The following is a 55248-nucleotide window of genomic DNA, read 5'->3' as shown; positions in this document are numbered from 1 at the left end:
GAAGTTCGCGACCTTACTCACCACGAGCGTCGAGATCTCGCCCGATCGGAACCTGTCGAACAGGGCCTCGCGTTCCTTGTTCTTGACCGCCCCGGTGATCACGGGCGCATCGAGCTCGCGCCCCAATTCCTCGAGCTGATCGAGGTAGGCGCCGATCACGAGCGTCGGAGCGCCCTTGTGCCGCTCCAGGATCGACTTCACCACGGCGATCTTCGTGTGCGCGGTGGAGCACAGCTGGTACCGCTCGTCGGCCTCCGCGGTCGCGTACTGCATCCGCTGGTTCTCGGTGAGCGTCACCCGCACCTCGACGCAGTCGGCGGGAGCGATCCAACCCTGCGCCTCGATGTCCTTCCACGGGGCGTCGTACCGCTTCGGGCCGATCAACGAGAACACGTCGCCCTCGCGGCCGTCCTCGCGGACCAGCGTGGCGGTGAGCCCGAGTCGCCTGCGGGACTGCAGGTCCGCCGTCATCCGGAACACGGGCGCGGGGAGCAGGTGCACCTCGTCGTAGATCATGAGGCCCCAGTCGCGGGAGTCGAACAGGTCGAGGTTCTTGTACTCGCCCTTCGACTTCCGCGTGAGTACCTGGTACGTCGCGATGGTGACCGGGCGGATCTCCTTCTTCTCGCCCGAGTACTCGCCGATCTCCTCCTCTGTGAGCGAGGTTCGGGCCAGGAGCTCGCGCTTCCACTGCCGCCCCGCGACGGTGTTCGTCACCAGGATGAGCGTCGTCGCCTGTGCCCGGGCCATCGCCGCCGCGCCGACCATCGTCTTGCCCGCGCCGCAGGGGAGCACCACGACGCCGGAACCGCCCAGCCAGAACGAATCGGCCGCGGTCTTCTGGTAGTCCCGCAGCTCCCAGGGGTTCGAGTCCGTGTCGAGCGTGATCGGATGCGATTCGCCGTCGACGTAGCCGGCGAGGTCCTCCGCGGGCCACCCGACCTTGAGCAGTAGCTGCTTGAGGTGACCGCGCTCCGACGGGTGCACCACCACGGTGTCGTCGTCGATGCGGGCACCGACCATCGGCGCGATCTTCTTGTGCCGGAGGATCTCCTCGAGGACCGCCCGGTCCAGCGAGACCAGCGTGAGCCCGTGCGCCGGATGCTTGACCAACTGGAGCCGGCCGTACCGGCTCATCGTGTCGACCACGTCCACCAGCAACGGTTGCGGCACCGGGTAGCGAGAAAAGCTGACGAGGGCGTCGACGACCTGCTCCGCGTCGTGGCCCGCGGCGCGCGCATTCCACAGCGCCAGCGGCGTCACCCGGTAGGTGTGCACGTGCTCGGGCGCGCGCTCCAACTCGGCGAAGGGCGCGATCGCGGCGCGCGCGGCGTTCGCCTGCTCGTGGTCGACCTCCAGCAGGAGGGTCTTGTCGGACTGGACGATGAGGGGTCCGTCGGTCATCTATCCATTGTGCCGCGTTTGGATGCCATCGCCAGCCAGCGGGCCAGTACGCCGCCGCGGGGTCGGCCCGAAGTCATCCTCTGTGTCGAGCCAGTCACCAGAGATGTGGGTCTTGGTTGGTAAGTGAATGAGGCATTAGAATTCCATTATTCTGGAACGCGTACGAAATAGCGACAGTTGATTTGTCGTCGAATCCTTCGTTGACGGGCTGTGGCGCCGCGTGTAATTTCTCGTATTACTTTCGTTTCTATCAAACAAGAGGGTGGGTAATGATTCTTTCTCACAATCGTCGCGCGGCAGTTCTGGGAGCGGTCGCGGCGGCGGGTATCGCTCTCGTTCCGACTGCTGCTGCGCAGGCTGATTCCTACGAGTTCATTGAGCAGGACACCTTCAATTTCGTCAGCGCGAACAGTGCGGCACAAGCCTACGGGCACGTCAATTGGTATCGCGGCGCGCGCTCTTGGAGGCCTGACGTGGTTCGGGGACAGATGCCGAACGGGTCGGTGGTTCGGCTCAACAAGAATGGCTGTGCATTCGTTCGAATTACGTGGACCACGGTTACCGGTTCGGTGAGTTGGCCTCCAGCGGGTGGTGCCGGCTCGACAAGTGACGGTTGGTACCGGCAATGCGGATCGTCGGGAGCGGGAATCAATCTCGCGGGTCAGGCGTACGCTTCGGCGCGCCTGTTTCGCGTCTGCGTCAATATCGGGTACTCGGCTGCGGCCAATCAACCCAGATCGTGGCAGTCGTCGTGGTGCGGACAGCCGGGCGGGCGGTGACGCTCTGATCCCGCCGATGACATCATCGTCGCGATGAGTATCGCCAACGATCGCTGTTCCACGTACTCCGCGGTCGTTACGCGGTGCAGGCCGTGCCGTTCGCCGCGGCGTGCCGCGCAGCAGCTCGCCGAATCGGGCACTCGATCCGGATGTTTCGTCACCCCGGGCGTGGTCCGGAGGTCGTAGACCTCGACCAGGCCGAGCCCCGTCGAGCACCGCGGCGTCGGCGGCGTCGCGGGTCAGCGCGTTCGAGCGATACACCACGCCCCGTCGCACGTGCTTGCCGCCGGCAGTGGCGAACCTGGCTCCCGCCGCGTCGCGGAAGTTGCCCACCGAGGCCAGGCGCGGTGCGGGGGGCGAGTGCGGAGGTGCCCGCCGGTTCGGTCAGCACTGTCGAAGCGGGACCGAGCCCACGAGCGAAGCGGCGACCAGGGATGAGGTGGCGAAGGTGCGCAGGGAGATCGACATGCGCAGCGGGCACGCAGTGGCGGACGGAGAGCCGGGTCTCGGGCAGTGGCGCCCAGGTGGGGCCGAGTGAACTTCTCCGCTATCGGTTGTCCCGCACCAACCGCCGCGCGAGCGTCGGCACCACGATCGTCGCCGCCGCGACGTGCGTGAGGATCAGGACCGCGGCGGAGGCACCGTCGAAGCCGAAGGTGAGGTCCGGGACGAAGGACAGGACCAGGAGCGCCACACAGGTGCGCACGAAGGTCGAGCGCGGGCGCCGGGCACGCCGCGCCAGCACCGCGGCGATGCCCACGCCGATCAGCGAGAAGAGCATCGTGAGCTGCGCGAATCCCAGCAGGGGGATGGAGGAACCGTCGGGCCCGGCGAAAGTGACGCCCGCGGCGGACGCGACTGCGGCGATCGCGGTGGTGGCGATCGACGCGCCGACCGAGGCGGCCAGGCCGTGCTTCCAGACGGGCAGGCGGTCGGTGCGGGCGGGAACGGGGGTGGTGGCGGTGGTGGTCATGTCGGGCTCCTCGGTCGGTGGGCGACGGTGCGCCGCCCTCGCCTACTCCACGAACCACCCGACCCGATTTCGACATGCGCGGCAGAATTTTCTCGGGGCGGTGTCGGATCGGCGTCGCCGCGTTCGTAGTGAGGGTGAAGGGCGGCCAACCCGGCCCCTCGACCGAGAGGAAACGACCATGACGCACTATCTGCTCTCCGTGCACGGCCCCGTCGAGCGCACCGAGTTCGGCGACTACGGCACCAAGGAGGCGATGGAGGAGGCGTTCGCGCGGACGGACGCCTTCAACGAACAGCTCAAGGCCGACGGCTACTGGGTCTTCGCGGGCGGGCTCGCCGAGGCGACCACCGCCACCGTCGTCGACGGCCGCGGCGACAAGCCGATCATCACCGACGGCCCCTACCTGGAATCGAAGGAGCTCCTCGGCGGCTTCTGGGTGATCGATGCCCCCGACCTCGACGTCGCGCTGCGGCTCGCAGCCGAGGGCTCCAAGGCGTGCGGCGGCACCGTCGAGGTCCGCGCCTTCGACGGGCTGGCGTGACCGACGCCGGTACCGCGCTCGACCGGGTCTTCCGCGAGGAGTACGGCCGGGTCATCGCCTCGCTCGTCCGCCGCTTCGGCGACATCACGATCGCCGAGGAGGCGGCGGGCGAGGCGATCCTGGTCGCCGTCGAGCGCTGGGGTGCCGAGGGCATCCCGCCGAACCCCGGTGCCTGGCTCACCACCACTGCGGGCAACCGCGCGATCGACCGGATCCGCCGCGAGAACCTGCGCGAGAACAAGCACCGGGCGGCCGAGATGATCCACGACGACTCCGCGCACGAATCCGTCGGCGCGGTCGAGGACGACCGGCTGCGGCTGATCTTCACCTGCTGCCACCCGGCGCTCGCCCCCGAGGCACGGATCGCGCTCACGCTGCGCCTGCTGGGCGGCCTGACGGTGCCCGAGATCGCCCGCGCCTTCCTCGTCCCCGAGACCACCATGGGCCAGCGGATCACCCGCGCCAAGAAGAAGATCGTCGCCGCGCGCATCCCGTACCGGGTGCCGGCACCGTCGGACCTGCCGGACCGGGTCGACGGGGTGCTGACGGTGCTGTTCCTGGTCTTCAACGAGGGCTACCTCGCGAGCGGCGACGGTGAGCCGATCCGCGCCGAGCTCACCGCCGAGGCCATCCGGCTGGCGCGGCTGGTCCGCGCGCTGCTGCCCGACGATCCCGAGGTCACCGGGCTGCTGGCGCTCATGCTGCTCACCGAGGCCCGCCGGGCCGCGCGCGTGCGCGGCGGCCAGCTCGTGCCGCTCGACGAACAGGACCGCGCCGGCTGGGACCGGGCCGCGATCGCCGAGGGACACCGTCTGGTCCGCGAGTGCCTCGCGCTGAACCGGCCGGGGCGGTACCAGATCCTCGCCGCGGTCGGCGCCGTGCACACCGACGCGCCGAGCGCCGACACCGTCGACTACGCGCAGGTCGTGGCGCTCTACGACCAGCTGCTGACCATCGACCCGTCGCCGATCGTGCGGCTCAACCGGGCCGTCGCGGTCGCCGAACTCGACGGCCCCGAGGTCGCACTCGCCCTCGTCGACCCGCTGCCGCTGACCGGTTATCACCCGTTCCACGCCACCCGGGCGCACCTGCTGCGGCGGCTCGGACGCACCGCCGAGGCGAAGGCGGAGTACGACGCCGCGATCTCCGCGGCGGGCAACTCCGCCGAGCGGGCCTACCTCACCCGCAAGCGCGGCGAGCTCGTGTGAGTCATTCGGCGTACTCCGCGGTGGTCACGCGATGCAGGGCGAACCGGCGGGGAGAGTCACCGTCGACCGCGGTGAGCTGCCCGTGTCGCACCGACTCGGGCACCACGACGTGCCGCGTGAACACCCCGTTCGCGTCCACGTAGCCCAGCCGGACGGGCCGGCCGTCGCCCGCCGCGGCCTGCAGCAGCTCCATCAGCTCCGGGCCGGAGACCCCCGTACCGTCGTTCGACGGGGCGTCCTGCCGGCGGATCTGCACCGCCGCATCGGCCAGCTGCTCGAGCGTGGGCTGCGCGGCCGGCGGCCGGAACCGGGGCGGGGGCAGCCGGATCGCGGACGGACGCAGGTCGACGACGACGCCGCGTGAGTCCTCCGCGGCCGCGTTGAAGCCCGCCGCGGCCAGGCCCGCCACCAGGTCGGACAACGTGACCTGGGCGATGAGCACCGTCGGCGCGACGGCCCGCAGCGCGAGCGCCTCGGCGACGGGGGAGGCGAGGACCGCGGCGACGAGCGCCGGATCGTCGGAGCGGAGGAACGACCCCGCGACGCCCGCGCGCAGCGCGCCGTGCCGCCGGGCGACGTCGTCGACCAGGTAGGTCAGGCCCTGCGGCACCGGCGTCACCGCGTGCGCGGCGAAGAAGGCGTGCACCTCGGCGGACGTGCGCCCGGCGTCGAGCGCCCGGCGCACCGACGCGTCCGTCACGCGGTACACGGCCGCGCCGCCCGCGGACTCCAGGTCGGCGACCAGCGCGACCGAGGCCGCGAAATCGTGGGTGGTGGGCCCGGGAATGGTCAGCGTCAGGTCGGCCTGGAGGAGGAACTCCTCGACCGGCTTCGGCAATGCTGCGGCCATCGCCTGCGCGGGATCGGTGGTGCGGGCCGCGCGGCCGGCGGCGGTGAGCGCGCCGCCCGCGACGATGCCCACCACCTGCGCCTGCTCGACGATGTCCGCGATCGCCTCCAGCGTCAGCCTGCGGTACCAGGCCGGGTGCGCGTACCGGGCCGCGGCGTGCACGTCGCCGATCGCCGGGGCGGTGCCCTCCGGGGCGAGGGCCAGGGCGTCCAGCACGGCCGCTCGGTCCTGCGGGGCGACGGTGCTGCGCGCCGCCCGATGCAGCGGCCCGACGATGCCCTCCTCGCCGCGGGTACCGATCAGGGCGGGCTGTCGTCGCAGGTCCAGCCAGGTGCGCGCGAGCAACGCCCAGCGGTCCGCGGGCTCGGACCGCTGCCACTCGTCGACCGCGACGGTCGGCGCGAACACCGAATCCTCCTCGCCGTCGAGCTCGCCCTCGGCGATCAGCGCCGCGGCCGCGAGCAGTTCCAGGAGGAGCGCGGCGCGCTCCTCGGGCAGGCCCGCCGCCTTCGCCACGCGGCGCAGCTCGCGGATCCCGATGCCGCCCGCCTTCACCCGCTGCGCGGGGACCGCCCCCAGTACGCCCAGCACGTCGTCGGCGTGGCGGAGCAGTTCCAGCGCGGCCACCGCGCCGGCACCGTCGACGCCGGGGACGGGCGGACCGTCGAGCACGGGCGGCTTGAGGGACGTGCCCAGGGGGAGCTCGCCACGCAGTCGGGCGCGGACCTCCCACGGCAGCTCGACGGTCTGGTGATCGACGCGGGCCAGCAGCCCGGAGGCGAGCATCCGCTGCACCGGGTGCTCGGGCGAGGTGCCGGGTCCCGCGGCGGCGGTCCGGCCCAGCGGCGAGCCCTCCGCGAGGCGGTCCAGCAGGGCCCGCTCGTCCTCGCCCGCGGCCGCGAGGGCGGCGTCGATGTCCGCGAGGTCCGGCGGGGCGATCAGCTGCGCGGTCCGCCACGGCACGGCCTCCCGGACCGCGGCCGCGGCGAACAGCTCCTGCTCGCCCCGCACCAGGGCCAGGGAGAGCAGCTTCTGCGCCGACGCCACGACCTGCTTCTTCAGCGCCCGGCCGCGGAGCCGGCGGGCCAGCGCCTCGACATCGATCCCGGGTTCGGCGAGCACGAGCTCCAGGACGGCCAGATCCAGCAGGGTGAGGCGTTCAGACACCCGGCCCAGTGACGACGGGCTGAGCAGACGGCTCGCGAGCACCGGAAAACCCGCGGGGACCGGCGTCGCGACGTCGCGGCGGGCATCGAGGAGGGCCGTGATCTCCGCGTCGTCGCGGCCGCGCAACCAGTCCGCGAGGAGCGCCGCGGGGGCGGCCGACGCCGCAATACTGCTCACCGATACAGCGTAGACACCGCGGCATGTCAGAATAGCGGCGTGTCTGAGACCTCGAATGCGAAGAAGCCCGGCTACGTCGACAACGGCTGGCCGCAGGCGAACGACGGCCATGCCGCCCACGCCGTGAACGAGCTGGCCGCCCCGGTGGTCGGCGCGATGTCGCCGTTCGGCGAGGTCGAGTTCCCGCAGGCGCACATCCCGTACGTGCACCCGTCGACCCGGATCAACCGCTGACCGGAGAGCTCTCCCACGTCGACGCGACGGGCGCCGCCCGCATGGTCGACGTGTCCGCCAAGGACGTGACCGCGCGCACCGCGGTCGCGGCCGGGACCTTTCGCACCACCGAGACCGTCATCGCGGCCATCGCCGACGGTGCGGTCCCCAAGGGCGACGTGCTCGCCACCGCCCGCATCGCGGGGATCATGGCGGTCAAGCGCACCGCTGACCTGATCCCGCTGTGCCACCCGCTGCCGATCTCGGGGGTCGTCGTCGACCTCGAGCCCTCGGGAGCGGAGATCACCGTCACCGCCACCGTGCGCTGCACCGGCCGGACGGGCGTCGAGATGGAGGCGCTCACCGCGGTATCGGTCGCCGGCCTGACCCTGCACGACATGGTCAAGGCCCTCGACCCGGCCGCGGTCATGACGGACATCCGCGTGCTCACCAAGGACGGCGGCAAGACCGGCCACTGGGAGAGATGATGACCGAACCACTCCGACCGTCCCGCGACCGCTGCGCCACCGTCGTGGTCGCCTCCACCCGCGCCGCCCTCGGCGAGCGCGCGGACACCACCGGCCCCCTCATCGCCGCCTGGCTCGGTGAGCGGGGCTTCGAGGTCTACGGCCCCGTCGTCGTGCCCGACGGCGAGGAGGTGGGCGCCGCCATCCGCTCCGCCGTCCGGCGCGGCGACGCCGTCGTGCTCACCACCGGCGGCACCGGGCTGACGCCCACCGACCGAACCCCGGAGGAGACCCGCGGCGCGCTGACCTTCGAGATCCCCGGCCTCGCCAACGCCATCCGCACGTCGGGCCTGCCGGACGTCCCGACGACCGTGCTCAGCCGCGGGCTCGCCGGCGTCGCGGGATCCTCGCTGGTCGTGAACCTGCCCGGGTCCAGCGGCGGCGTCCGCGACGGGCTGGCCGTGCTCGACGGGGTGCTGCTGCACGCGCTGGACCAGATCCGCGGCGGCGATCATGGTTGAGGTCGTCGTCGCGCAGGTCACCGAGGACCCCATCGACCTGCCCGCGCACGAGGCGGCGGTGACGAGAGCCGAGGCGGGTGCCGTCGTGGGTTTCGTCGGAGCCGTTCGCGATCACGACGGCGGGCGCGGTGTGACACGGCTGGAGTACTCGGCGCACCCCAGCGCCGGGCGGGTTCTCGCCGACGTCGTGCAGGCCGAGGCGGACGCCGCGCAGGGGGTGCGAGCGGTCGCCGTGTCGCACCGTGTGGGCCCACTGGCGATCGGCGACGCCGCGCTGGTGGTCGCCGTGTCGGCGGATCACCGCGCCGCCGCCTTCGCCACCTGCGCGCGGATCGTCGACGCCGTGAAAGAGGCGCTGCCCGTCTGGAAGCACCAACTGTTCCGGGACGGAACAGACGAGTGGGTCGGCAGCGCGTAGCCGCCGACCCACTCGATGCCGGTACGTCAGGAAGTGACCGGAACTACGCGCACGTGGTGACCTTCGTGGGGTTGCACGGGCGCGGAGTGAACAGGGGGACACCGAGGTGCCCGGGAACCACCGGGACGCCGAGCACGCCGTCGGGGATCGTGGCGCCCGGGTTCGCCGGACGCTGCGGGACGTTCGCCGTGGCGGGTACGACGGGCCGCACGGGCTTGACGCCCGAACTGGTGCCGGTCACGCCGACCCCGTCGATACCGCCGTTGTCGCCGGGCGCGAGCGGATGTCCGGGGCGGCCGATCACGCCGCCGATACCCGCGCCGGGAGCACCGACGGGAACGCCGCCGACACCCGCGATGGCCGGGCCACCCAGGCCGCCGGGGATGGAGGTGCCGACGCCGCGGGGCGCGACCGCACCCGTGACGGGCGCGACGGTGCCGGTGCCGGTGCCGGTGCCGCTAGGCGCAACCACGCCGGTGCCGCGCGGGGCGACCGCGCCGGTGCCGACGGGCACGACTGTGCCGACCGCGGGCGCGACGGCGCCCACGCCGATCGGCGCCACGGCGCCCGCTCCGTTGCCGTTGCCGCGCGGTGCGACCGGGTGGGTGCCCGTGGCGGGGACGACCGCGCCGGTCCCGGTGCCGACCCCGCCGAGCCCGGGAATGACGACCGCGCCGACGCCCGGAACGGTCACCGAGCCGGGCCGGGCGGGAGTACCCGCCGCGGGCTTCGCCGGGGCGGGCTTCGCGGCCGCGGGTGCCGCTGCGCCCGGGACGGGTGTCGGCACGGGGGTGGGGTTCGCGCACGGGCAGCCGGGCGCGGCGGAGACCGGAGCTGCGACGACGAGGCCCGCGGCGGCGATCAGAGCGCCGACAGCGACGATCTTGCCGGTGGCGCGTGCGGTGCGGGGGCGAGCAGTCATCCTGGCTCTCTTTCCTGGTGTGCTGTGCAGTCGCGGCTTTGCAGTCGCGAAATGTGATCCAGGAGAACCTAGCAGACGATGTGCGACTGCAAAACGTCACCTCCTCGTGATCGGGTCGGTGTGTCGCAGTTCACAGGATGAGGGCCGGCGCGGCAACGCCGAAGGGACCGACGGCGATGCCGTCGGTCCCTTCGGGGGAAGCGTGTGTGCGGAGCTCAGTAGCCCTTGGCCGCGGCCTGCTGCAGCATGGCGAGCACGGCCGGGTCGACCTGCTTGCCGCCGTTCTGGGCCTGCGCGATGACCTGCTGGACGTAAGCCGAGTTCGCGGTCTGGCCGGCGACGGGCTTCGCTGCCGGCTTCACCGCGGGCTTGGCGACCGGCTTCTGCGCCGCCGGGGTGGCGGGCTTGGCGACGGGCTTCTGCGCCGCCGGGGTCGCGGGCTTGGTGACCGGACGCGTGGTGTTCGAGGTGCTCGTCTCGGTGGGGGACACGGAGCGCGGGGTGGCGCTACCGAGGCCGCGGCCGCAGACGGGCCATGCGCCCTTGCCCTGGCCGGCGAGGACCTTCTCGCCGATCGCGATCTGCTGAGCGCGCGACGCCTGGTTGGCGGTGGGCGCGTACTGGGTGCCGCCGTAGGAGGCCCAGGTCGACGGGCTGAACTGGAGGCCGCCGTGGTATCCGTTGCCCGTGTTGATCGCCCAGTTGCCGCCCGACTCGCACGAGGCGACCTGGTCCCACTGGGAATCGGGCGCGGCGTTCGCGGCGGGAGCGGCGAGCGCGAGACCCGCGCCACCGAGCATCGCGCCGGCGGCGGCGATCTTGGCGGCGCTCAGGCTGGTGGTGGACTGCTTGCGGTGACGAGCGGTCATCGTGTGAAGTCATTCCCTCTCTACGCGCGTGCGAAGTTAGCTGTCGGGTTCGAGCGAGAGGCTGCTCGGCCATTGCTGGCTTGACCCCTAGGGCGTGTGCCCTGCGGCCGTGCGGCCGCGGTGGTTCCTCCGCCTTCGTCCAGGTGTAGATCGTGGTGCGTTCCCCGAAACGGACACTGGACGAAGCTCTGCGCTGCGACCGATCGGGTGGCCACTGCTGCGGCCCTCAGCGACGGTAACAGACCCCGGCCCGTGGCCCAACCGTTACCGGACCGTGATTTTGTGGAGTGTGATGGATGTCACGAGCCCGTGGCGGACGGATCAGCCGCCGGCGAAGGGCGGCAGCACGTCGAGCATCGACCCCGTCGCGGGCGCCTCGAGGTCGCGGACGGCGACCTCGTCGAGCAGGTAGCTGCAGCGCGTGAGCACGCGGCCCAGCTCGGGGTGGCGAGCGGCCAGGAGGTCGGCCACCTCGGCGACTGAGGCACCGTCGGGCAGGGGGACGGTCTCCTCGGAGACCCCCGCGGCCGCGCGGGCGGCGGCGAAGTAGCGGATCAGCACGTGTCAGCCACCGATCGCGCTCATCGTGCGGGTGGGCTGCAGGAAGGCCGGGTCGTCGATGCCGTGGCCGGCCTGCTTGCCGAGCATCGCCGCGGCCCACGCGTCACCGATCTCCTCATCGGAGGCGCCGCCGCGGAGCAGGGGTTTGAGGTCGGTCTCGTCGGTGGCGAACAGGCAGGTACGGATCTGGCCGTCGGCGGTGAGCCGGACGCGGTCGCAGTCGCCGCAGAAGGGGCGCGTCACGGACGCGATGACGCCCACCGTCGACGGTCCGCCGTCCACCAGGAAGCGCTCGGCCGGCGCACTGCCCCGGGGCTCGCCGGCCGGCGTGAGGGCGAACTCGCGACGCAGCTCGGCGAGGATGTGCTCGGCCGTGACCATCGTGGCCCGATCCCAGGTGTGGTCGGCGTCGAGCGGCATGTGCTCGATGATCCGCAGCTCGTAGCCCGCGTCGAGGCAGAGGCGAAGGAGCGGGCGCGCGTCCCGGAGGCGGCCGGGGCCCAGGACGGCGTTGACCTTGACCGGGGTGAGCCCGGCGGCCGCGGCGGCCCGCAGTCCGGCCAGGGCGTCGTCGAGGCGGTCGCGGCGGGTGACCCGGGCGTACTCCTCGCGGTCGACGGTGTCCAGGGAGACGTTGACGCGGTCCAGGCCGGCACCGGCGAGCTTCTCGGCGTGCCGGGCGAGGGAGAGTCCGTTCGTGGTCAGCGAGAGCTCCGGACGCGGCTCGAGCGCGGCGGCGTGCGCAACGATCCGGTCCAGGTCCGCCCGCAGCAGCGGCTCACCGCCGGTGAAGCGGACCTCGGTGATGCCCAGGTCGCGCACCGCGATGGTGATGAGCCGGTCGATCTCGGGCCCCGTCAGGACGTGCTCGCCGGCCAGCCACGGCAGGCCCTCGGCGGGCATGCAGTAGGTGCAGCGGAGGTTGCACCGATCGGTCAGCGAGACGCGCAGGTCGCGAGCCACGCGGCCGTACTTGTCGATGAGGGGTTTCACGTCGGCTACTCGCGGTCCTCGGCGCGGCCTCCCAGGATCACGGCGACCACGCCCACGAGGAAGCCGACCGGGGTCAGCGGGGTGAGTGCGTACACCCAGGTGGGTGCGGTGGTGCCGTGCGCGAGGAGGGGAGTGAGGAACAGGGCGGCGATCGCGATCAACCCGATCGCGAACAGCGCGATCGACACGGAGACGGCGACGGAAACGGACTTGCCCACAGGTCTAGACTAGTCGCAGTGCGTCTCGCAGTTCGCGGGGCGCGTTTTGTTGTTCTTTTCAGCGCAGAGCAGGTGACGAAGACATGCCTACCGGCAAGGTCAAGTGGTACGACACGGACAAGGGGTTCGGATTCCTCTCCCAGGAGGGCGGGGAGGACGTCTACGTCCGTTCGTCCGCGCTGCCCGACGGTGCCGACGGCCTCCGGCAGGGCCAGCGGGTCGAGTTCAGCATGGCCGCGGGGCGTCGCGGCCCGCAGGCGCTGACGGTGACCGTGCTCGAGCCCGCCCCCTCGGTCTCGCGCGGTGCAGGTGCGGGCGCGGCGGGTGCCGCGCGCGGCCGCCGGCCCGCGGCGAACCGTCGTCCCGCCGAGGAGCTGAACGTGCTCATCGAGGACATGATCCAGCTGCTCGACGCGGGCGTGCAGCCCGAGCTGCGCAAGGGCCGCTACCCCGACCGCAAGGCCGCCGAGCAGATCGCGAAGGTGCTGCGCGAGATCGCCCGGGAGCTCGACGCCTAGTTCCACGGGTCGACGGTCCGCGGGTCGACAGTCCGCGGGCTGGGGACGGCGCGGGCAGATCGGGTGCGGGAAGCCATCCGCACCCGATCTGCCCGAGCGCACCCGGCATGCCGGGTGCGACTGCGCGGAATGGGTGCGGGAGCTCATCCGCACCCGAAACGCCGGCCGGAGGTGCATCCGCACCCGAGACGCCGGGCCGGAGGTGCATCCGCACCCGAATCGCCCGGCCTCATCCCGAGTCGAGGAGCCCGTGCCGCCGCAGTGACGGTGTAAGAAGGGCGCGGAGGGCACCGTCGCGTTTGAGGACCGGCCAGCCGAACCTGATCACCTCGAAACCGGCCCGTTCGAACGCTTCCTGTCGCGTCTTCTCCCGCTCGAGGGCGTCGGCCTTCTCCTCGTCGGTGTCGCCGTACTTGCCCTTGCCGTCGAACTCGGCGATGAGAGCCTCGCCGAGGGTGAAGTCGGAGTAGTAGGTGGAGCCGTCGAGGTCGTAGCGGACCTGCAGATCCGGTGTCGGCAGACCCCACGCGAGCATCTGCATCCGCGCCCACGACTCGCCGGCGGACTCGCTCCTCTCCACGGACAGCGCAAGGGCCTTGCGCGCGATGTCGCAGCCGCGCCTGCGACCCATCCGTTCCCTGCACGCTTCGATCTCGGCGAGGGGAATCGGGTCCGGGTCCTCCGGTCGGGGATACCGCCGCACGAGCCGGATCGCGTCGAAGCCGATGACCGCGCGAACCAGGTTGCCGGTCATGGCACCGTCGAGCGAGGTCCGGGCGCGTGAGGTCGCGACGACCCCTGCCACCTCGACGACGTCCTCCGACGGGAGCGGCCGCGGGTGCAGGAAGACCTTGCCGCGGGTGCCGCCGCCCTGCGGCCGGTCCACGGTGATGTGCACCCGCGAACGGTCGGGCTCGAACCACGGAACGTCGTGCAGCGCGGCGGCGCTCTGGTGACTGGCGGCGCCGGCGCGTCGGCGCATGGTCGCAACGACCTTGAGTCGATACAGCTCCTCGGCGTCGCGCGGCTCGGCTTCGAGGTACGAACCCGGCGCGGGCCGGATCAGCGTCTGATTCCGCACCGCCTTGGTGATCTGGTTGCTGCTCCAGCCGATGGACCGCAGGTGCGCGCGCGGCATGATCTCCCCCATAGCGGCATTCAACCGTGGCCGACCCCGCCGGATCCGTCGGAGCAGCGGGTTATCCACAGGGCAAGAGGCTCATCCACAGCCCTCCCGCACCCGAAATGCGCGAGCGCACCCGGCGTGCCGGGTGCGACTGGGCAGAACGGGTGCGGGAGCTCATCCGCACCCGAAACGCCCGGCCGCAGGTGAATCCGCACCCGATCTGCCCGGTGATCGAGCGTCGACGCAGTGCCGGACCGACCAGCAGCAACCCGTGGCGACCCGGAGACTACGGCTGCGGGGCCGGGGCGAGGTCCTTCGGTGCGCTCTCGGGGAGGGTGTTGATGCCCCAGACGGCCTGGGCCTGCAGGTTGCCCTCGGGGTCCTGGATGGTCGACGGCACGCTGATGTCGACGGCGGCGAGGAGCAGATCGGGGGTCGACCTGAGCACCAGCGTGGCGTGCGTGGGCTGCAGGTGCGTGATCTGCTCCCGCTGCTCCCGCCCGGTGCGCGGGTCGACGCGCTGCACCGTGAGGAACCACGGGCGCTCGGTGATGTAGGTCGGCAGGGAGATCGTGATCGCCCGCCCGGGCTCGACGGGGATGGCGGTCGGCACCGTCGGCGCGTCGCAGACCCGCGGCGGACCGTCGACGCAGTACCCCATGGGCGACACCTCGACCAGCTTCGACCCGACGGTGGCGTGCAGCGCCGGGCGGGGGCGCGGCTCGGCGCGCTTGTCCAGCGCGGCGCTGATCGTGAACGCGAACAGCACGGCCGCTGCGACGACGAACACCACCCCGGCGATGAGGACGTTCCGGCTGGGCTTGATCATCGAGCGACCCCGTTCATCGTGGGTGGGTGTTCATCGTGGGCGGCACGTGTTCGGGGCGCTTGCCGCCGAAGTTCGGGACGAGCGAGCCGCCCCGATAGGTGAGGACCGTCTGCAGGGTGCCCACCACCATGATCGCGGCGACGGTGGCGAAGCCGATCCACAGCGTGGGCGGCAGCAGCACGCCCAGCGCGGCGCCGCCGACCCAGCCGAGCTGCAGCGCCGTCTCCGAACGGCCGAAGGCCGAGGCGCGGGACTCATCGGGCAGGTCGTCCTGGATCGACGCGTCGAGTGAGACCTTCCCCAACGCGGACACACCCGAGGCGATGAAGGTGACCGCGGAGACCACCACGATGTTGCCGAACACCGCCGCGACGATCGCGCCGACGGTGGCGGCGATCGTCGCCTGCACGACGATCCGCGCGGGCCGCGGCAGCTGTAGCCGGGCGCCGATGCCGTTGCCGATGAAGTTGCCGACGCCCGCGGCGGCGCCGACCGCGCCGATCATCGCGAGCGAGGCGAACGGATCGCCGCCGGACGCCGACTGCGCCTTGCTGTAGAAGGCGATGTAGAGGGTCAGGAAGCCGGTGAGGACGCGGATCGTGGTGTTGCCCCACAGCCCGGTTACGACGCTGCGGCCCAGCGGTACCCGCAGGTTCTTGAAGGCGGCGCCCAGCTTCGCCCGCCCGCCCTCGGTCGACTGCTGCGCCTCGCGCGCCATGGCGCCGGTGTAGGAGAGCGTGGTCGGGACCTCGCCGGAGGTGTTCTCTACCCGCTTGGGGATGCGCATGCACAGCACCGCGCCCGCCACCGCGAACACCATCAGCGCGTACATCCCGCCGGGGATGTGCAGCATCCGGCTGAGCCCGAACTCGGCGCCGGACGCGATCGCACCGCCGAGGCCCGTGCCCGCCACCAGCCCGAACAGGGTCAGCCGCGAGTTCACCCGGGCCAGGTCGATCGACGGTGGCAGCACCCGCGGCACTACCGCGGACTTGAGCACCGAGAACGATTTGCTCATCACCATCATCGCGAGCGCGCAGGGATAGAGGACCCAGGGATCGAAGTTCACGGTGTTCGCGACCGGGTCGTACGAGCAGTTCGTGATGAGCAGCACCGCGAGCCCGACGCGGATCCCGAAGGACGCCGCGAGCGCCACCCGCCGGCCGTGCTGGATGCGGTCGAGCAGCGGCCCCATGAACGGCGCGATGATCGCGAAGGGCGCGATGTTGACCAGCAGGTAGAGCGCGACCTTCGACTTCGACTCGGCCTGCGCCGCCGCGAAGAAGAGGGTGTTCGCCAGCGCGACCATCATCGCGGCGTCGACGGCGTTGTTGAGGATCACCGGGTAGGTGAGCGCGGTCAGACCGGACTTGTCGGCACCGTCGGCGGTGGTGGCCCGGTGCCACTTCGCGATCCCGGCCTCGGTGATCTCGCGCCCGCGCATCGCCGCCACCCGGGTGACGGTGATCTTGCGCGGCATCCGCCGCTGCTCGTCCTCGGCCGCGCGCCGCTCGGACGGCGTCGGGGTGTCCTCGAGGGGAGGGAGGTGGTGGTTGGAGACGTACTGCGGGCGGTGCGGTTCCCCGTTCGACGGTGCCCCCTGCCGCGGCGCGCGCGGACCCTGCGTCCCGGCGTTCGACGGTGCGCCCTGCCGCGGCGCGCGCGGACCCTGCGTCCCGGCGTTCGACGGTGCGCCCTGCCGCGGCGACTGCCCGCTGTGCGCACGCGGGACCGACCCCGGACGGCGCCGGGGCTCGTCGGGGGGATACTGCTGCTGCCCCGGATGACCGCTCACGCGGACCATTGTTCCGCATCGGCGACGGCGCCGCCGACACCGGTGGTTCGCCGCCCGCGTGCACCGGCGATCCCGGCGTCCGGCACAATCGTGAGGGTGAGTTCCGCATTGCAGTCAGCCGCCGCGGTCGACCTCGCGCGCGCCGTACTGGAAGCCGAGGAGGGCGCTCCGGTGGGTGCGCACGTGGCCATGGTCGTCGAGGACGAGTTCGCCGTGGCCCACTACTTCGAGGCGAACCTGCCCGCGTACCGCGGCTGGCAGTGGTGCGCCGTCATCGCCGCCACGCCCGGCGGCGAGCTGACGGTGTCCGAGACGGCGTTGCTGCCCGGCCCCGACTCGCTAACCGCGCCCGAGTGGGTGCCGTGGGATCAGCGGGTGCGTGCGGGCGACCTGGCACCGGGTGATGTGCTCCCGCCCCGCGCGGGCGACGAGCGGATCGAGCCAGGCCACGCCCTGTCCGGCGACCCCGCGATCGACGAGGTGGCCGGCGAGATCGGCGTGAACCTCGAGCGGGTGATGTCCCGGTTCGGGCGCCTCGACGCGGCCGAGCGCTGGCTGGCCGGCGACTTCGGTCCGGAGTCCGAGATGGCCCGCTCCACCCGGTACCACTGCGGCGACTGCGCCTTCTTCCTGCCACTCGCGGGCGTGCTCGGCGCGGCGTTCGGCGCGTGCGGCAACGAGTACTCGGCCGACGGGCACGTCGTGCACGCGCATTACGGGTGCGGCGCGCACTCGTCGGTGCCGGCACCGTCGGGCCAGGGGAGCCCGGCGTACGAGCCCTACGACGACGGCGCGGTGGAGAAGGTCCCTGTCGAACAGGGCTGAGCGGGACCCCTTCGGGACCGCCGCGCTGCGCCGCGCGACCCTCGCCGCCTGGCGCGATTCGCCCACCCGCGCGGCCGAGGACCTCGCCGCCGAGCGGGACCTGGTCACCGTCGGCTACCGCGACCGCGTCGCCGTCGAGCTGGCGCAGAACGCCGCCGACGCCGCCACCGCCGCCGGGATCCCCGGCGAGCTGGCCGTCTGGGCCGAGCTCGACGGGGTGCACGTCGCCAACACCGGCGCACCGCTGTCGAAGTCCGGGGTCGCCTCGCTCGCCGCCCTGCGCGTCTCGCCGAAGGCCGACGGTGCCTCCGTCGGCAGGTTCGGGGTCGGCTTCGCCGCCGTCCTGACGGTGAGCGACCAGGTCGAGATCCGGTCGACGGGCGGCGGGATCGTCTTCTCCGCGGAGCGCTCCCGCGCGGATTCCGGCCTCGACGAGGTCGCCGCGATGCGCCTGCCGTACCCGGTCGCCACGCCGCCGTGCGCGGGTTTCGCGACCGAGGTCGTGCTGGTCGGCGCGGACCCCGCGCTGCTCGGCGAGTTCGCCGACCAGGCCGCGGACCTGCTGCTGGACCTGCCCGCGCTCGTGGCGGTCACCGTCGGCGACGAGCGGTTCGAGACCCCCGACCTCGTCACCGGGCACGGGCCGCACGCGCGCTGGGTGATCGGCGCCGACGCGCGGTTCCTGCACGCGCCCACGCGCACCGACGAGCCGCTGACCCTGCCCGTGCGGGTCATCGCCGACCTGCCCACCACGCCCGACCGGCGCCGCCTGCACCCCGACGCGGACGTCGCGCTCGCCGCCCACGGCTACGCCGCCTTCGTCGCCGCGCAGCCCGACCCGATGCCGCTGCTGCCGCCGCGCCGGCCGCCGGCCGGCCCCGTCGACGCCCTGCTGCGGGAGGCGGCCGAGGACGAGCTGCGCGGGCACGCCTGGGTCCCCGGGCCCGACGGTGCGCGGTTGCGCCCGGACCGCGCCGCGGTGCTGCCGGGGCTCACCGACGAGCTGTTCGCGCTGCTCGCCGAGACCCTGCCGCTGGTGCCGGCGGCGTTCTCGTCGGCGCCCGACGCGGCGCGGCTGATCGCGCTCGGTGCGCGCGAGCTGACCGCCGCCGACCTCGCCGACGCCGTGCCCCGCGATCGCGAACCCGCCTGGTACGCAGGGCTGTACGCCGCGTTCGACGCGGCCCGCCTGTCCGCGGATGACCTCGGCGCGCTGCCGGTCCCGCTCGCCGACGGCCGGGTCGTGACCGGTGCGCGCGGCGCGGCGCTCGTCGCGGGCGACGCCGATGCGCTCGCCCTCGTCACCTGGGCCCGCGTCGTGCACCCCGCCGCGCAGCACCCGCTGCTGGAGCGGGCCGGTGCCCGCCGCCTCGCCGCGGCGGACCTGCTCGGCGATCCCGCGCTCCGCGAGGAGGTCGGCCGGATCGACTGGGACGCGGGGCCCGCCGGCGAGGACGTCGAGCTCACCGAGGCCGTGCTGGGCCTGCTGGGGGAGGGCGGCACCGTCGGGCCCGGGTGGCTGGGCGCGCTGCCGGTCCCGGGCGATGACGGTGCGCTGTACCCCGCGGACGAGCTCCTGGCCACCGGGGCGCCGCTGCGGGCCGCGCTCGGGGTGGATCATCCGTACGGCACCGTCGAGCCGGACTTCGAGGCGCGGCACCCCGCCGCGGCGTTGCGGGCGATCGGGGTGGGTTGGTCCTTCGGCGTGCTCCGGGAGGCGCTGCCGACGGAGCCGGAGCGGAGCCTCGACGGCGCCGAGGACTGGTGGGCGCACCTGCCCGGCGAGCCGGACGAGCTGGTCGCGGTGCGCGACCTGGACCTGGTGGAGCACTGGGACCCCGCGCTGGCGCTGATCGCGGAACTGCCGGGCGTGCTGGACGATCCGGACGGCTACACGGCGTGGTGGCTGCGCACGCGCACTGCACTGGGAAGGCTGCGCTCGCCCGACGACGACACCTTCGCCGGCCTGCTGGACCCGTGCATCCATCCCGACGCGGGGCGCCTGCGCACCGCCCTGTTCACCGCGGTGCGCGGCGCGGCGGACGCGCAGGTCCTCGCCGACGCGCTGGCCGACCCGGACCGGTCGCCGACCCCCGCGGTGGTGGCCGCGGCACACCGGGCGATCGCGGGACATCGCCTGGCGCGGTTGCCCGCCCGGGTCCGGGGCGCCGACGGCGCGATCCTCGACGCGGACATCGCTGCCGTGCTCGACGTGCCGCACGCGCGGTTCACCGCCGACGGACTGGTGTTCGGCGGGCTCGACGTGGCCGCGGACCTCGCGGACACCCTCGACCTGCCGCTGGCGAGCGCGGAGCCGATCGAGATCGTCAGCGGCGGTGACCGGTTCGTGCGCGGTGCGCATCCCGGGGTGACCCTGGCGCAGGCCATCGGCGAGCTGCCGGACGCGCCGGAGACGGAGATCCACGACGAGCTGATCGTGCGGGTGGCCGCCGGGGAGCGGCGGGTGCCGTACGTCCTCGTCGGGGGTGTCCTGCACGTACAGTCGGGGCGATGGTGATGCGGGACGGTGCCTGGCCCAATCCGGTCGACGGGGCGGTGCTCGACTGGGTCGTGTCGATCCGGACCGAGGCGCTGACGGCGGTGGTCCGCGCGATCACGACGGTGGGCAACACGATCCCGATGTTCGCGATCGCGATCGTGGGGTTCCTCTTCCTCCTCTACCGGGGCCGGATCGGGTGGGCGCTGTACTGCGGCCTGACCTCGCTGTCGGGGCTCTTCCTCATGATCGCGGTCAAGAACGCCCTCGGTCGGGAGCGCCCGCCGATCCCGCCGCGGCTGCTCCAGATCGACAGTCTCAGTTTCCCGTCCGGGCACGCGCTGAACTCGATGGTGGTGCTCATGACCCTCGCGGTGGCCGCCCACGCCCTCACGGGCCGGCGATGGCCGCTCGCCGCCGCTCTCGTGGGCTCGATCGCGATCGGCCTGAGCAGGGTGTACCTGGCGGCGCACTGGCTGACGGATGTGCTGGCCGGCTGGGCGATCGGGTTGGTGGTGGTGGCGCTGGGGTTCGCGGTGCGGGCGGCGGTGCTGCGCCGGATCAGACCAGCCCGCGCTGCGCCCCTCGATCGCCGCGGAGGGCCGCCCGGCGCTGCAGGGTGAGCACCGTCGCGCCGAGAACCCCGACCCCGACGCCGCACGCGCACACGACCCAGGCCGCGCCGAAGGTGTTCCGGGCGAGCAGCGTGACGGCGAAGAATGCCGCGAACAAGACCGTTCCGGCGATCACGACCGGGCGAGGTTCGGTGAGAGTGCGGGGAAGTTCGGGGGTTTTGGTGCCGCGGTCGGGATCGCTTCCTTGAAGGTTCACGGGCTCTCCCGGGGTTCGTGCGCGGAAAACATTCTGACGGATGTAGTCTAGCGCCGTGACTGACAATGACGATCGGCTGGCCGGCGAACTCGCGCTGGCCACCGTGCGGTTCGCCCGCCACTTGCGTGGCCGGCGGCGTGATTCGCTCGTCTCCCTGACGCAGCTGTCCGCGCTCAACGCCCTTTCCAATGACGGGCCGCTCACGCCCGGCCAACTCGCGGCCCGGGAGCGGGTGCAGCCGCCGTCGATGACGCGGGTCATCGCCTCCCTCGCGGACCTGGGGCTGGTCCGGCGGGCGCCGCACCCCACGGACGGGCGTCAGGTGATCGTCAGCCTCTCGGACGAGGGCGAACAGGTCATCACGGGCGAGGCCGCGGCGCGCGAGGCGTGGCTGCGCGGCAAGCTCGCGGACCTCACCGCGGAGCAGCGGTCCACGCTGAACGGCGCCGTGGACATTCTCAACGGACTCATTGCGGCCGAGGAGAAGTAAGGCGGATTCACCCGGTTTCATCATCAGGCCCTATCGGATTGATTCCGATAGGGCCGTTCCTTTTCTCGGACAATTCCCCTATTCATGGGATGAATTCTCGGCGGGTTAGAACGACGTGCCGAGTTCCGGTTGCCGGGAGGTCGAGAAAACCCGCAGCGCGGTGCTTTCTCCGGCGAACCGTCCGGCGCGGGCCAGTGTGCTCGGCGCCGTCGCACCCAGGTACAGGCCGGCCAGGGTGGGCCCGGTCATCGAGACCGACGGTGCCTCCGCCGTCGCCCGGCAGCGCGCCGTGCCGCCGGAGACGGTGAGCCGGTACGGGGTTCCGTCGACCGCGAGCACGAGGTCGCCGTCGCTCTCGTAGGTGCGGGCCTCGAGCGCCGCGGGCACGTCCAGGAACTTCAGCCACAGCCGGTCCTTGCGGTCGGTGGTCTTCACCGACCGCGGGTCGATGAGCATCTCGCGGAGCGGATGGTCCGAGGGCAGGTCGGCGGTCACCTCGTCGAAGATGTCGAGTCCCAACACCGTCTGCCAGAGGTCTGCGGCCGCGTCGTCGGTCAGCGCCTTGACGTCGTCGAGCTGGGCCCGATCCTTCTCGTCCACCCGGTAGGTCACGAAGCCGTCGGGGTGCAGCAGGTACCGGCGGGCCGATCCGCCCCAGCGCGCCCACTCGGGGTCCGCGTGGAACAGCTCCCAGAACTGCTCCGCCGAGACGGATCCCGGGGTCGCGGCGTGCCAGCGGCGGTACAGCTCCTCGACGCGTTCGCGGGCCGCGTCGGCTTCGACCGCGCGGGAGCGCAGCGGACCGGGGAGCGGATCGCGCAGGCGCGCGGTGCGGCGCGCGATCGTCACCTCGTCGATCACGGTCGCGACGCCGTAGCCGAACCGCTCGTAGATCGTGCCCTCGCTGGCCGTGAGGACCGCCACGGCGGCGCCCTCGGCGCGGTAGCGGGCGTGCAGCTCGTCGAGCATGCTCCGTAGCACGCCGAGCCGACGATGGCTGGGCGCCACCGACACCCAGGTGACGCCCGGCGCGTCCAGCTGCGCCCCGCCGGGCACCGTCAGGGTCAGCGCGAAGGAGCCCGCGACGCCGACGAGGGCACCGTCGGAGCTCTCCCGTGCGACGACGAACCGGTCGAGGTCGAGCGTGCGCCGGAGCAGCGGGCGCGCCTCCAGTTCGAAGGGGGAGCCGAAGGCGCGCACGTCCTGCGCGAACATCTCCGGCCAGTCGGCCTCGACGGCGGTACGGATCTCGATCACGTGGCCCGATACTAGGGTGGTGGTGTGCAGGCGCAACCGATTTATCCGATTCACGACGCGGATGACCCGCGGCTGAACGACTTCCGCGACCTGTCGGCGGCGGACAAGCGTCCGGACGTGGCGCGCCCGGCGCAAGGAGCGGAGCGAGCGGGCCGATCGGAGCCGGTGGTGCTCGCCGAGGGGGTGCCCGTGGTGGAGCGGATGCTGGCGTCGCGGTTCGTACCGCACGCGATCATGGGCGTCGAGTCCAAGCTCGCGCGCCTCGACGGCGTCGCGCCGGAGGTGCCGCGCTACCTCGTGACCGCCGACCTCATGGCGCGGGTCGTGGGCTTCCACCTCAATCGCGGCGTGCTCGCCGCGGCGCGGCGACCCGAGCCGCTCGCGGCGGCGGACCTCCTGGCCGGGGCGCGCACCGTCGTCGTGCTCGAGGGCGTGAACGACCACGAGAACCTGGGGGCGATCTTCCGCAACGGCGCCGGCCTGAGCGCCGACGCCGTGCTGTTCGGTCCCCGCTGCTCGGACCCGCTGTACCGGCGCGCGGTGCGGGTGTCGATGGGGCACGTGCTGCTGGTGCCCTTCGCGCACCTGCCCGTGGACGGATGGCCCGCCGCCGGCCTGTCACTCCTGACGCGGCACGGGTTCCGGACGGTGGCGCTCACCCCGTCGGGGGAGACGACGGTGGCCGGGGCGGTCGCCGGTGCCCCGGACCGGATGGCGTACCTCGTGGGCGCCGAGGGGCCCGGCCTCACGCCGGAGACGATGTCCGCGGCCGACGTCCGCGCCCGGATCCCGATGTCGCGCGGCACCGACTCGCTCAACGTCGCGACGGCCGCCGCCGTGGCCCTCTACGAGCGCGCCCGCACGTGAGCACGCCCCGGTCGTTCCCGCCGCGGTATCCGCCGTGGTTCACCGGGGTCGCGGTCGCGACGCTGGTGGCGCTGGTCGCGGGTGGGGTGTTCTCCGGGCTGTTCGTGGCGGTGATGATCGTGAACCGGTGGCTGGGGCTGTTCCTCCTCGCGCTCGGGACCGCGGGCGCGGTGCCGGTGCTGACGGCGTACCGTCGGCGCCCGGTGACGCGATGGTTCTGCGCGGGGTTCGCCGGTGCGCTCGTCCTCGCCTGGTGTGCGGCGGCCGGAGCGTTGACGAGCGGGCTGGCCTGAGATCCGACCAGAAACTTAGGACTACTATCAGACGGGTGCCGAGTGTCTTCGTCTCCCTGACAGCGAGGAACTACCGGCTCTGGGCGGGCGGCCAGGCGGTGAGCCTGACCGGGACCTGGATGCAGCGCGTCGCCGAGGACTGGCTGGTACTGGACCTCGCGCACGGCCGCGGCTGGGTGCTGGGTGTGGTCATGGCGCTGCAGTTCGGGCCCACGTTGTTCCTGTCGGCCTGGGCGGGGTTGCTCGCGGATCGGTACGACAAGCGCCGCATGCTCATGGTCACGCAGACCGCGGCGGCACTGTGCGCGGCGGCATTGGCGGTGCTGACGCTGACCGGCGTGGTCGAACTCTGGCACGTGCTGCTGCTCGCCTTCGTCTTCGGCTGCAACGCCGCGATCGCGGGGCCCGTCCGGCAGGCCTTCACGATCGAGATGGTCGGTCCGGAGCTGCTGCCCAACGCGATCGGCCTGAACTCCATGGTGTTCAACGCCGCCCGGATCGTGGGGCCCGCGATCGCCGGCCTGCTCATCGCGGGCGTCGGCACCGGCTGGGTGTTCGCCGTGAACGCGGTGTTCACCGGGGCGATCGTGGTGGCGCTGGTCGCGATGCGGCCGGGCGAGCTGTTCCCGTCACCACCGGTGGAGCGGGCCAAGGGGCAGTTGCGGGCCGGGTTCGCCTACGTGCGGCGCCGCCGCGAACTGGTGCTGGTACTGATCGCGGTGTTCTTCGTCTCGACCTTCGGCATCAACTTCCCGCTGGCGCTGTCGCTGCTGGCGCGGCAGGGGTTCGGGCTGGGTGCCGACGCCTACGGGCTGTTGTCGACGATGCTCGCCGTCGGCACGCTCGGCGGCGCACTGCTGGCCGCTCGCCGGACGGGGATCGCCTCGTTGCGCACGGCCCTGGTCGGCGGGTGCGCCTTCGGCGTGGTGCAGATCGTGGCCGGGGTGACGCCGTGGTTCTGGGCGGTGGCGGTGCTGTTGGTGGCGGTCGGGCTGCTGCAGATGTCGTTCACCACTTCCGCGATGAGCATCATGCAGTTGTCCGTGGATCCCGAGTTCCGCGGCCGGGTGATGGGCATCTACATGCTGGCCTTCCTCGGCGGTACGCCCCTGGGGGCGCCGCTGCTCGGCGCCATCGCCGATGCCACGACGCCCGCCGCGCCGCTCCTGGTGGGCGGGGTGATCTCCGCGGTCACCTGCGCGCTGTGCGGCGGGTACGCGCTGCGACGGTCCGCGCCCGCGCCCGCCGCCGCGGAGGCGCCGGGGAAGGTGTAGTCGGTCGGAACAGCCATGCGTCGTGCGCATGCTTCCTGTTTCCGCAGGTCAAAGGGCTGTTTCGGTCGGAGGGATATGCGTGAACCGTATACCCGTGGGTTTCGAGGCGCCGTGAGTGCCGGCCTCGCCAGTCGGTGAGAGATCTCGCTGCGTCGATCACAGCGACCGGGTTCGCAGACCGCGCGCATCAACAGGTATGCCGGGTGGGGTGATCCCTGGAGCAGCGGGCATTTCGGGTGCGGATGCGCTGCCGCACCCGTTTCGCGCGGTCGCACCCTGCATGCCGGGTGCGCTGGCGCGTTTCGGGTGCGGATGGCTTCCCGCACCCGTTCTGCCCGGTCGCCTGGGCGCAATTCGGGTGCGAGTGCGGTAGTCGGCGGCTGTGAATACGCGGCTGAGAGGAACAGGCGACCGGGTCTGGTCTCCTCTTGAGCTGAGCCGTGGATTCACGGTGCGAACCACTGATCACTGGCTCAGATGAGAACGTGAACGAGCCGTTGATCCTCGGGGGCGAGGACGGGCCGGATCTTCCTGTCCAGGGTGACCAGTACGCCGGAATGCCGAGCTACGAGGTTCACGAGGTGCAGATCGGTGACCTGCTTGTGGCCGGCGAGACCCACGAGGTCGATGGCCGCCTCGGCGAGTGACGAGTCGTCCGGGATGAATTCGGCGCGGGTGTCCGCACGGAGGGAGCCGAGTGACGCGATCGCCTGCGGCGCGGTGACCTCGGTCCCCATGACGGCCGGGTTCATCGCCATGCGCACGAGCCCGGCCTCGGTGATCGGCGTGGTGGCGAAGCGGGCGGTGGACGCGAACCAGTCGCCCGCCAGGTCGTGATACGCGTGGTTCGTGCTGAGGAGCGCTACTAGCACGTTGATGTCCGGCAGGTCGAACTCACTCATCGAGCATCGCATCCTCGACCATGTCGTTGGTGATGACGTGGCCGGGTGCCGTGGGCAGCAGGATGAGACCGCGGTCAGTGGGGCGCCCGGGCGACTGTGTGGTGTCGATCCCGAGTGCGGCCAGGTAGGAGACCGCTTCCCCGATGCTCTTGTTCAGGCCCGCGTTCACCCGCGCACGCGCCGCTGCGAGAACCCGGGGGCTGATGTCGAGAGTTGTCCTCATGCCCTCAGGGTACGCGCATCACGCTTCACGCATCGGCGACAATTGACCAGGAACTGGTCGCACAGTGAGCGACCCTGGCAGGATCTGATTGTGCATATTGGCGGCACGGGCATTGTGTGGTATCGCGAGATTTTCGCTTGGGCCGACTTGTGACACCAGATTGACGAGCGGGTGACCGATTTCAGGCCAGGCGAGCGCGAACATCTTGTAGCAGTCCCGGGGGAACCCAACCCTTGAGAATGTCATCGCTCCCGGCCGGAAGGTTCGGGAGACGGATGGGGTCTCGAAACTGATTAGATACTCGAATCCGACAGCTTCGATGAACCCGCCGAGAATCTCGCTTCAGGCGCTGGCGAGGCGAAGGCGAACGGATCTCGGAACTGTTGGTCGGTCCGGGTCTTGGTTGCGTAGGATGTATAGCCCCCATGTCGGTGGCCGCGGCGCGCCGCGCCAGAGTATCTCGGCGAGCTGAGCACTCGTCACTCCTAGACGGAACCGATAAGCAGGGCGTCCGTCGACTTCCATTGCGGTGGATTCGATCGCACCCCACAGAACTTTTAAGAGCCACAGCTCGAACAATGAGCCGCTAACCAGCGTAAATGTGCGGCGGAACGTACCTCGATCATCCGGTCCGAGGTAAGGAAAGATATCGATGTGATCGTCGAGTGGGTATGTAAAGAGCTGTGATGCCATCTCATCTAACGGAGACAGTGCATTATTATGACGACGGCAAAGCATTTTGCGAGACAGGGATGATCGTCCAATTGTCTTGCTCTTCTGATCACCTCCCTGTCATTGTGCCCCCTCGACAATCACTACTTTTCCGTCGTTGGATATCGATTCGAGAATGTCGTCGGTGATGAAGTGCTCGCGCGTCAGCTCTGCATCGCAATCGCGACTACTGCGTGCGTAGCATCCTGGGTTCTCATAACCCGTCCGCGGTCCCGAAAGTAGAGGGCCTGGGTGTTGGGCCATCCATGAGTGGTCGGTAGCTTGGTGACAGCTGGACGCCCTTCTGTATGACCCGCATGGGCACAGTGAATCGGGCCACGGGCCGTACCACTTGCTATCGGCCACCTCTTCGATCCGCAAGATTGAGGGCTTCAGTGGTCGGAGGCTCATAGCGATCTCCGTCAGAAGCCGAAGAAGCTGCGGACCTTGCCCCGGTCGTCCCGGCCCGCGTCCCGGGCCTGCTCGACGGGAGGTGGGGGCGCACCGTCGGGCCCGGAGACCTGGGCCTGGTGCGGTGCGGGAGCGGGGATCTCGGACGCCAGCACGAAGTCGACGACCTGGACTCGCGCGGGGTCGAGGTCGGTGGCGGCGAGGGGATGCGTGTAGCGGAAGCCGAGGATCTCCCGGTTGGCCTGCTCCGCGAACTCCATCGGGTGGAAGGGCAGAGCGCGCGGGTCGGGGGTCACGCCCTCGGCGTAGGTGAGCGGATGCGCGCCGGCCCAGAACGGCCCTTCGAACAGCTCGGGCAGACCCTCGTCCTCGAGAATGTCCACGGGATGGGCGGAGAAGGCGCGCTTCGGCGCACCGTCGGCGCGCAGGGCGAACCCGCCGACGGCCCGTTCCGGGTCCGTGATCAGCAGGAACGCGCGATGCGCGGGCAGCAGGTTCCACCAGTACTCGTCGAGGGCGGACGGTCGGTCCACGCGGAGGCTCTCGTGCGTGACGACGGTCAGCCCGCCCCAGGCGGCCACGTACACGTGACCGGGCAGTGGGTCGGCGGCGCGGGCAAGCGACTCCGGCCGGCCGGCGACGGGGCCGCCCAGCACCTGCTCGGCGATCGCGCGGGACGCGGCCTCGTCGGGCCGTCCGGCGATCGCCAGGATGCCCTTCGGCTCGGCCACGTCGATGAACCAGAGCGTCGCAGCTGTAGCGCCCACGACCTAGCCGTTCTTCCCGCCGCGGACCCCGAGCAGCACGTCCTCCCAGGACGGCATCTCGGGATGACGGCGCCCGTGCTGGCCCACCGCGGCCGCGGGGGCCTGGACCGGACGCTCGGAGCGCTCCTCGACCACGCCCTCGACGACCGGACCGCGTGCGCCGGGCACGGCCCGCAGGGGCTCGTCGACCGATCGATCGATGCTTCGGAGTCCTTGCCGCGCATCGGGATCGAGCAGGCCGCGGGCGGTGTCGTCGATGGGGCTCGCGGTCCCGCCGTGGGCGCCGGGCGCGTACCGGAAGTGCGCCTGGTTGCGGGACTTGCCGACGCTCCAGCTGATCGCGACGACCCACCGGTTGTCGGCGCCCTTGAAGGCGTCCCACTCGGTGGTGTCGGCGTGACCGCGCTCGGCCAGGGCCGTGCGGGTCACGTCGGCGAGGGTGGCGTGCATCGGGCCGTCGCCGCGCACGGGATGGGCCAGCTGCGCCATCTCCGCCGCGCGGGAGCGCTCCAATAGCACCGGACCGGCGAACCGCTTGATCCGGTGGTTCGGGGCGCCGGTCAGCTCGGCGATCTCCTCGACGGTGGCGCCCGCCCGGATGCGGGCCTGGATCTCCCGCGGCGACAGGTCGGCGCCCAGCTCGAGCTCCGTCTGCCCGCCCGTCATCTCGCCGTTCACAGCCGCCTTCAGGGTGTCGTCGATCGGCAGGCGGAAACGTCCCGCGGGGCCCTCGCAGACCACCGACGTCCCGTCGTCGTCCACTCCCGTGACCCGCAACTCCTGCATGAATTCAGGGTAGGTTATCGAATCGTTACGCGCCCGTAGACACGCGCTCCACCACGAAATCGATGCACTTCGTCAGGGCGGTCACGTCGTCGGGGTCGATCGCCGGGAACATGCCGATGCGCAGCTGGTTGCGGCCCAGCTTGCGGTACGGCTCGGTGTCGACGATGCCGTTCTCGCGCAGCGTCTTCGCGACGGCGGCCGCGTCGATCTTCTCGTCGAAGTCGATGGTGCCGACCACCTGGCTGCGCAGCGCGGGATCCGCGACGAAGGGCGTGGCGAACTCGCTGGCCTCGGCCCACTGGTAGAGCCGGTCGCTGGAGTCCTTGGTGCGCGAGACGGCCCAGTCCAGGCCGCCGCCCGAGTTGATCCACTCGATCTGGTTCGCGAACAGCAGCAGCGTCGCCAGCGCGGGGGTGTTGTAGGTCTGGTTCTTGCTCGAGTTGTCCACCGCGATGGGCAGCGACAGGAACTCGGGCGTGTAGCGGCCCGAGGCCTTGATCTCCTCGACGCGCTCCAGCGCCTTCGGGCTCATCAGCGCGACCCAGAGGCCACCGTCGGCGGCGAAGCACTTCTGCGGCGCGAAGTAGTAGACGTCGGTGTCGGCGACGTTCACCGGCAGGCCGCCGGCGCCCGACGTGGCGTCGATGGCGATGAGCGCGTTCTCGCTGCCGGCGAGGCGGCTGACCGGCACCGCGACGCCCGTCGAGGTCTCGTTGTGGGCCCAGCCGATGAGGTCGACGGTGCCGTCCGCGACCAGTTCGGGAGCCGAGCCGGGGTCGCTCGAGACGACGATCGGATCGCCGATGAACGGGTTGCCCTTGGCGACGCTCGCGAACTTGTTGGAGAACTCGCCGTAGGTGAAGTGCTGGCTGCGCTCGCGGATCAGGCCGAAGGCCGCTGCGTCCCAGAAGGCGGTGGTGCCGCCGTTGCCGAGCACCACCTCGTAGCCCTCGGGGAGGGAGAAGAGATCCTTCAGCCCCTCACGCACGCGGCCGACGACGTTCTTCACGGGAGCCTGACGGTGGCTGGTGCCGAACACCGACGCACCCGTATCGACGAGCGACTGCAGCTGCTCGGGGCGGACCTTGGACGGGCCGCAGCCGAAGCGGCCGTCGACGGGCTTGAGCGCGGCGGGAATCTCGATCGTCATGCCCTAAATCCTAATGGTGTCCCAACCGGGCACGTCCTCCGGCTGCCGCGGACCCTGGCCGATGTACTGCGCGGACGGGCGGATCAGCTTGGCCGCACGCTTCTGCTCCAGGATGTGGGCGCACCACCCGGCCGTGCGGGCGCAGGTGAACATCGCGGGCATCATCCGCACCGGCACACCCGCGTAGTCCAGCACGACAGCCGCCCAGAACTCGACATTGGTCGAGATCGCGCGGTCGGGCCTGCGCTCGGCGAACAGCGCGTTCGCCTCCCGCTCGAGGGCCGCGGCCGCCTCGTAGCGCGGCGCGTTCAGGCTGCGTGCGACGGTCCGCAGCACGTCGGCCCGAGGGTCCTCGGCGCGGTACACGCGGTGCCCGAAGCCCATGATCCGCTCGCCGCGGTCCAGCCGATCGGTGACGGACCGGCGGGGGTCCCCGGTCCGCTCCACCTCGTCGAGCATCGGGAGCACGCGCGACGGTGCGCCGCCGTGCAGCGGGCCCGACAGGGCGCCGACCGCACCCGAGAGCGCCGTCGAGACGTCGGCCCCCGTCGACGCGATGACCCGCGCGGTGAGCGTGGACGTGTTGAGGCCGTGCTCGGCCGCCGTGACGAAGTAGGCGTCGATGGCGCGCACGTGGTCCGGGTCGGGCTCGCCCTGCCACCGGGTCATGAACCGGTGCGTGACGGTGGGCGACTGATCGATGATCCGCTGCGGCACCGCGGGCCGCTCCAGGCCGCGCGCCGACTGCGCGACGAAGCTCAGCGTGGTGACCGACGCCCGCGCGAGATTCTCCCGCGCTGTCGCGTCGTCGATGTCGAGCAGCGGCTCGTACCCCCACAACGGTCCGAGGATCGCGAGGCCGGCCTGCGCGTCCACCCGGACATCGCCGCTGTGGATCGGCAGGGGGAAGGGCTCGGCCGCGGGCAGCGGGTTGCCGAACTCCCCGTCCACCAGCAGGCCCCACACCTCGGCGTAGGTGACCTGGTTGCGCACCAGGTCGGCCACGTCGACGCCCCGGTACCGCAGCACCCCGCCCTGCTTGTCCGGCTCCGCGATCTCCGTGGAGAACGCGACGACGCCCTCCAGTCCGCCGGGAATCTCAGTCATGCGCCTAACCTTAGTGGCGTGGACCTCACGGCGATGCGCGAGAAGTACGACGGCGACTCCTTCGACCTGCAGCCCGAGGATCTCGCAGCCGGGTGGGTGCCGCTGTGGCGGGCATGGTTCGACGAGGCGGTGGCCGCGCAGGCGCCCGAGCCCAACGCGATGGTGCTGGCCACCGTCGACGCCACCGGGCTCCCGGCCACCCGGACCGTCCTGTGCAAGGGGCTCGACGAGCGCGGCGTCGTCTTCTACACCAACTACGGGTCGGACAAGGCTCGTGCTTTGGAGGCGAATCCCGTGGCGGCCGTGACCTTCCCGTGGATCGCGATCCACCGGCAGGTGCACGTCCGCGGGTCCGTCACCAAGGTGCTCCCGGAGGAGACCGCCGCCTACTGGGCGGAGCGGCCCCGGGGCTCGCAGCTCGGGGCGTGGGCGTCGGACCAGTCGCGACCGGTGGCGTCGCGGGCCGAGATGGCGGAGCGGTTCGCCGAGGTCGAGGCCCGGTTCGAGGGCGTCGACGTGCCGGTGCCGCCGGAGTGGGGCGGCTACCGCGTCGCGCCGCAGGTCGTCGAGTTCTGGCAGGGCCGGGAGAACCGGGTGCACAACCGCGTGCGGCTCGTCGCCCCCGACTACGCCCCGGTGCGCCTCCAGCCCTGACCGCCCCCCGCGATTGAACACCGTTACGAACGGAGAAACCGCAGGTCGCGGTGGGCGTGAACGGTGTTCAATTGCGGGTGGGTCGTCAGGAAGTCGTAGGATCTTTCGGGTGCCGAGACTCCTGGCCGATACGCGGCCGCTTCAGAACCCCGACTACCGGCGGCTGTGGTGGACGGGGATCGTCACCGTCATCGGGGCGCAGCTGACCGCGGTCGCCGTCCCCGCCCAGATCTACGCGATCACCGGGTCTTCGGCGTACGTCGGCCTGACCGGCGTCTTCGGCCTGGTGCCCCTGGTGATCTTCGGGCTCTGGGGCGGCGCGATCGCCGACGCGCTCGACCGCCGGCTGGTCATCATCGGCACCACTCTCGGGCTGGCCGGCACCGCTCTGCTGCTCGCCGTGCTCCCGAACAACGTGTGGCTGATCCTCGGCGCCTTCGCGCTCCAACAGGCCTTCTTCGGCGTCAACCAGCCGACCCGCTCCGCGATCTACGCCCGCCTCGTGCCGCCCGAGCAGCTCCCGGCGGCGAACTCGCTGAACATGACCGTCATGCAGTTCGGCGCCATCGCCGGCCCGATGCTGGGCGCGCCGCTCATCCCGGTCATCGGCGTGCACTGGCTGTACACGCTGGACGCCGCGTCGCTCATGCTGACCCTGTGGGCGGTGTCGCGGCTGCCGTCGATCAAGCCGGAGGACAGGGGACAATCGCTGGGGCTGAGCTCGGTGATCGACGGCTTCCGCTACCTCGCCGGCCACAAGGTGCTGCTCATGAGCTTCGTCGTCGACATCATCGCGATGGTCTTCGGCATGCCGCGGGCGCTGTTCCCCCAGATCGCGCACGAGAACTTCGGGGATCCGCTGGCGGGCGGCTGGGTCTTCGGGGCGCTGTTCGCCGCGATGTCCGTGGGCGCCGTGCTCGGCGGCGTGCTCTCCGGCTGGACCTCGCGAGTCTCGCGGCAGGGACTGGCCGTGGTCGTGATGATCGTGCTGTGGGGCGCCGCGATGGCCGGCTTCGGCGTGGCCGCGCACGTCAGCTGGCTGTGGGCGGCGCTGATGCTGCTCGCGCTGGGCGGCGCCGCAGACATGTTCTCCGCCGCCTTCCGCACCACGATGCTGCAGGAGGCCGCCACCGACGATGTCCGCGGCCGCCTGCAGGGCGTGTTCACCGTGGTCGTGGCCGGTGGGCCGCGCATCGGCGACGCCGCGCACGGCGCCGCGGCCGCCACCGCCGGTGCCGCGATGGCCGCCGCGGGCGGCGGCGTGCTCGTGATCGTGTTCACGGTGCTCGCGGCGCTGGCCGTGCCCGCCTTCGTCCGCTACCGCGTCACCCGCTGACCGGCTACACCGGGAAGGACACCCCGGTGAGCTCCTCGGACACGGCCCACAGGCGACGCTGCAGGTCCAGGTCGTAGGACTGGCCGCTGGACGCGACGACCTTCGGGGCGCCGCGCCGCTCGCCGAGGCCGTCCGGGCCGTAGTACTGGCCGCCGAGCGCGCTCGGGTCGGTCGCCGCGCGCAGCTGGGACAGCGCGCCGTGCTGCGCGTCGTGCGAGAACAGGGGAGCGGCGACCTGCGCGACCTGGAGGGCCTTGGGTAGGTTGCGGACCAGCTCGGTGTCGGCGATGCCCGGGTGCGCCGCCACGGCGACGGTGCCGCGCTCGCCCGATGCGCGCGCCTCGAGGCGGCGCTGCAGCTCGTAGTGGAAGAGCAGGTTCGCGAGCTTGCTCTGCCCGTAGGCCGCGACCCGCTCGTAGGAGCGCTCCCACTGCAGGTCGTCGAAGTGGATCGCCGCGCGGATGCGGTGGGCGAGGGACGCCACCGTCACCACGCGCGAACCCGGTACGTCGAGCAGGAGGTCGAGAACCTGTGCGGTCCAGGCGAAGTGGCCCAGATGGTTGGTGCCGAACTGCAGCTCGAAGCCATCGGCGGTGGTCTGCTTCGGCGGGTACATGACGCCGGCGTTGTTGATCAGGAGGTCGATCCGGGGCGTGCTCTCGCGCAGTTCCGCGGCGGCCTCGCGCACCGATTCCAGCGAACCGAGGTCCAGGCGCTGCAGGCGCACCGTCGACCCCGGGGCGGCCGCGGTGATCCGCCGGACGGCCTCCGCGCCCTTGTCCGGATTGCGCACCGCGAGCACCACCTCGGCGCCCTTCTGGGCGAGCGCGCGAGCCGTCTCGAAACCCAGGCCGGTGTTGGCGCCGGTGACGACGGCGACCCGTCCGGTCTGGGTGGGAATGTCGTTCTCGGTCCAGCTCATGCCTACTCCTCGGTGGTCCTCGACGGTTAAGAGACCGTCGGTCTGTTGAATGACTCCACGGTAAGAGAACGGTGGTCTGTTGTCAATAGACCGTCGGTCTGTAAAATCGGATACGTGGGTTTTCAGCGGGCGCGCAGCGAGGAGCAGCGGCAGGAGCGTCGGGAGGCGATCATGGCCGCGGCGGCGGCCATGCTCTGTGAGATGTCGGTGGCCTCCCTCACGCTGAGCGAGCTCAGCCGGCGCGTCGGCCTCGCGAAGTCGAACGTGCTGCGCTACTTCGAGTCCCGCGAGGAAGTCCTGCTCGAGGTGCTCATGCGCTCGGCGACCGCCTGCATCGTCGAGCTCGACGATGCCTGGAGCGCCGAGGGGCGCGACGACGCGCCGGTGGCCGAGCGGACGGAGGCCTTCGCCGCCGTCTACGCCCGCGTCGCGGCCGATCACCCCGACCTGCTCGACCTCGTCTCCGCGCAGGCCTCCGTGCTCGAGCGCAACGTCTCCACCGACGCGATCGTGCGGTTCAAGCGCGCCGCCCTCGCCGGGCTGGACGCCCTGGCCGGTGTCCTCGCCCGGGCGATCCCCGAGCTGGGTGACGACGCTCCCGCGGTGGGCTCGCTGATGCTCACCCTGTCGGGCGCCGTATATGCACAGGCCGAGCAGTCCCGGCTGTGCGAGTCGGCCTACCGTGTCGACCCCTCCCTCGCCGTCTTCCGCGTGGACCTCGTACCCGCGCTGCAGTCCGCCGTCGCGACGGTGATCGCGGGGACGCTCGCGCGCTGACGCCGCGCTCCCGCCGCGCTCCCGCCGTCGAGCCGCCGCCGCGCCGGTGCCGCTCCCCGGCGTTGCGGAGGGTTGCATCCGGCGCCGCCGAGCGGACGCCGCTCGCCCCGGCGATGCCGCCCGTAGGATGACGGCCATGACGGTGCAACCGGGGTTCACCATCGCGGCCGGCGGTTACGTCGCCCAGATCGCGCGCACGGGGGCCGGCCTGCGCGGCCTGCGCCGCGAGGGCATCGCGCTCACCGAGGAATGGCCGCTCGGCGAGAAGCCGCCGCTGTCCGCGGGCCTCGTGCTCGCGCCGTGGCCCGGCCGCACCGAGGACGGCATCTACTCCTGGGACGACGAGCTCTACCGCCTCGAGGTCACCAACGAGGTCACCGGCACCGCCGACCACGGCCTCGTCCGCCGCGTCGACTGGGACGACATCGAGACCGCCGCCGACGCCGTCACCCTCGTGCTGGACGTGGGCCGGCACCGCGGCTGGCCCTTCGACCTGCACCTGCGGATCCGCTACAGCGTCGCCGCCGACGGCCTGACCTGCGCCTTCGAGGCCCGCAACGCCGGCACCGTCGACCTGCCCTTCGCCGTCGGTTTCCACACCTACCTCCGGGTGGGCGAGAGCCCCGTCGACGACTGCACGCTCGAGCTCGGGGCCACGCAGTGGCAGCCCCTCGGCCCGCGCCTGCTGCCCGACGGTCCGCCGCGCACCGTCGAGGGCTCGGCGTACGACTACCGCGCGCCGAGGTCCCTGGCCGGCGTCCACATCGACACCCCGTTCACCGGCGCGTCCGGCCGGTACGTCCTGCGCGGACCGGAGGCGGAGACCGAGCTGTGGACGGCACCGTCGTTGCCCTGGGCCCAGGTGTTCATCGCGGACCCGGACGACGGAAAGGGCTTCCCCGGACGGGGCGCCGACGGCGGCCCGGGCCGGGCCCTGGCGGTCGAGCCGATGTCGGCCCCGGGCAACGCGCTGCACACCGGGACCGACGTGATCCGCATCGCCCCCGGGCGATCGTGGAGCACTGAATGGGGGATCAGGTGACACCCTCGTTTTCGCAGAGAACCGCGATACCGCTAGGTTCTAGCCAGGTAGCTTTTATCCGCCGACTACAGCGAGGGGATACGAACATTGTCCACCGATGACAACACCGCGAACGCTACGGTCGCCTACCCCGGCGGCCAGATCGAGCTGCCGATCATCAAGGCGACCGAGGGTGCAGACGGCATCGCGCTCGGGAAGTTCCTCGGGCAGACCGGCCTGAGCACCTTCGACAACGGCTTCGTCAACACGTCGTCCTGCAAGTCGGCCATCACCTACATCGACGGCAACGCGGGGATCCTCCGCTACCGCGGGTACCCCATCGAGCAGCTCGCGGAGAAGTCGACCTTCATCGAGGTCAGCTACCTGCTGATCCACGGTGAGCTGCCGAGCCCGGAGCAGCTGGCGGAGTTCACGGCCAAGATCCAGCGGCACACGCTGCTGCACGAGGACCTGAAGCTCTTCTTCAACGGCTTCCCGCGCAACGCCCACCCGATGCCGGTGGTCTCGTCGGCCGTGAACGCGCTGAGTGCGTACTACCCCGACTCGCTCAACCACAACGATCCGGCGCAGGTCGAGCTCGCGACCGTCCGCCTGCTCGCGAAGTTCCCGACCATCTGCGCCTACGCGTACAAGAAGTCGGTCGGCCAGCCCTTCCTCTACCCGGACAACTCGCTGAGCCTGGTCGAGAACTTCATGCGCATGACCTTCGGGTTCCCGGCCGAGCCGTACGAGGTCGACCCCGAGCTGGTCAAGGCCCTCGACATGCTGCTCATCCTGCACGCCGACCACGAGCAGAACTGTTCGACGTCGACGGTGCGCCTGGTCGGCTCCTCGAACGCGAACCTGTTCACGTCGATCTCGGGCGGCATCAACGCCCTGTGGGGCCCGCTGCACGGCGGCGCCAACCAGGCCGTCCTCGAGATGCTCGACGACATCAAGGCCTCCGGTGGCGACACCACGGGCTTCATGAACAAGGTCAAGAACAAGGAAGACGGCGTGAAGCTCATGGGCTTCGGGCATCGCGTCTACAAGAACTACGACCCGCGTGCGGCGATCGTGAAGCAGACCGCGGACCGCATCTTCGAGCTGCTCGGCGTGTCCGACGAGCTGCTCGACATCGCCAAGGGCCTGGAGGACGTCGCGCTGCACGACGACTACTTCATCGAGCGCAAGCTGTACCCGAACGTGGACTTCTACACCGGTCTGATCTACCGCGCGATGGGCTTCCCGACGCGCATGTTCACGGTGCTGTTCGCGCTCGGCCGGCTTCCCGGCTGGATCGCCCACTGGCGGGAGATGCACGAGGACCCGACCACCAAGATCGGCCGTCCTCAGCAGATCTACACGGGCCACACCGCCCGTGACTACCCCGGTGCATAAATGCCGCCGATCCGTCGCGACAACCTGCACCGCCTGATCAAAGGAGCGTCAATGACCAAGCCGGAGATCGAGTTCATCGAGGGCCCCGCGCCCACCGAGCTCGTCATCAAGGACATCGTCGTGGGCGACGGCGCCGAGGCCCAGCCCGGCAGCGTCGTCGACGTGCACTACCTCGGCGTCGAGTTCGAGAGCGGCGAGGAGTTCGACTCCTCGTGGAGCCGCGGCGAGTCGATCAACTTCCCGCTGCGCAGCCTCATCGCGGGCTGGCAGGAGGGCATCCCGGGGATGAAGGTCGGCGGCCGTCGCCAGCTGATCTGCCCGCCCGCCCTCGCCTACGGCCCCGCCGGCGGCGGGCACCGGCTGTCGGGCAAGACGCTCGTGTTCGTCATCGATCTGCTCGGCGTCAAGTAACCCGGCGCCCGCCGGGCACGGGGCCTCGTGCTTCGTGATGATCCGCTGGGCGTCAAGTAACCTGTGCGCAGCTAGGGCCCCGTACCCGTCGTTCGACGGTACGGGGCCCTTCGCGTCAGTCCGCTTCCGCCGCGAGGCGGGCGAGCCGCACCGTCGCGCCGCGGAGCCCGGCGGCATCGTCGAGCGGCTCGAGGTAGCCGACGCGCGTGACGGCCCACCCGCGGGGCGTGTCGACCCGCAGGTCGAGGCCGTAGCGGTCGGCGCGCTCACAGCGGGCCGCGGTGGCGTCCGGGTAGCCGCCGAAGCGCCGCGCCATCGCCAGCAGCGAGTCCGCATGGTCGTCGTTGAGGTGGTGCACCGCCCCGTCGGACACCGGGCTCACCGGGTCGGGCGCGGACGCCGCGTAGTCGGCGCCGCTCGCCGAGTCCATGCGGCCGTAGCCGCCGACCCACCGCACCCGCTCGACCCCGAGCACCCACAGCGTGAAATCGCTGTAGTCGATGTAATGACGGGCGGCCGGGACCGCGTCGAGGTGCGCCTGCCGCGCCGCCGCGGCCTCGTCGCCCGCGGGCTCGCGCACCCGCCCGGCCAGGGTGATCCGGGTGTTCGCGAGCGGGTCGTCGGGCGCCCCGGGGGCCACGATCGACAGGCTCGCGCGGGGGTCGCGCCGCAGGTTGCGGCCGTGTTCGGCCATGTGGGAGACGCACAGCACCGGGTCGCCGCCGAGCAGGCCGTAGGTCACCAGGGAGGCCCAGGGCGCACCGTCGGGGGAGAGGGACGCGAGCGTCGCGCTGAACGTGCCCGCCGCGACGGTGCGCGCCTCCTCCGCCGCGGAGGGGCGCGCGGGGCGGGCGATATCGGTCAACGGCGGGGCGATCGTGGGGGCGTCGCCGGGGTCGCCGTGGTCTCGTGCGGTCATGCGTCCGAGGGTAGGTGAGAGATGCGCCGCGCGGGCCGGCAGCGGAAGGTCACGTCACCGGGTCCTCGACGGTGAGCCCGTGCGCCTCCGCGACCTCGGCGAGTCTCGCGTCGTGGGTGACCATGACAGTCCTCGAGCCCAGCGCGAGCGCTGTGGCGAGGTGGATCGCGTCGAGCGTGCGGAGGTGTTGGGTGATCGACTCAGCCGACGTGAGGATCGCTTCGGTCGCAGGCGCCAGGGACACGAGATCGAGGATCTCGTGCCTCCTCGACACGGGTTCGCCGTCTCGGCGGAGTACGCGGGTCAGCTCCGTCTGGAGAATGCGCGAGGAAGCGAGGGTGTGTTCACCGTCCCCTGCGGTGGCGTCCAACCAGGCCTCGGCCCCGACGTTGAACAGGAGTCCGTGGACTGCGACGGAGGTGTCGAGGTAGTACGTCGTCACCATCGGTCCTCGCGCATTTCGCGAAGGAGTTCATCGACCTCGGCGGTAGTGCGCCGATTCATCGGTGCCGGACGGTCGGACAGCTTCGCGCCGCCCGTTTTCCGGGGCGGGATGAGGTCGATGGCCGGCTCGGGCGGGACGAGCCGCGCCACGACCCGACGGTGCCGGGTGACCTCGTAGGTCTCCCCGTTCTCCACGTCCGCGAGCGCGGCGGTGGGGTTCTGGCGGAGCTCGGCGACGGTGATCGTCTTCATGGCGTCCAGGCTACGCATTCATCTACCTTTGTCTAGATCATGCTCGACCAGGGGTCGACCAGGCGCAGGCCGAGGCCCTCGAAGTCCTTGACGTTCCGGGTGGCCAGCCCGGCCCCGCTCTGCCGGGCGATCGCTGCGATCATCGCGTCCTGAATACTGATCGGGCGGCCTGCTGCCTTGCGGATTTCGAGAACGGCTGCGTACTCCTCGGCACTGTTGTGATCGAACGGGATGGCCGGTGCGAACGAAGCGAACGCCTCATCGGCGGCGTCGTGGAGCGCGGCGCGGCGTTCACCCCGTGGAAGGAGCGCGATGCCGGACAGAATCTCAGCACGCGTGATCGGCGTGATCACAGGCTGTTCGTTGACGCCGCTCAACCATCGCTCGACTGTCGGTTGCGGATTCCATCGTTCGGAGGATGGCGCGGGCTGGTCTGACGTACAAGAATGGGTGGGGCGTCGCGGGATTCCTCGCGGCCGGGAGCTGGTGCGGAGGGCGCGATGAACGGGTTGAAGGTCGGAGCAGCGGCGGCCGCGGTGCTATCGATGGCGGGCCTGCTCGCGGCGTGCGGCAAGGATTCGGCCACGCAGGACTCGCCGGTCGCGTTCAGCCCGGTCACGGGCGACCGGTACACGGCGAACCCGGGCGCCTTCCAGACGGACGGCGTGGCCGTGCCACCCAAGAGCGTGATGATGGTGGGCGACCCGGTGGCCGCGCAGGCCGTCGTGAACTCGGGCCTGCCGCAGGGCACGATCACCTCGACCAGTGACAACGCCACGGTCTACTACCCGCCCGTGCCCTCGGACGCGCTCCCCGCGGACATCCGCCCCGCGGCACAGCCCGCGGTGCCGGAGCCGCTCGCCCGGCCCGCGAACACGCGGCCGTGGCAGTACACCCCGCATCAGATCGACGCCTACCGCGCCATCTGCGACACGGGCCGCTGGGGCTCGTGGGTCGCGGGCCCGGAGCACCAGACGCAGGTCTGCTGGAGCGTCTACGGCCGCCAACTCGGCGTGCGCCCGTGGGTGCCGGGCCAGCCGCGGCCCTGGGACCGGCCGGGTTACCCGAAGCCGTGGTTCGATCCGGGCTTCCGCGCGGACGTCCCCGTGATGTGGATCTACCCGCGCGGCTGGGCGCAGCCCAAACCGCAGCCGATCATCTCCGTGTCGATCACGATCAACCTCGGCACCAATCCCTATCGCAGGGTCAACCCGCGGTACACCGATCCGTTCTACCCGGTCTGGGCCGTCACGCCCGGCCGCGTCGTCGACGTGCGAGGGCAGGGCGTACTCGTCGCTCCGGTGTACACGACGACCACGACCACGACCACGACGACCACGGTGGTCAGCGCGCCCGTCGCCCCCGGGGTGGTGCTCATGCCGCTACCGACGTCCGCGAAGGTCGAACCGATCCTCGCCGTGCCCGGCGACTCGACCCCCGGCAACGTCAACGTCAACCCGACGGTGCTCGCCCCGGTCCCCGCGGCGCTCGACGGTGCCGTGATCCAGGCGGGCAGCCGCGCCGAGGTCCAGGAGGCCGTCGGCACCAGTGTGAAGGTGTCGGTGGCGAGCACGGCCTCGACGCCGACGACGACGGCGACCACGACCACCGCCGCGGTGGGCACGGCCGGCCGCGGGACTACCGGCACGAGCACCGCGACCGCCACCGGAGCCACCACGCTCCCCGGTGCCGGAACCACGACCGCGCCGGGCCAGACGTCGGCGGCGGCACCGTCGGGGGCGCGGGCCGGTGACCCGAGCACCCCGGCGGTCGGGACGACGGCCCCCACGACCAGTGCCGCACCGGACGTGCCCAGCTCGACGGTGCCCGTCCCGGCGCCGACGACGACGGTTGCGCCGCCGGTCACGACGGTCGCCCCGGTGCCGACCACGGTGGCGCCGGTGCCGACGACCGTCGCTCCGGTTCCGACGACGACGGTGCCCGTCCCGACGACCGTCGCGCCCGTCCCGACGCGGACCGTTGCTCCGGTCCCGACGACGACGGTGCCGGTCCCGACGCGGACCGTCGCGCCGATCCCGACGACGACCGTGCCGGTCCCCGTGCCCACCCGGGAGATTCCGACCCGGACCGCGCCGCGGACCACGGTGCAGGCGCCGGTCGTGACCACGACGGCGGCCCCCGCGACGTAACGGGTACCTCGTCGCCGGCGTCGGCGCGCCCATCGAGGACTAAGTTTCGGTTGTCCGAAACCATAGCTTCGCTTAGCCTTGACATGTGCTGACCAAGACCGAATCCCGGAGGCCGACGACGCTGCGCGGCGTGATGTTGCTCGGCCCGGCGTTCGTGGCCGCGATCGCTTACGTGGACCCGGGCAACGTGGCCGCGAATGTCACCGCCGGCGCCAAGTACGGCTACCTGCTGGTCTGGGTGCTGGTGCTGGCCAACGTGATGGCGGTGATGATCCAGTACCAGTCGGCGAAGCTCGGCGTCGTGACCGGCCGCTCGCTGCCGCAGGTCCTCGGCGACCGGCTGCCGCGGCGGGCGCGGCTCGCGTTCTGGGGACAGGCCGAGCTGGTGGCGGCCGCCACCGACATCGCCGAGGTGATCGGCGGCGCGCTGGCGCTGAACCTGCTGTTCGGGGTGCCGCTGGTGTGGGGCGGGCTCATCGTCGGGGTGATCTCGACGGCGCTCCTCGTTCTCGCGGACGGCCGCCGGCAGTACCGTTTCGAGCTGGTGATCATGGGCTTGCTCGCGATCATCGTGGTGGGCTTCCTCGCGGGCCTGGTGGTCGCGCCGCCCGACGGTGCCGCCGTCCTCGGCGGGCTGGTCCCGCGGCTGCAGGGCACGGAGACGGTGCTGCTCGCCGCGTCGATGCTGGGCGCGACCGTCATGCCGCACGCGATCTACCTGCACTCCGCGCTGGTCGTGGACCGGCACGGCACGCCTTCCGCGCAGGCGCGGGTCGAGCGGGCGCGGCGCCTGTTGAAGGTGACGCGGATCGACGTCGTACTCGCCCTCGTGATCGCGGGCGCGGTGAACATCGCGCTGCTCGTGCTCGCGGCGTCGAGCCTGTACGGGCGGGACGGCACCGATTCCATCGAGGGCGCGCACGCGGCGGTGCGCGACGCGCTCGGCCCGGTCGTCGCCGGCCTGTTCGCGGTGGGCCTGCTGGCCTCGGGGCTCGCATCGACGTCGGTCGGCAGCTACGCCGGCGGCACGATCATGGCGGGCCTGCTGCGCAAGCGGATCCCGCTGGTGGTCCGGCGGCTGGTCACGATGATCCCCGCGATCGGCGTGCTGGCCCTCGGGGTTCCACCCACCGAGGCGCTGATCATCTCACAGGTGGTGCTGAGCTTCGGCATCCCGTTCGCGCTGCTCCCGTTGCGGCGCTACACCTCCGACCGGTCGCTGATGGGGGAGTTCGCCGACGGTGCGCCGTTGCGCTGGGCGTCCGCGGGCGCGGGCGTGCTCATCGTCGTGCTCAACGCCGCGTTGATCTATCTGACCGTCACGGGCTGATCCGCGGTGGCCTTGAGGTCGCATAATCTCCGTGATTTAATAATGATAATTGAGTCATGAATCAAGCGGATATGGTTCGCGGAGGTAAGTGTCGACATGGCGGCGCGTGCACTAGCGGTGGCGGGCGGTGGGGCCGGCGTCGCCGTGCTCGCCTGCTGGTCGCTGTTCGCGCCTGCCGAGGTCGCCCGCGAGCAGGTCGAGTCGGGCACCCTCGCGCAACTGGCGGCGGCACCGTCGGACAGTCTGCGCTGTGACGGTGGGCTCAAGGCCGCGGTGGGGGCCGTGCAGACCTGCACCTTGACCCGCGGAGGTGAGGACTTCGCCGTGGCGCTCACCGTGACCCGGGTCGACGGCGAGCGGGTCGATTGGGACTCCACGGTCGACGGTGCGCCGCGGTCCGGTCGGCGAGTCGCCGTGTCCGAGCTGGAGCGGCGCACCCGCGAGGTCCTCGCGCGGGAGCGCCCCGTCGAGGCCTTGACCTGCGACGGGGCGCTGTCCGGGGTCGTCGGGGCCACGCAGACCTGCGCACTGACCTCCGACGGTGCCCGGCACCCGGTGACGGTCCGCGTGGCGACGGTGGACCCCACTCGCGTGCAGTGGGGCGTCACCGTCGCGGGGTGACCGGGTGGCGTCGGCTACGGAATCAGGATGTATTGCATACCGGCCATGTGCCGGTAGGTGCCCTGGGTTTCGTACCGCTTGCCCGCGTAGTTCCACTGGCTCACGTAGATCGTGTTGCCCTCGACCCGGTTGACCCATGCCACGTGACCGTTGGTGCCGTCGGCTTGGTTGACGCCGGGTGCGAAGACGACGACCGAGCGGGCTTGCGGACTCGACGTCACGGTCCATCCATCCGCTCGTGCTTGTCCGGCCCACGTTCGCGCGGGGCCGTTCAAGGCGGGGATGTAGTAGCCCGCGTTCCGGTGGATCATCTCCTGTGCCCCGTAGGTGCATTCGCCCGTGTAGCCGGCCGCCGCGATGACATTGACCTGTCCCGTGGAGCGGCCCTTGGTGCGGCCGGCGATCGCGGCGAGCCCGGCGGGAGCGGCGCCCTGCACCGGTGCCGGCTGGGCGGCGGGTGCATCGCCGCACTTGCCCGTGACGGGGTTGTTGCTGCCGGTCTCGATGTCGATGTCGGCGACGTACACGCCGTCGGATGTCTTGTACCAGAGGTCGTCCCAGCCGCCGTTGCCGTGGTACTTGCTCAGCGCGCCCTTGACCGACTGGCCGCGCTCGTAGCACTGGAGCGTGACGCGGGCGCCCGCCGGATACGTGCCGACCTGCGTGGTCTTGAGAGACGGGCCGGTCATCTTCTGGGTCGCGGCCACGACACGACCGGTGGGTGCGGCTTCGGCGACGCCGACGGCGAGGGTGGAAACGGTGGCGGCGACAGCCAGGGTTGCTAGGCCGCGGAGAGCGAGATGCATAGTGCGCCTTACTTGTTGGAGACGGAACGCGTCAAGCGTGCAGGATCGGTGAGACCGGCGGTATCCTCCGAACGAAGGAATGCGGAGTCGGTCGCGGTCAGAACCGGGTCTTCGAGCGGTGTCGACGTTCGTGGCGCAGCCGGTGGTACTCCAGGTGGCGGACGTAGTCGATCAGTGTCGTCGCGTCGGCGCACGCGTAGCCGAGCAGCTGATGGTCGAGGTCGTCCTCGGTGAGCTCGGTGGAGAAGAAATGCCGGTACAGGTCACGAAAACGCGCGCAGTCGAAGGACTCCTTGCCGCGCTGATGGATCCGGCGGTACGCCGCAGCCACCCGGGCGCGGTCCGCGACCGGGTCGGACGGTGTCATGGGAACGAATTCTCCGGCACGTGCTGCGGCGTCCGCAATCACCCGATCAGACGACACCCGACGCACGTGCGTCCGATCACCCGTCGTCGCGGCCGCGCAGACCGTCGAGGATCAGATCGGCGACGAAGTCCGCGTTCTCCTCGGGCGTGAGCGTGCGCCGGCTGAAGCAGCGCACGAACAACGTGTTCATCAGGGTCGCCGCGAATTCGCGTGCGGGTTCGGCGGGGGAGAAGATCCCGAGGCGCTGCCCGTCGGCGATGACCGGCTCGATCAGCGACGGAAAGTGCAGTTCCTGCTTGAGCGCGACGAGCCCCTCGGCCTCGCTCGCGGTGTCGTAGGAGATGCTGGCGATGAGCGCGTCCATGAACGGGCGCTCCTCGACCGTCAGGCGGGCGCAGCGCAGCAGGTGCCGCCGGATCACGGTCACGTGGTCGGTGCCCAGCGAGACGTCGTCGGCGAGGCTCTGGGTGATTGCGGTGAACCGAGGCCGCAGGGCTGCGATCACGATGTGCGCCTTCGTCGGGAAGAGTCGCTTGAGCATGTCGAGGGGGACGCCCGATGCGTCCGCCATGCCCTCGAGCGTGGCGAGGTAGAAGGTGTGCCGCGTGAATTCGACGGCGGCCGTGTCGATGACGGCCCGCCGTGGATCGTCGGGCAGCGCCGGGCGCGGTGCTGCCGTGCCGTCGTCGGGCACCGCGAGGCTCGCCCCGGCCTCGTCGATGTGCTGGTGGCGGTGCCGGGTGTCGAGGGCGGCGATCGCGATCGCCAGCGCGGTCTCGCCGTAGAGGGAATCGGGTACGGCCTCGGGATCGACGAGGCGCCGGATGAGCAGGCCCTCCCGGAGAGCGGTCAGGACGGTCGCGAGCTGCGCGACCGTGAACGGGCGGCGGACCGTCGCCCCGTGCGCGCCGAGGAGCCGGTCGTACGTCCGCAGCCGCAGGGCGTCGGAGCGTTCGTACGAGCTGATCAGCTCGCCGGCGATCGCCGCGTCCGACCGTCCGAGCACGACGGACAGGAGGCCGCGGACGGTCTCCGCGTCGTCGGCGGCGAAATCCGCCGCGGCCGACTCGCGGATGATCCGCCGCGCATCCCGGACCGTGGCGTCCGGTCCGCCGGCGACATCAGGGATGTCGCCGGGGGCGGTGACGAGCGCCCGGACGAGCGCATCCACGAAAGATTCTTTCGTATAATTGCGAAAGAAAGTCGTTTGCGAGGTGCGGGCCTTCGCAATGGCGCGCTCGCTGCGAATGCCGTGTTGGAGAACTTCACCGGGGTTCTCCATGAGAATCTCGAGAGCGGCGTCGATCAGTCGATCCGCCGCTTTCCGCTCTCGCATTCGCGTTCTCCGCACCTCGATGACCTGCGAAATGGTAGTGATTGCACACTTCGCTCCGTGTGTGAATAGTGTCGTAGTGGGGGCGGTGCTGTCAAACGACCGCCATTGATTCCCTGTCGGACCCGAGTAATACGGTTGTAGTCGTATTCGTGGTGATCCGAGGCACGCCGCGAGAAGGGAGCCCGCATGACGGAGGCAATGCTCGAATCGGCCGTGGTGATCAGTGCGTCCGACGTGCCCGCCGCCGAGGACGTCCTCGTGCGGCCCTACCTCAGTCGGCGCGAGGTCGACGTCCTGGTCGCGTGGCTGAAAGTGACGACCAAGGAGGACGCGGCCGAGGTGCTGTACATCTCGCCGTCGACGGTGAGCACCCACATCGCGCGCATCCGTGCGAAGTACGTCGCCGTCGGCCGGCCGGCGCGCACGAAGATCGCCCTCCTCGTCCGCGCCCTGCAGGACGGCCACATCGCGCTCGACGAGGTGTAGTGCCCTCACCCGCAGGGCTGGAAGTACGGCTCACCCGGCGCCAGCCGGTCCCATTCCTCCGTGGTGATGGGCGCGGAGTGCGACGAGCAGACGGTGTCGATGACGTGCTGCGGGTCGAGATCCCAGGTGCGCAGGCGCCCGCTGTTGCCGGACGCGACGATCATCGAGCCGTCACCGGTGAACCGGGCGTCGTAGAGGATCGCGCCGTCCACGGTGAGGGACGCCTCCCGTGCCGGGGCGGCACCGTCGGACAGGTGGAACAGGCGCGCCTCACCGCTGCTGGACGCGACGACGAGCCGCGTGCCGTCGGGGGAGAAGGCCGCGCCGTTGACCGAGCCGCTGGGCCCGCCGAACCGGGTGATCCGCGGGTCGCCGTCCACCGAGACCTTCACCTGCGCGAGGTGACCGCCGCCCGACGCGGCGAGCAGCAGGGTGCGTCCGTCGGGCGCGACGGCCAGGGCCGCGACCGACGCCTCGAACACGTGCGTGGTGCGCACGACCCGGGGCGCAGCCGGCTCGCGCAGGTCCACCCGGACCAGATCGCCGCCCGCGGTCCCGAGCACCGCCGTCCGGTCGTCCAGGAAGCCCACCGACGGTACGCCGTTGGTCACGTCGAGCCTGCCGACCACGCGCGGTGTGGCGCGGTCGGTGGTGTCGAGCACCGCGACCTGCGACGTCGACAGTCCGCCGACGAGGGCGGTGCGCCCATCGGGCGAGACGGCGACCGTCTCGACGATCGACCCGAGCGCCGGCGCTCCGGTCGCGGACAGTCGCGGGTGCGCGCGGTCGCGCAGGTCCGCGAGGTACACGCGCCCGCTGGCCGTGCCCAGCGCCGCCTCCCCGTCACCCGTCACCGCCAGCGCGCCGGAGAACAGGTCGCCCGACGGTGCCGCCAGGTCCGGACCGGAACGGAGCAGCTCGGGGCCGGACCCGGTGCGCCACTGGCCGACCGCGGAGTCGGGGCCGCCGTTGGCCACCAGCACCTCGGAACCGTGCACGGGGATCTGGAACACGCCGCGGGACCCGAGCGTGACCGCCGCCGTGCGCAGCGGCCAACTGCGCAGGACGCCGCCGTCGGCCGCCGCGAGCACGGTGTCCCCGGCGACGGTCGCCACGCCGATCGGTTCGGGACCGGTGAACACGAGCTCGGGGTCGTCGCCGGCGAGCGGGACCACTCGGACCTGACCGTCGGAGCTCGCGGCGACCAGCCGCGCACCGTCGGGGGAGAGCTCGACGTCGTTGACGTAGCTGGTGAACCCGGACACGGTCCGGCGCAGGACGGGTGCCGCCGGGTCGGCGGTGTCGACGACGACCGCTTCACGGCTGCGCAGGCCCGCGGCCAGCGCGGACCCGTGGAAGGCCATCCGGACCGCCTGGTTCGACGCGCCGCTCAGCGGGAGGTTCCCGCGCCGCGCGGGAACGGGGCCGGAGACGTCCCACAGCTCGATGCCCCGCCCCGGCGCCGACACCGCGGCCAGCCGGGCATCGGCGCTGAGCGCGACCGCCGCCTGGGTCTCGGCGTACCCGTCGTCCGGGAACGGGACGGTGCGGCCGTCGCGCTGCACCAGCACCGGCGGGGCGTCGGCGCGGGAGGCGAGCATCGTGCGACCGTCGCCCGCGACGGACAGCCGGACCACCGGCCGCCCCACGTCGACGATGCCTCCCGGCTTCGGCGCGGCCGCGTCGCGCACGTCCACCGTGAGCACGCCGCGGCCGGTGCCGATGAGGAGCGTCGCACCGTCGGGCGTGAACGAGAGGCCGGACCCGGGGAGCGGCCCGGGATCGATGTCGGCCCCGCCGATCCGGTCGCCCAGGCCGTGGGCCTCGACCCGGTACAGGTCGATCCGGCGTTCGCCGCGGACGGCCGCGACGGTGCCGGACGGCGCCGCCGCGACCTCGAAGGCGCCGCCGATCATCCGCCGCGTGGCCAGCGGGTCCGACAGCGTGTCGAGCAGGTTGGACCGGGCCTCGACGGTCGGGAAGATCCGGTACGCCGCGACGGCCAGCTGCGCGGCCAGTGCGGAGTCGCGCGGCCGCAGGCGGCGGGACTCCAGCGCGAGTTGGCGGCTGGTCGACTCGTCGTGCGCCTGCGCCGCGGCGTCCCGGGCGCGGGCGGTGTTCGCCAGCCCGATCCAGGCCATCGTCGCCGCCAGGGCCGCGATCACCGCGAACGCGGCCGCCGTGATCGCGACCGTGCGGAGCTTGCGGACCTGGCGCCGTTCGCCGGCCAGTCGGTCCTCGCGGCGCTGGGCGCTCTGGGCGATCATCCGGCGCTCCGCCTCGCCCCAGCGGCTCGGGCGCTCCACCGACAGCGACTCGATGAGGTCCAGCATCCCCGACGAGAGCAGGAGCGACGGCGGCTCGCCGGCCTGCGTCCAGTGTGCCGCTGCGACCCGGATCCGGTGTTCGAGGCGCAGACGGGCGCGGTTCTCGTCGACCCACTGCGACAGCCGTGGCCAGGCCTGCACGAGTGCCTCGTGGGCGAGTTGCACGCCGTCGTCGCCGACGGTGACCAGGCGCGACTCGATCAGGCGGTCCAGGACCGCCTCCGCGTCGGCGTCCATTTCGAGCTCGGCGGCCGGCGTGATGCGCCGGGTCACGCGGTCTGCGCCGACGTTGATCAGGCCCAGCAGCAGGTCGTGCATCGTCGCCCGGCCGGGCTCGTCGAGCCCGTCGTAGACCGCCTCGGCGGTCTTCTCCACGGCCCCCGCCAGGCGGCCCGTCTCGAGGTACCCCTCGACGGTGAGCCGTGATCGCCCGGACCGCTCCCAGGTGGTCAACAGGGAGTGGGACAGCAGCGGCAGCACGCCCGCGGCATCACCGGTGGCCTCGGCGTCGTCGAGCAGGAGCTCCACCAGACCGGGCTCGACGGTGAGCGACATCCGGTCGGCAGGGCCGGTGATCGCGGCGCGCAGGCCCGTCCGGTCGAGCGGTCCGATGACGACGGGGCCCGCCCCCACCACGGCGGCGTACCCGGCCTGGGCGACGAGCCGGTCCAGGAAGTCCGAGCGCAGCACGAGCACCACGACGGGCGGGGCGGCGGCGAGGTCGAGGACGCGGGTCAGGACGGCGCGGGCGTCGTCGCCCGTGCCCTGCGTCCAGATCTCCTCGAACTGATCGATCACGAGGACGGGGTTCGGCGCCGATCGTTCGCGCAGTGCGGCGAGCGCCTCGTCGATGGAGGCCATCGGCTCGATGCCGGGCGTGATCACGACGTGGTCCCAGCCCGCCGCGCCGTCGACCGCGCGAGCGAGGCCCGCCCGCACCACTGAGGACTTGCCGATGCCGCTGCCGCCGACCACGACGACGGGGTGGCGCGGCGCCCGGCCGGCCGCGATGTCGTCGATCCTCCGGCGCAGCGCATCGGCGTCGGCGTCCCGCCCGAAGAAGTATTTTGCATCCGCTATCTCGAATGCCTCGAAACCCCGGTACGGGGAAGAATTCAATGGAGTCGGCGCTTTCGTGCGCGAACGAACTCGGGCGCGTGCCACCGCGTCCCACCACGCGCCGAATTCGGATTCCGGAACTCCGCACACGGTCAATACACGGTCGAACAGATCGCGGTTCGCCGCCGTCGGGGCGTGCGCGCCGGACAGCCAGCCGGAGACGGTGCCGAGATATCCGTCGGCCTGCTCGACGAGTTCGCGGACCGTCAGACCTGCGGCGTCGCGCAGATCCCGCAGCACGGCGCCGAGCTCGGCGCGGGAATCCACCGTGCCGGGATCGGGCCGCGAAGGCCGATTGCTTTCGGATGCCATTTCCCGACTTCCCCCCGAAACGTCGCCATTGACCCTGGTCGTCGTACGGAGATCGTACGAAGAATGCGTACGGTCGGGGAATTCGGGGGCGACGATGCGAGGGTTGACCGAGAAGATCCGCCGGGCGGATGGTGGGAACGATCGAAGTGGGGCGAGATGACGATCATGGAAACGGTCGAGGATCCGGGCTGCCGGATCGACCGGACGGCCGCGGAGTGCGCGCCGCCGGTGGAACCCCCGCTGACGGTGGAGCCCCCGCTCTCCGCGCGAGAGGTCGAGGTGCTGCTCGCGTGGTTCGCCAGCGATTCCAAGGAGGGCGCCGCGAGCCTGCTCTTCATCAGCCCGGCCACCGTCGCCACGCACATCGCGCGGGTTCGTGCCAAGTACACCGCCGCGCACCGCGCAGCGCGGTCCAAGACGGCGCTGTTCGCCCGCATGCTCGAGGACGGCTACACCGACCTGCGGGATTGGTGACGCGCCCCGTCCGCGCTCCGCTCAGGGGGTGCCGAGGAACCGGTAGCGGTCCAGTCGCCGGCTGATCCGGATCGAATCCGGGATGAGTGAGAGCTCCGCGAGCGATTCACTGACTGCAAGTCCGACGCGGCGGGAGAAGTCCGTCGGTTCATCGGCCGCGTTCGGGCGCTCCGGGATGACCCGGTCGACGATGCCGTCGGCGAGCAGATCCGCGGCACGGATCCGCTGTTTCTCGGCCATCTCGGGAGCGTGCTCGACGTCCCGGAACATCACCGCGCTCGCGCCCTCCGGCGGCAGCGGCGCGAGCCACGCGTGCTGCGCGCACAGCACCCGGTCGGCGGGCAGCATCGCCAGCGCACCGCCGCCCGTCCCCTGGCCGAGCAGGACGGACACCGTCGGGACCCGGAGGGTGACCAGATCGGACAGGCTGCGCGCCACCTCCCCCGCGAGACCGCCCTCCTCCGCCTCGGGGGACAGGGCCGCGCCCCACGTGTCGATGACCAGCACGAGGGGGAGGCTCAACTCCGCGGCCAGTCGCATGCCGCGCCGCGCTGCGCGCAGGGCCGCGGGGCCGAGGAGCGGCGGGGCCTGGCCGTCGGCGCGTGTCGTGTCCTGCCCGACCACCACGCACGGATAGCCCTGCACCCGGGCCAGCGACAACAGCAGCGAGTGGTCGGTCTCGCCCTCGCCGGTGCCCGACAGCGGCAGCCGGTCCGTGGCGGAGTGCCGCAGGAAGGCGCGGACCCCGGGCCGCCCGACCTCGCGGCTGATCCGCACTGAGTCCCACGCCGACGCGCCGTCGTCGCCGGCCGCGAGCTCCTCGCGCACGCCCAGATGCGGCGCCAACGGGTCGGCGTCCTGTGCACCGGCGAGCACCCGCAGCGTGCGGTGCGCGAGCAGCCGCACGAACCGCAACGGCACGACACCGTCGATCAGCCCGCGTTCGAAGAGGTGCTCGGCGGTCTGGACGCCGTCGGGATAGGGCTCGCCGTGCAGCGCCTCGTAGACCCGCGGGCCGAGGAAACCGATCCGCGCGCCGGGCTCGGCGATGGTGACGTGCCCCAGCGAGCCCCAGGAGGCGAAGACGCCGCCCATCGTGGGGTCGCGCAGGTAGACGAGGTAGGGCAGGCCCGACTGCTTGTGCAGCGTGATCGCGGCGGAGATCTTCACCATCTGCAGGAACGCGACGGTGCCCTCCTGCATGCGGGTGCCGCCGGAGGTCGGGGTCGCGAGGAGAGGGAGGCGCAGGGCGGTCGCGCGCTCGACGGCGGAGACGATCCGCTCCGCGGCCGCGACGCCGATCGATCCGCCGAGGAAGGCGAAGTCGCACGCGATGAGCGCCACCCGCTGGCCCCGGATGCGACCCTCGCCGGTGATGACGGCCTCGTCGTGGTGCGAGGTCTCCCGGGCGCGCTGCAGGTCGGCGGCGTACGCGGCGTCGGGGTGCACGTCGAGCAGGGGGCCGTCCCAGCTGGTGAAGGTGCCACGGTCGAGGATCGCATCGATGAGGTCCTGCGCCGTGATCGCCATGTTTGTCAGATTACTGGGAACACCTCGGCCGACGGACGCGTTGCACAAGGTCATGACCGTACCTAACGTGAAGCTCAACAACGGAACCTCCATCCCCCAGCTCGGCTTCGGCGTATGGCAGGTGTCGGACGACGGTGCCCGCGACGCCGTGGCGGAGGCCCTGCGCGTCGGGTACCGATCGATCGATACGGCTCGCGTCTACGAGAACGAGGCCGGCACCGGCCGGGCGATCGCGGAGAGCGGGCTCGCGCGCGACGAGGTCTTCCTCACCACCAAGCTGTGGAACGCGGACCAGGGTTTCGACGAGACCCTGCGCGCCTTCGACGCCTCCCTCGGCCGCCTCGGCACCGAGTACGTCGACCTCTACCTCATCCACTGGCCCGTCCTCGAGTACGACCGCTACGTCGACACCTTCAAGGCCTTCCAGCAGATCCGCGACTCCGGTCGCGCGAAGGCGATCGGCGTGAGCAACTTCACCGTCGAGGCGCTGCGTCGCGTCATCGACGAGACCGGCGAGACCCCGGCCGTGAACCAGATCGAGCTGCACCCGGGCCTGCCGCAGGACGAGCTGCGCGCCTTCCACGCCGAGCACGGCATCGCCACCGAGGCCTGGTCTCCGCTGGGGCAGGGCGAGTCGCTCGCCGACCCGGTGGTCGTCGAGGTCGCCGCCGCCCACGGGGTCACCCCGGCGCAGGCGATCCTGCGCTGGCACCTCCAGCTCGGCAACGTCGTGATCCCCAAGTCCGTGACGCCCTCGCGCATCGCCGAGAACTTCGACGTCTTCGGCTTCGCGCTGACGGACGACGAGGTCGCGCGGATCAGTGCGATCTCCGGCTCCCGCATCGGCCCCGACCCTGCGGAGTTCAACCTCCGCTGACCGCCACACCCCGCCACCCCCGGGACCGCCACCATGGTCCCGGGGTTCGACGGCGCCTCTTCCGCGCCTCTCGGATCCTGTCCGAATCGGACAACGTCCCTACTGACGCTTCGCACCGCTGGCGTGCGGTGGGGGATTCGGCCTCGGGTGGGGGAGACGCGGCGTGCCGCAGGGGAATCGGTGTTCAGTGGGGGAGTCGGCCGCAGATGGGGGAGAACCGGCGTTCAGTGGGGGAGCGAACGCGCGGTAGGGGCGACGCCGGCGTCCGATGGGGGATTCGGCGTCGAGCGGGGGACGTTCGAGCCCGCACCGGAGGAACGGCGCCTGATGGGGGACGGAACGCCGGGGTGGGTATTCGGCGCGGCGCGTGGGACGACGCCACACCACGGCTCCACCACCCCACCGACACTTCTCGAAGCGTTCTGCGACGAATCCGACGGCCGAACATCGCAGAACCCTTCGAAAGGGGGGCCTTGTCCATCTCGGACACAATCGGAGAGCCGCCCGCACATGAAGCGCCCGGTCCCACGGCCCCGACGAGACGACGGTCTTGCCGGACGCGGCCACGGACGAGCGAGGGACGGGCGGGGACACCGTCGACGAGCGCATGGGAGGACCCGAGCCGCTGGGCGAGCGGTCCGAGTTCTAAGCGAGCGGCGGTGCCCCCGCTCGGCCCGGCTGCCGGGCACCGTCCCCGATCACCTCAGCCACCGCCCGCGCCGCTTCGCGTCCTGCTCGATTCGCCCCGATCGTCGACGCCGACGGCCCGTATCCGAGCAGGTGCAGCCGCGGCTCACCGGCGACCTCGGTCGCCAGCCGCCCGGTCATGACGATGCCGCCGCCGGGCGATCGCAGACCGAGCGGCGCCAGGTGATCCATCGAGTAGCGGAAGCCGGTGCACCACAGGATCACGTCGGCCGCCGCGACGGAACCGTCGGCGAGCAGCGGACCGTCGGGCGTGAGCTCGCGGAACATGGGCTGCCGGACCAGCACCCCCGACTCGATGCCGGCGCGCAGCGCGGGCGTCAGCGGCAGTCCCGTCACCGAGACCACCGAGCCGGGCGGCAGGCCGGCCCGCACCCGCTCCTCGACGCGGGCCACGGCCGCGCGCCCCTTGGCCGGATCGAAGGGCGTCGAGTCCCACTGCACCTCGCGTCGCGTGAACCACATCGTGTCGGCGACCTCGGAGATCTCCAGCAGCAACTGCACGGAGGTGATGCCGGCGCCGACCACGGCCACCGTCTTCCCGGCGAAGGGCTCGGCGGTGCGGTAGTCGTGCGCGTGCAACTGGACCCCGCGGAACGACGAGGCCCCGCGCACCGTCGGCCAGAACGGGCTGTCCCAGGTGCCGGTGCAGTTGATGACGGCCTCGGTGCGGTACTCGAACGGCCCGGCGATCCCGTGCCCGGCGACGAGGTACCCCGAATCGGTCCGTGAGACCGACGCCACATGCGCCGGACGGTGGACGTCGATGTCGAAGCGCTCCTCGTACTCGCCGAAATACTCCGCGACGCCGGTCGAGGCCGGGATGTCGTCGCACTGCGTCCCCAATGCGTCCTGCAGGCCCCATCCCGGCAGGTCGTGGACGCGATTAGCGGAACGCAGCGTCAGCGACGGCCAGCGCTGTCGCCACGCCCCGCCGGGACCCGAGTTGTGATCGAGGATCACCGCGTCGTCGATGCCGAACCGGGGAAGGTAGTACGCGGCCGAAAGTCCGGCCTGGCCAGCACCGACCACCACGACGCGTGTCATCTCCCCAGGGTAGATTGCGGGCCATGATTGGTTACACGCTGGAGGAGAAGGTCGCCGTCATCGAGTTCCAGCGCCCCGAGGCGCGGAACGCCCTGAACCCGGAGATCATGGACGGGCTGGAGGCGGCGTTCGACCGCGCCGAGGCCGACGGGGCGTTCGTCATCGTGCTGACCGGGCAGGGAACGGTGTTCTCCGCGGGGGCGGATCTGCGGTCGGGCGCGGTGCTGGACAAGGACTTCATGACCCGGGTGATCCGGTTCTACCAGCGGGTGGAGTCGATGACGCAGATCGTCGTCGCGGCGCTGAACGGGCCGGCGTACGGGGCGGGTGTGCAGATGGCGATGGTCGCGGACCTGCGCGTGCTGGACCCGAGTGCCTCGATCGCCATCCCGGCCGCGAAGCTCGGCGTCACCATCGACAAGTGGACGCTGCGCCGCCTGGAGGATCTGGTGGGCGGCGGCCACGCCCGCGGGGTGCTGATGGCCGCGCAGACGATCGGGGCCGAGAAGCTGGCCGAGCTCGGCTTCGCCAACGCCATCGGCGACCGCGAGGCGGCGCTCGAGTTCGCCCGCGGCATCACCAAGCTCGCGCCGCTGTCGCTGCAGAACTACAAGGCGCTGTTCAAGAACGACGTCGCGCGGGAGCCCCTCACGGAGGACGAGGAGGCCCGGCTGCGCGCGGTGT

The 55248-nt window shown here is 71.6% G+C and carries 57 protein-coding genes, 1 pseudogene and 1 riboswitch (2 of these 59 running past the window's edge); of the genes and pseudogenes, 27 read left to right on the top strand and 31 right to left on the bottom strand.

Translation table 11 applies throughout. From position 1 onward, the window contains the following. From ABZX10_RS13685 to ABZX10_RS13675, 3 genes are all read right to left on the bottom strand, one after another. On the bottom strand, positions 1-1404 hold the 5' portion of the coding sequence (locus ABZX10_RS13685) for a DNA repair helicase XPB (protein ID WP_355540291.1). The gene continues 264 nt to the left of window position 1, outside the view; only the first 1404 of its 1668 coding nucleotides appear in the window; it begins with the start codon at positions 1402-1404; its stop codon lies beyond the left edge, outside the window. A 146-nt stretch (positions 1405-1550) separates the two neighbouring features. Next, the gene (locus ABZX10_RS13680; RefSeq protein WP_355540288.1) at positions 1551-2516 is read right to left on the bottom strand and encodes a hypothetical protein; all 966 of its coding nucleotides are present in this window, start codon (positions 2514-2516) and stop codon (positions 1551-1553) included. A gap of 214 nt (positions 2517-2730) precedes the next feature. After that, positions 2731-3156, bottom strand: a complete 426-nt coding sequence (locus ABZX10_RS13675; protein ID WP_355540285.1) for a DUF6069 family protein — start codon at positions 3154-3156, stop codon at positions 2731-2733. Positions 3157-3334: 178 nt separating this feature from the next. Between ABZX10_RS13675 and ABZX10_RS13670 the strand changes: the two genes are divergently transcribed. Next, a complete protein-coding gene (locus ABZX10_RS13670; RefSeq protein WP_355540282.1) occupies positions 3335-3697 on the top strand; it encodes a YciI family protein in 363 nt (120 codons plus the stop codon). Continuing rightward, positions 3694-4905 (top strand): DUF6596 domain-containing protein, encoded by a 1212-nt coding sequence (locus ABZX10_RS13665; protein WP_355540279.1) that lies wholly within the window; start codon positions 3694-3696, stop codon positions 4903-4905. Before ABZX10_RS13670 ends, ABZX10_RS13665 begins: the two co-directional genes overlap by 4 nt. Position 4906: 1 nt before the next feature. Here ABZX10_RS13665 and ABZX10_RS13660 read toward each other — a convergent pair whose 3' ends face one another. Then, the gene (locus ABZX10_RS13660; protein WP_355540276.1) at positions 4907-7099 is read right to left on the bottom strand and encodes a helicase-associated domain-containing protein; all 2193 of its coding nucleotides are present in this window, start codon (positions 7097-7099) and stop codon (positions 4907-4909) included. Positions 7100-7138: 39 nt separating this feature from the next. On the opposite strand from ABZX10_RS13660, the gene ABZX10_RS13655 reads away from it, so the two are divergent. From ABZX10_RS13655 to ABZX10_RS13640, 4 genes are read left to right on the top strand one after another with little or no spacing between them, the layout of a single operon-like run. Continuing rightward, positions 7139-7333, top strand: a complete 195-nt coding sequence (locus ABZX10_RS13655) for a hypothetical protein (RefSeq protein ID WP_355540273.1) — start codon at positions 7139-7141, stop codon at positions 7331-7333. A gap of 41 nt (positions 7334-7374) precedes the next feature. Next, positions 7375-7800, top strand: a complete 426-nt coding sequence (gene moaC / locus ABZX10_RS13650) for a cyclic pyranopterin monophosphate synthase MoaC (RefSeq protein WP_355540270.1) — start codon at positions 7375-7377, stop codon at positions 7798-7800. Next, complete coding sequence (locus ABZX10_RS13645; protein ID WP_355540267.1) at positions 7800-8300, top strand: molybdenum cofactor synthesis domain-containing protein; 501 nt, start codon at positions 7800-7802, stop codon at positions 8298-8300. The genes moaC and ABZX10_RS13645 overlap by 1 nt, the downstream gene beginning before the upstream one ends. Further along, entirely contained in the window at positions 8293-8718 is a 426-nt protein-coding gene (locus ABZX10_RS13640) for a molybdenum cofactor biosynthesis protein MoaE (RefSeq protein WP_355540264.1), read from the top strand. The genes ABZX10_RS13645 and ABZX10_RS13640 overlap by 8 nt, the downstream gene beginning before the upstream one ends. A 43-nt stretch (positions 8719-8761) precedes the next feature. On the opposite strand, the gene ABZX10_RS13635 is transcribed toward ABZX10_RS13640, so the two are convergent. The 5 genes and pseudogenes from ABZX10_RS13635 to ABZX10_RS13615 all read right to left on the bottom strand — a co-directional run bounded on the left by ABZX10_RS13635 (position 8762) and on the right by ABZX10_RS13615 (position 12281). After that, entirely contained in the window at positions 8762-9640 is an 879-nt protein-coding gene (locus tag ABZX10_RS13635) for a hypothetical protein (protein WP_355540261.1), read from the bottom strand. A gap of 215 nt (positions 9641-9855) precedes the next feature. Further along, positions 9856-10509 (bottom strand): transglycosylase family protein, encoded by a 654-nt coding sequence (locus ABZX10_RS13630; RefSeq protein ID WP_355540258.1) that lies wholly within the window; start codon positions 10507-10509, stop codon positions 9856-9858. Positions 10510-10518: 9 nt separating this feature from the next. Next, a riboswitch (cyclic di-AMP (ydaO/yuaA leader) is annotated at positions 10519-10679 on the bottom strand. Between the two features lie 151 nt (positions 10680-10830). After that, complete coding sequence (locus tag ABZX10_RS13625) at positions 10831-11070, bottom strand: MoaD/ThiS family protein (RefSeq protein WP_355540255.1); 240 nt, start codon at positions 11068-11070, stop codon at positions 10831-10833. Positions 11071-11073: 3 nt separating this feature from the next. Next, a pseudogene (gene moaA, locus ABZX10_RS13620) lies at positions 11074-12057 on the bottom strand (GTP 3',8-cyclase MoaA); the annotation flags it as partial. A gap of 11 nt (positions 12058-12068) precedes the next feature. Further along, positions 12069-12281 (bottom strand): hypothetical protein, encoded by a 213-nt coding sequence (locus ABZX10_RS13615; protein WP_355540252.1) that lies wholly within the window; start codon positions 12279-12281, stop codon positions 12069-12071. Positions 12282-12364: 83 nt separating this feature from the next. Between ABZX10_RS13615 and ABZX10_RS13610 the strand changes: the two genes are divergently transcribed. Next, entirely contained in the window at positions 12365-12799 is a 435-nt protein-coding gene (locus ABZX10_RS13610; RefSeq protein WP_355540249.1) for a cold-shock protein, read from the top strand. A 229-nt stretch (positions 12800-13028) separates the two neighbouring features. Here ABZX10_RS13610 and ABZX10_RS13605 read toward each other — a convergent pair whose 3' ends face one another. The 3 genes from ABZX10_RS13605 to ABZX10_RS13595 form a co-directional block, all read right to left on the bottom strand. Next, positions 13029-13949: a hypothetical protein gene (locus tag ABZX10_RS13605; protein ID WP_355540245.1), complete on the bottom strand. Its 921-nt coding sequence runs from the start codon at positions 13947-13949 to the stop codon at positions 13029-13031. A 262-nt stretch (positions 13950-14211) separates the two neighbouring features. After that, positions 14212-14754, bottom strand: coding sequence for a DUF2771 family protein (locus ABZX10_RS13600; RefSeq protein WP_355540242.1), 543 nt, complete (start codon positions 14752-14754; stop codon positions 14212-14214). A 13-nt stretch (positions 14755-14767) separates the two neighbouring features. Next, positions 14768-16558 carry an MFS transporter gene (locus ABZX10_RS13595; protein ID WP_355540239.1) on the bottom strand — a complete coding sequence of 597 codons (1791 nt, stop codon included), beginning with the start codon at positions 16556-16558 and terminating at the stop codon, positions 14768-14770. Positions 16559-16696: 138 nt separating this feature from the next. Between ABZX10_RS13595 and ABZX10_RS13590 the strand changes: the two genes are divergently transcribed. The 3 genes from ABZX10_RS13590 (at position 16697) to ABZX10_RS13580 (ending at position 20494) form a co-directional block, all read left to right on the top strand. Beyond that, complete coding sequence (locus ABZX10_RS13590) at positions 16697-17374, top strand: DUF3027 domain-containing protein (RefSeq protein ID WP_355540324.1); 678 nt, start codon at positions 16697-16699, stop codon at positions 17372-17374. A 217-nt stretch (positions 17375-17591) separates the two neighbouring features. After that, entirely contained in the window at positions 17592-19892 is a 2301-nt protein-coding gene (locus ABZX10_RS13585) for an ATP-binding protein (protein ID WP_355540236.1), read from the top strand. Then, entirely contained in the window at positions 19886-20494 is a 609-nt protein-coding gene (locus tag ABZX10_RS13580; RefSeq protein ID WP_355540233.1) for a phosphatase PAP2 family protein, read from the top strand. The genes ABZX10_RS13585 and ABZX10_RS13580 overlap by 7 nt, the downstream gene beginning before the upstream one ends. On the opposite strand, the gene ABZX10_RS13575 is transcribed toward ABZX10_RS13580, so the two are convergent. After that, complete coding sequence (locus tag ABZX10_RS13575; protein WP_355540230.1) at positions 20433-20621, bottom strand: DUF2530 domain-containing protein; 189 nt, start codon at positions 20619-20621, stop codon at positions 20433-20435. The two genes, ABZX10_RS13580 and ABZX10_RS13575, sit on opposite strands and share 62 nt — an antisense overlap. Before the next feature lie 136 nt (positions 20622-20757). Between ABZX10_RS13575 and ABZX10_RS13570 the strand changes: the two genes are divergently transcribed. Further along, entirely contained in the window at positions 20758-21192 is a 435-nt protein-coding gene (locus ABZX10_RS13570) for a MarR family transcriptional regulator (RefSeq protein ID WP_355540227.1), read from the top strand. Positions 21193-21297: 105 nt separating this feature from the next. On the opposite strand, the gene ABZX10_RS13565 is transcribed toward ABZX10_RS13570, so the two are convergent. Beyond that, positions 21298-22449 carry a GNAT family N-acetyltransferase gene (locus tag ABZX10_RS13565; protein WP_355540224.1) on the bottom strand — a complete coding sequence of 384 codons (1152 nt, stop codon included), beginning with the start codon at positions 22447-22449 and terminating at the stop codon, positions 21298-21300. 24 nt (positions 22450-22473) lie between these two features. Between ABZX10_RS13565 and ABZX10_RS13560 the strand changes: the two genes are divergently transcribed. The 3 genes from ABZX10_RS13560 to ABZX10_RS13550 are packed head-to-tail and all read left to right on the top strand — an operon-like array spanning position 22474 to position 24883. Then, complete coding sequence (locus tag ABZX10_RS13560; RefSeq protein WP_355540221.1) at positions 22474-23316, top strand: RNA methyltransferase; 843 nt, start codon at positions 22474-22476, stop codon at positions 23314-23316. Further along, the gene (locus ABZX10_RS13555; protein ID WP_355540218.1) at positions 23313-23609 is read left to right on the top strand and encodes a DUF2537 domain-containing protein; all 297 of its coding nucleotides are present in this window, start codon (positions 23313-23315) and stop codon (positions 23607-23609) included. Before ABZX10_RS13560 ends, ABZX10_RS13555 begins: the two co-directional genes overlap by 4 nt. Positions 23610-23644: 35 nt before the next feature. Next, the gene (locus tag ABZX10_RS13550; protein ID WP_355540215.1) at positions 23645-24883 is read left to right on the top strand and encodes an MFS transporter; all 1239 of its coding nucleotides are present in this window, start codon (positions 23645-23647) and stop codon (positions 24881-24883) included. A 473-nt stretch (positions 24884-25356) separates the two neighbouring features. Here the strand turns inward: ABZX10_RS13550 and ABZX10_RS13545 are convergent, their stop codons facing one another. The 6 genes from ABZX10_RS13545 to ABZX10_RS13520 form a co-directional block, all read right to left on the bottom strand. Next, on the bottom strand, positions 25357-25785 hold the full coding sequence (locus ABZX10_RS13545; RefSeq protein ID WP_355540212.1) for a TA system VapC family ribonuclease toxin: 429 nt from the start codon (positions 25783-25785) through the stop codon (positions 25357-25359). After that, positions 25778-26008: a hypothetical protein gene (locus tag ABZX10_RS13540; protein WP_355540209.1), complete on the bottom strand. Its 231-nt coding sequence runs from the start codon at positions 26006-26008 to the stop codon at positions 25778-25780. The genes ABZX10_RS13545 and ABZX10_RS13540 overlap by 8 nt, the downstream gene beginning before the upstream one ends. Positions 26009-27141: 1133 nt before the next feature. After that, on the bottom strand, positions 27142-27897 hold the full coding sequence (locus tag ABZX10_RS13535) for a hypothetical protein (RefSeq protein ID WP_355540206.1): 756 nt from the start codon (positions 27895-27897) through the stop codon (positions 27142-27144). Between the two features lie 3 nt (positions 27898-27900). Then, positions 27901-28683 (bottom strand): septation protein SepH, encoded by a 783-nt coding sequence (gene sepH / locus ABZX10_RS13530; RefSeq protein ID WP_355540203.1) that lies wholly within the window; start codon positions 28681-28683, stop codon positions 27901-27903. Positions 28684-28708: 25 nt separating this feature from the next. Further along, on the bottom strand, positions 28709-29833 hold the full coding sequence (gene serC / locus ABZX10_RS13525) for a phosphoserine transaminase (protein ID WP_355540200.1): 1125 nt from the start codon (positions 29831-29833) through the stop codon (positions 28709-28711). 3 nt (positions 29834-29836) lie between these two features. Then, complete coding sequence (locus ABZX10_RS13520; RefSeq protein WP_355540197.1) at positions 29837-30940, bottom strand: citrate synthase 2; 1104 nt, start codon at positions 30938-30940, stop codon at positions 29837-29839. Positions 30941-30973: 33 nt separating this feature from the next. Between ABZX10_RS13520 and pdxH the strand changes: the two genes are divergently transcribed. Both pdxH and ABZX10_RS13510 read left to right on the top strand, forming a co-directional pair. Beyond that, on the top strand, positions 30974-31594 hold the full coding sequence (pdxH, locus tag ABZX10_RS13515) for a pyridoxamine 5'-phosphate oxidase (RefSeq protein ID WP_355540321.1): 621 nt from the start codon (positions 30974-30976) through the stop codon (positions 31592-31594). Positions 31595-31703: 109 nt separating this feature from the next. After that, complete coding sequence (locus ABZX10_RS13510) at positions 31704-32930, top strand: MFS transporter (protein ID WP_355540194.1); 1227 nt, start codon at positions 31704-31706, stop codon at positions 32928-32930. Between the two features lie 4 nt (positions 32931-32934). On the opposite strand, the gene ABZX10_RS13505 is transcribed toward ABZX10_RS13510, so the two are convergent. Further along, positions 32935-33852: an SDR family NAD(P)-dependent oxidoreductase gene (locus tag ABZX10_RS13505; RefSeq protein ID WP_355540191.1), complete on the bottom strand. Its 918-nt coding sequence runs from the start codon at positions 33850-33852 to the stop codon at positions 32935-32937. Positions 33853-33966: 114 nt separating this feature from the next. On the opposite strand from ABZX10_RS13505, the gene ABZX10_RS13500 reads away from it, so the two are divergent. The 4 genes from ABZX10_RS13500 (at position 33967) to ABZX10_RS13485 (ending at position 37462) form a co-directional block, all read left to right on the top strand. Next, complete coding sequence (locus ABZX10_RS13500; RefSeq protein WP_355540188.1) at positions 33967-34629, top strand: TetR family transcriptional regulator; 663 nt, start codon at positions 33967-33969, stop codon at positions 34627-34629. 136 nt (positions 34630-34765) lie between these two features. Further along, entirely contained in the window at positions 34766-35671 is a 906-nt protein-coding gene (locus ABZX10_RS13495; protein WP_355540185.1) for an aldose 1-epimerase family protein, read from the top strand. An 87-nt stretch (positions 35672-35758) separates the two neighbouring features. Further along, positions 35759-37051 carry a citrate synthase gene (locus tag ABZX10_RS13490; RefSeq protein ID WP_355540182.1) on the top strand — a complete coding sequence of 431 codons (1293 nt, stop codon included), beginning with the start codon at positions 35759-35761 and terminating at the stop codon, positions 37049-37051. 51 nt (positions 37052-37102) lie between these two features. Continuing rightward, positions 37103-37462, top strand: coding sequence for an FKBP-type peptidyl-prolyl cis-trans isomerase (locus tag ABZX10_RS13485; RefSeq protein WP_068574637.1), 360 nt, complete (start codon positions 37103-37105; stop codon positions 37460-37462). A 115-nt stretch (positions 37463-37577) separates the two neighbouring features. Here the strand turns inward: ABZX10_RS13485 and ABZX10_RS13480 are convergent, their stop codons facing one another. The 4 genes from ABZX10_RS13480 to ABZX10_RS13465 are packed head-to-tail and all read right to left on the bottom strand — an operon-like array spanning position 37578 to position 39544. Next, a complete protein-coding gene (locus ABZX10_RS13480) occupies positions 37578-38381 on the bottom strand; it encodes a DUF2470 domain-containing protein (RefSeq protein ID WP_355540177.1) in 804 nt (267 codons plus the stop codon). Between the two features lie 49 nt (positions 38382-38430). Continuing rightward, a complete protein-coding gene (locus ABZX10_RS13475) occupies positions 38431-38826 on the bottom strand; it encodes a type II toxin-antitoxin system VapC family toxin (protein ID WP_355540174.1) in 396 nt (131 codons plus the stop codon). Then, positions 38820-39077, bottom strand: coding sequence for a type II toxin-antitoxin system Phd/YefM family antitoxin (locus ABZX10_RS13470; RefSeq protein ID WP_355540171.1), 258 nt, complete (start codon positions 39075-39077; stop codon positions 38820-38822). Before ABZX10_RS13470 ends, ABZX10_RS13475 begins: the two co-directional genes overlap by 7 nt. 32 nt (positions 39078-39109) lie before the next feature. Beyond that, positions 39110-39544: a type II toxin-antitoxin system VapC family toxin gene (locus tag ABZX10_RS13465; RefSeq protein WP_355540318.1), complete on the bottom strand. Its 435-nt coding sequence runs from the start codon at positions 39542-39544 to the stop codon at positions 39110-39112. 33 nt (positions 39545-39577) lie between these two features. Here ABZX10_RS13465 and ABZX10_RS13460 point away from each other — a divergent pair, with 33 nt between their 5' ends. From ABZX10_RS13460 to ABZX10_RS13450, 3 genes are all read left to right on the top strand, one after another. Then, positions 39578-41227: a hypothetical protein gene (locus ABZX10_RS13460; protein ID WP_355540168.1), complete on the top strand. Its 1650-nt coding sequence runs from the start codon at positions 39578-39580 to the stop codon at positions 41225-41227. 85 nt (positions 41228-41312) lie between these two features. Then, entirely contained in the window at positions 41313-42557 is a 1245-nt protein-coding gene (locus ABZX10_RS13455) for an Nramp family divalent metal transporter (protein ID WP_355540165.1), read from the top strand. Between the two features lie 96 nt (positions 42558-42653). Next, positions 42654-43178 carry a DUF4333 domain-containing protein gene (locus ABZX10_RS13450; RefSeq protein ID WP_355540163.1) on the top strand — a complete coding sequence of 175 codons (525 nt, stop codon included), beginning with the start codon at positions 42654-42656 and terminating at the stop codon, positions 43176-43178. 14 nt (positions 43179-43192) lie between these two features. Here the strand turns inward: ABZX10_RS13450 and ABZX10_RS13445 are convergent, their stop codons facing one another. From ABZX10_RS13445 to ABZX10_RS13435, 3 genes are all read right to left on the bottom strand, one after another. Further along, entirely contained in the window at positions 43193-43984 is a 792-nt protein-coding gene (locus tag ABZX10_RS13445; RefSeq protein WP_355540160.1) for a CHAP domain-containing protein, read from the bottom strand. A 97-nt stretch (positions 43985-44081) separates the two neighbouring features. After that, a complete protein-coding gene (locus tag ABZX10_RS13440) occupies positions 44082-44351 on the bottom strand; it encodes a hypothetical protein (RefSeq protein WP_355540157.1) in 270 nt (89 codons plus the stop codon). A gap of 76 nt (positions 44352-44427) precedes the next feature. Beyond that, a complete protein-coding gene (locus ABZX10_RS13435; RefSeq protein WP_355540154.1) occupies positions 44428-45522 on the bottom strand; it encodes a TetR family transcriptional regulator in 1095 nt (364 codons plus the stop codon). Positions 45523-45885: 363 nt separating this feature from the next. Here ABZX10_RS13435 and ABZX10_RS13430 point away from each other — a divergent pair, with 363 nt between their 5' ends. Continuing rightward, entirely contained in the window at positions 45886-46173 is a 288-nt protein-coding gene (locus ABZX10_RS13430) for a LuxR C-terminal-related transcriptional regulator (protein ID WP_355540315.1), read from the top strand. 5 nt (positions 46174-46178) lie between these two features. Here ABZX10_RS13430 and ABZX10_RS13425 read toward each other — a convergent pair whose 3' ends face one another. Continuing rightward, complete coding sequence (locus ABZX10_RS13425) at positions 46179-49931, bottom strand: AAA family ATPase (protein ID WP_355540152.1); 3753 nt, start codon at positions 49929-49931, stop codon at positions 46179-46181. A 156-nt stretch (positions 49932-50087) separates the two neighbouring features. Between ABZX10_RS13425 and ABZX10_RS13420 the strand changes: the two genes are divergently transcribed. Continuing rightward, positions 50088-50405 carry a LuxR C-terminal-related transcriptional regulator gene (locus ABZX10_RS13420; protein ID WP_355540150.1) on the top strand — a complete coding sequence of 106 codons (318 nt, stop codon included), beginning with the start codon at positions 50088-50090 and terminating at the stop codon, positions 50403-50405. A gap of 21 nt (positions 50406-50426) precedes the next feature. On the opposite strand, the gene ABZX10_RS13415 is transcribed toward ABZX10_RS13420, so the two are convergent. After that, positions 50427-51935, bottom strand: a complete 1509-nt coding sequence (locus ABZX10_RS13415; protein ID WP_355540148.1) for a carboxyl transferase domain-containing protein — start codon at positions 51933-51935, stop codon at positions 50427-50429. 67 nt (positions 51936-52002) lie between these two features. On the opposite strand from ABZX10_RS13415, the gene ABZX10_RS13410 reads away from it, so the two are divergent. Beyond that, positions 52003-52812 (top strand): aldo/keto reductase, encoded by an 810-nt coding sequence (locus ABZX10_RS13410; protein ID WP_355540312.1) that lies wholly within the window; start codon positions 52003-52005, stop codon positions 52810-52812. A 645-nt stretch (positions 52813-53457) separates the two neighbouring features. On the opposite strand, the gene ABZX10_RS13405 is transcribed toward ABZX10_RS13410, so the two are convergent. Continuing rightward, a complete protein-coding gene (locus ABZX10_RS13405; RefSeq protein ID WP_355540145.1) occupies positions 53458-54564 on the bottom strand; it encodes an NAD(P)-binding domain-containing protein in 1107 nt (368 codons plus the stop codon). Positions 54565-54587: 23 nt separating this feature from the next. On the opposite strand from ABZX10_RS13405, the gene ABZX10_RS13400 reads away from it, so the two are divergent. Beyond that, a protein-coding gene (locus tag ABZX10_RS13400; RefSeq protein ID WP_355540142.1) for an enoyl-CoA hydratase crosses the window boundary here: on the top strand, positions 54588-55248 show its 5' portion. 74 nt of this gene lie beyond the right edge of the window; 661 of the gene's 735 nt are visible here — the first part of the coding sequence; the start codon lies at positions 54588-54590; the stop codon falls past the right edge of the window.

This window comes from Tsukamurella sp. NPDC003166 (assembly GCF_040611135.1).
Classification (GTDB): domain Bacteria; phylum Actinomycetota; class Actinomycetes; order Mycobacteriales; family Mycobacteriaceae; genus Tsukamurella.
This window is presented reverse-complemented; position numbering and strand designations above follow the sequence as displayed.

Bases quoted from the DNA above. Each gene is read 5' to 3' on its own strand.
- ABZX10_RS13460 (WP_355540168.1), top strand. From the start codon at position 39,578: ATGAACGGGTTGAAGGTCGGAGCAGCGGCGGCCGCGGTGCTATCGATG.
- serC (WP_355540200.1), bottom strand. From the start codon at position 29,833: ATGACGATCGAGATTCCCGCCGCGCTCAAGCCCGTCGACGGCCGCTTC.
- ABZX10_RS13450 (WP_355540163.1), top strand. From the start codon at position 42,654: ATGGCGGCGCGTGCACTAGCGGTGGCGGGCGGTGGGGCCGGCGTCGCC.
- pdxH (WP_355540321.1), top strand. From the start codon at position 30,974: ATGCGCGAGAAGTACGACGGCGACTCCTTCGACCTGCAGCCCGAGGAT.
- ABZX10_RS13430 (WP_355540315.1), top strand. From the start codon at position 45,886: ATGCTCGAATCGGCCGTGGTGATCAGTGCGTCCGACGTGCCCGCCGCC.
- ABZX10_RS13415 (WP_355540148.1), bottom strand. From the start codon at position 51,935: ATGGCGATCACGGCGCAGGACCTCATCGATGCGATCCTCGACCGTGGC.
- ABZX10_RS13470 (WP_355540171.1), bottom strand. From the start codon at position 39,077: ATGAAGACGATCACCGTCGCCGAGCTCCGCCAGAACCCCACCGCCGCG.
- ABZX10_RS13485 (WP_068574637.1), top strand. From the start codon at position 37,103: ATGACCAAGCCGGAGATCGAGTTCATCGAGGGCCCCGCGCCCACCGAG.
- ABZX10_RS13605 (WP_355540245.1), bottom strand. From the start codon at position 13,949: ATGGGGGAGATCATGCCGCGCGCGCACCTGCGGTCCATCGGCTGGAGC.
- ABZX10_RS13440 (WP_355540157.1), bottom strand. From the start codon at position 44,351: ATGACACCGTCCGACCCGGTCGCGGACCGCGCCCGGGTGGCTGCGGCG.
- ABZX10_RS13580 (WP_355540233.1), top strand. From the start codon at position 19,886: ATGGTGATGCGGGACGGTGCCTGGCCCAATCCGGTCGACGGGGCGGTG.
- ABZX10_RS13505 (WP_355540191.1), bottom strand. From the start codon at position 33,852: ATGAGCTGGACCGAGAACGACATTCCCACCCAGACCGGACGGGTCGCC.
- ABZX10_RS13630 (WP_355540258.1), bottom strand. From the start codon at position 10,509: ATGACCGCTCGTCACCGCAAGCAGTCCACCACCAGCCTGAGCGCCGCC.
- ABZX10_RS13645 (WP_355540267.1), top strand. From the start codon at position 7,800: ATGACCGAACCACTCCGACCGTCCCGCGACCGCTGCGCCACCGTCGTG.
- ABZX10_RS13670 (WP_355540282.1), top strand. From the start codon at position 3,335: ATGACGCACTATCTGCTCTCCGTGCACGGCCCCGTCGAGCGCACCGAG.
- ABZX10_RS13520 (WP_355540197.1), bottom strand. From the start codon at position 30,940: ATGACTGAGATTCCCGGCGGACTGGAGGGCGTCGTCGCGTTCTCCACG.
- ABZX10_RS13545 (WP_355540212.1), bottom strand. From the start codon at position 25,785: ATGAGTGAGTTCGACCTGCCGGACATCAACGTGCTAGTAGCGCTCCTC.
- ABZX10_RS13675 (WP_355540285.1), bottom strand. From the start codon at position 3,156: ATGACCACCACCGCCACCACCCCCGTTCCCGCCCGCACCGACCGCCTG.
- ABZX10_RS13595 (WP_355540239.1), bottom strand. From the start codon at position 16,558: ATGGTCCGCGTGAGCGGTCATCCGGGGCAGCAGCAGTATCCCCCCGAC.
- ABZX10_RS13445 (WP_355540160.1), bottom strand. From the start codon at position 43,984: ATGCATCTCGCTCTCCGCGGCCTAGCAACCCTGGCTGTCGCCGCCACC.
- ABZX10_RS13495 (WP_355540185.1), top strand. From the start codon at position 34,766: ATGACGGTGCAACCGGGGTTCACCATCGCGGCCGGCGGTTACGTCGCC.
- ABZX10_RS13405 (WP_355540145.1), bottom strand. From the start codon at position 54,564: ATGACACGCGTCGTGGTGGTCGGTGCTGGCCAGGCCGGACTTTCGGCC.
- ABZX10_RS13480 (WP_355540177.1), bottom strand. From the start codon at position 38,381: ATGACCGCACGAGACCACGGCGACCCCGGCGACGCCCCCACGATCGCC.
- ABZX10_RS13600 (WP_355540242.1), bottom strand. From the start codon at position 14,754: ATGATCAAGCCCAGCCGGAACGTCCTCATCGCCGGGGTGGTGTTCGTC.
- ABZX10_RS13425 (WP_355540152.1), bottom strand. From the start codon at position 49,931: ATGGCATCCGAAAGCAATCGGCCTTCGCGGCCCGATCCCGGCACGGTG.
- ABZX10_RS13420 (WP_355540150.1), top strand. From the start codon at position 50,088: ATGACGATCATGGAAACGGTCGAGGATCCGGGCTGCCGGATCGACCGG.
- moaC (WP_355540270.1), top strand. From the start codon at position 7,375: ATGGTCGACGTGTCCGCCAAGGACGTGACCGCGCGCACCGCGGTCGCG.
- ABZX10_RS13475 (WP_355540174.1), bottom strand. From the start codon at position 38,826: ATGGTGACGACGTACTACCTCGACACCTCCGTCGCAGTCCACGGACTC.
- ABZX10_RS13610 (WP_355540249.1), top strand. From the start codon at position 12,365: ATGCCTACCGGCAAGGTCAAGTGGTACGACACGGACAAGGGGTTCGGA.
- sepH (WP_355540203.1), bottom strand. From the start codon at position 28,683: ATGCAGGAGTTGCGGGTCACGGGAGTGGACGACGACGGGACGTCGGTG.
- ABZX10_RS13640 (WP_355540264.1), top strand. From the start codon at position 8,293: ATGGTTGAGGTCGTCGTCGCGCAGGTCACCGAGGACCCCATCGACCTG.
- ABZX10_RS13635 (WP_355540261.1), bottom strand. From the start codon at position 9,640: ATGACTGCTCGCCCCCGCACCGCACGCGCCACCGGCAAGATCGTCGCT.
- ABZX10_RS13540 (WP_355540209.1), bottom strand. From the start codon at position 26,008: ATGAGGACAACTCTCGACATCAGCCCCCGGGTTCTCGCAGCGGCGCGT.